Below are 47,872 nucleotides of genomic sequence, written 5' to 3' on the forward strand. Positions count from 1 at the left end.
CGCTGCCTGCCTATATCGCCAAAGGTATCGAATTCGAATTGCTGAACCCGATCCTGGCCACTTTCGACCTGGAAAAACTCGGCAAGGCGATCAATCACGAGCGCGACCAGCAGTTCACCTACCTGGGCCTGCAAACTTTGTACGACCGTTACTTCATCCACAAGGACGGGATCCGCTTCGAACTGCCGCAAGTGTTCTTCATGCGCGTGGCCATGGGCCTGGCGATCGAAGAGAAGCACAAGGAAGACCGTGCGATCGAGTTCTACAACCTGCTGTCGTCCTTCGACTACATGTCGTCCACTCCGACCCTGTTCAACGCCGGTACCCTGCGTCCACAGCTGTCGAGCTGCTACCTGACCACCGTGCCGGATGACCTGTCGGGCATCTACCACGCGATCCACGACAACGCCATGTTGTCCAAATTCGCCGGTGGCCTGGGCAACGACTGGACACCAGTGCGCGCACTGGGTTCGTACATCAAGGGCACCAACGGCAAGTCCCAGGGCGTCGTACCGTTCCTGAAAGTCGTGAACGACACCGCCGTAGCGGTCAACCAGGGCGGCAAACGCAAAGGCGCCGTGTGTGCCTACCTGGAAACCTGGCACATGGACATTGAAGAGTTCATCGAGCTGCGCAAGAACACCGGTGATGACCGTCGTCGTACCCACGACATGAACACCGCCAACTGGATCCCTGACCTGTTCATGAAGCGCGTCTTCGATGACGGCAAGTGGACCCTGTTCTCGCCATCCGAAGTGCCGGACCTGCACGACCTGACCGGCAAGGCCTTCGAAGAGCGCTACGAGTACTACGAAGCCCTCACCGAATACCCAGGCAAGGTCAAGCTGTTCAAGACCATCCAGGCCAAGGACCTGTGGCGCAAGATGCTGTCCATGCTGTTCGAAACCGGCCACCCATGGCTGACCTTCAAGGACCCTTGCAACCTGCGCAGCCCGCAGCAGCACGTGGGCGTGGTCCACAGCTCGAACCTGTGCACCGAGATCACCTTGAACACCAACAAGGACGAGATCGCCGTTTGCAACCTGGGCTCGATCAACCTGCCGAACCACATCGTCAACGGCAAGCTGGACACCGCCAAACTGGAACGCACCGTCAACACCGCCGTACGTATGCTCGATAACGTGATCGACATCAACTACTACTCGGTGCCACAGGCGCAGAACTCCAACTTCAAGCACCGTCCGGTCGGCCTCGGCATCATGGGCTTCCAGGACGCACTGTACCTGCAGCACATTCCCTACGGTTCGGACGCTGCGGTCGAGTTCGCCGACAAGTCCATGGAAGCGGTCAGCTACTATGCGATCCAGGCTTCCTGCGACCTGGCCGACGAGCGCGGCGCCTACGAGACATTCCAGGGTTCGCTGTGGTCCAAGGGCATCCTGCCGCTGGATTCGCAACAGATCCTGATCGAGCAGCGCGGCCAGAAATACATCGACGTTGACCTGAACGAATCCCTGGACTGGGCACCGGTACGTGCCCGTGTGCAGAAAGGCATCCGTAACTCCAACATCATGGCCATCGCACCGACCGCGACCATCGCCAACATCACGGGCGTATCGCAGTCGATCGAACCGACCTACCAGAACCTGTATGTGAAATCGAACCTGTCGGGCGAATTCACCGTGATCAACCCGTACCTGGTCCGCGACCTGAAAGCCCGCGGCCTGTGGGACTCGGTCATGATCAACGACCTGAAGTACTACGACGGTTCCGTGCAGCAGATCGAACGCATCCCGCTGGAACTCAAAGAGCTCTACGCGACCGCCTTCGAAGTGGACACCAAGTGGATCGTCGATGCCGCCAGCCGTCGCCAGAAGTGGATCGACCAGGCTCAGTCCCTGAACCTGTACATCGCCGGCGCATCGGGCAAGAAGCTCGACGTGACCTACCGCATGGCCTGGTACCGTGGCCTGAAAACCACTTACTACCTCCGTGCCCTGGCCGCGACCAGCACCGAGAAGTCGACCATCAACACCGGTAAGCTGAACGCTGTGTCCAGCGGTAACCACGGTGATGATTCGGTGCTCGCCGCGCCTGCCGGCCCGGCGCCAGTGCCAAAGGCCTGCGCGATCGACGAGCCGGATTGCGAAGCTTGTCAATAAGCTGAGTGACTGTTGAAAGCCCGTTAACTGAAAAGTTAACGGGCTTTGTTCTGTGAGCACAGCCCTCCTGCCGATCATCCTATAAAAATGCGTATGCCTGCCGTTGCTCCTCCATCCGCGGCCGGCCACCTCGCCCTCCCCACAACTCGATCTGCCCTCCAATCACCGCCATCGCATGGCCGCCGTAGGCCACGACGCCCAATACACCACCCGCCAGCTCACCGCTTGAAGATTGCCGGTACAAGCCTTTCAACCCCAAACGATCCAACCCCTCATTCAGCATTTCACCGTCGTTCAAGCTTGCCAACGCATCCCGATAGCTTCTCTGAGCATTGTGGTCGTTACCATTAAGCGGCCCCTTATGGCCCTCTATTTGGGCCCGCTTGGCACAGGCTGCGTATAAAAAGTTGGCGTCGGTCATCATGGCCGGATCATCGCCCATGAAACGGGCCTGCTGTGCCGCCTGCTGCAATTCGCCCTTGCTCAAATGAAGCCGAAATCCATCTCGCATTTGAACATCCCAACCATCGCCAGCTGCTTTCACGTCTTTGAAAATATCAGTGGGCTTCTGACCAAACTTCATCATTGCAGCTTTAATTGCTGCAACCGTGGTGCAATTTCCATCTGGCCCCTGCTTGAAACCCGACCAGATGTTGCCAGCCTCTCTGCCCATGCCCGGTGCTTTCCCAGGATTGCTTTTGTCTATCTTGTAGTCGTTGAAACGAGCCCCTTCGGTAAAGGGCTTGTTAGTCATGGACTCCAGGGTGCCAAAGTCTTTCGAATTAACGCTCCTGCCACCACCACCACCACCACCACCTGGCGATGGAGAGGGAGAGGGCGGTGCCACACCGCCACCCTCTTCAGGGAACCACTCCTTCAGCAGCCGCCTGAGAAACTCAAGAAAACCGCCCTCAGCTTCGTCAATCAGTTTGCTAAGTGCCTCCTTGAATTTTTCGCTACCCCGTTCCTCGCGAAGATCCTTCAGCTTGTCGCGCAAATCCTGAGCCAATTGTTTTTTTGAGCCTTGCCCTGCATCAAACAGCCCGTTGAGCAACTGTTTGACCCTCGACACTTCAGCCCCAGACTCGACGGGAGTCGACTTCCCTGAAGCAATACCGGGCACGAACATTACGCGCCCACCGCCTGATGCGGACACTCTTGAACTCCACATCTTCACCCCTCCATTGATTGATGAGCCTGCAGGCTCTGGACCAATCAGTGGCAAGGCAGGAATGGAGTGTTCCTCTCCATGCATTTCAACGCGTAACCCGCAGCGTCTAGAGGCCTTTTCCCACACTCAAAAAAAAACCCCTCTTACGAGGGGCTTCTTGTGGAGCGCTACCGCATCAGGTCATCTGAATGATGGTCTGCATGATGGTGCTCTGGGTGGAGATGGTCTTGGCGTTCGCCTGGTAGTTGCTCTGGGCCTTGATCAGGTCCACCAACTCGTTGGTCAGGTTGACGTTGGAGTTCTCCAGGGAGTTGGCCACGATCGAACCCAGGGTACCGGATTGCGGGGCATCGTAACCCGGCTGGCCCGAGGCGAAGGTCTCTCTCCAGGTGGTGCCGCCCGAGGGCTGCAAGCCTTGCTCGTTGTTGAAGCTGGCCAGGGAGATCTGGCCGATGGCCTTGCTCTGCTGGTTGCTGAACGTGGCGAACATTACGCCATTGCCGTCGATTTTCAGGCCGGTGATCTGGCCAGTGGCGTAACCATCGGTGGTCGGCGGGTTGCGGTAACTGGCGGAGTTGTACTGGGTGATATTAGCCATGTTGACGGCAATGTTTGGCGCTGTAGCCTTGTTAGCCGTCCATACGCCGTTGGTCACCGAGCCCGGGATCCAACCGGTGAGCGTCAGGGTCGTGCCCGCCACACCACCGGTGCTGATACCCGTCAGTTTACCTGCACCGTCAAAGCTCAATATCGACGGCACGGGAGCAGTAGTACCGGTGGTGGTAGGCTTGGAGCCATCCAGGTTACGACCGTCAATCAGCGTGTAGGAACTCCACTGGTTGGCGTCGGTTTTCACCATGTACTGCACCATCTCGTGGGAGTTGCCCTGGGAGTCATAGAGGGTGGTGCTGTACTGGGTGGTGAAAGTGGTGGTGTCGGTCGGGTCGAACGGCTTGGTGGTCTGGTTGATCACCGGCTCCGACGAGTTCAGGTTACTGGTGGAGTCCACTTTGGTGGACGCCTTCGGTGGCAGGTACGACAGGTTCAATTGCAGGTCGGTCAAGCCGCCTTTGATGATCTTGCCGTCGTCATCTGCCGCGTAGCCCTGCAGGCGCGAGGTACCGGTGTTGTTGGTGATATAGCCGTCTTTGTCGGCACGGAAGGCACCGCTACGGGTGTATTCCAGCGAGCCATCGCTGCCCTTCTGCACGAAGAAGCCACCGCCCTGGATCGCCATGTCCAGCACGCCGCCGCTGTTGTTGACGTCACCCTGGGTGAACTGTTGGGACACCGCTGCCAGGTTCACACCGTTGCCGATGCTGTTCTGGCCGGTGCCCAGTTTGGACGCGGCGTAGATATCCGCGAATTCCGCACGGGACGACTTGAAGCCAGTGGTCGCAACGTTGGCAATGTTGTTGCCGGTTACGTCCAGTTGTTTGTTGGCCGCATAGAGGCCGCTAAGGCCGATATTAAAAGACATGTTTCTCTCCCTCTGCCGTATTTAGCCGGCTCTATGTACCGATAGTCTGAATTTGCGACAGCTTGACGCTGCCCATGCCACCTGCAAGGTTCAGCAGCATTTCGCCGCCGGTCTTGCTCAACGTCACGCTGGTCACCGTTGCCGGCAACGAAGTCGCCATGGCCACCGACTCACCCTTGTCGTTCTTGGTCGTCGCCGCGAAGGTGTAGGTGCCGGCCGGGGCGACCTCACCGTTCTCGTTCTTGCCATCCCAGATAAAGTCTGACGAACCCGCGCTTTGGGCACCCATATCGATAGTGCGCACCACGTTGCCGTCTTTATCGGAGATCTTGATCGAGACGTTGCCCGTCGCCGCAGTCACCGCCACCGAACCGGTCATGCTCTTGCTCGTGTCCACCAAGGCCTTGTTGGTCTGGGTAATGATCGAGCGCCCCACCAGCGACGAAGCCTGCAGCGCCTGCGACGAGCTGAAGTTACTGGAGATCGCATTGACCGAGTCGTTCAGGGTGTTGATGCCTTCCAGGCTGCTGAATTGCGCCAGCTGGGCCACGAACGCACCGTTGTCCTGAGGCGACAGCGGGTTCTGGTTTTTCAGTTGGGTCACCAGCAGTTGCAGGAACGCATCCTTGCCCAGGGACTGGCTGCCCGTCGCCGTCTTGGTAGCGTCGGCGACGGTGGTGTTGTCGGTGGCGGTCTTGACCTTGGAGTTGAAAAGGTCCTGGACTGCCGTGTTGGTCGTGGTATCAACGATGGCCATTATTTGGCGCCCCTTATCACTGACCCAAGGTCAGGACCTTCTGCATCATGGTTTTGGCGGTGTTCATCATTTCCGCGTTGGTCTGGAACGAGCGGCTGGCGGAGATCATGTCTGCCATTTCCTCGACCACGTTGACGTTGGGGTAATAGACATAACCCTTTTCGTTCGCGGCAGGATGGTTCGGCTCGTAACGGGCCTCGAGGTTGCTCTGGTCTTCGACCACACCGAGGACCTGCACGCCCTGGCCGGCGGCGTCCTGGTTCTGGAACAGCGAATCGCTGCCACCGCTCTGGCCGCCCTGGAACATGGTGGCGAACACCGGGTGACGGGCGCGGTAGGTCTGGTCGATGCTCGAAGACACGGTCTCGGCGTTGGCGATGTTACTGGCGACGGTGTTCAAGCGCGTGGTCTGCGCGCTCATGCCACTGCCGGCAATATTGAAAACACTGGACAGGGACATGGCTTACTCTCCACGCAGGGCTGACATCAGCCCTTTGAATTTACTGTTGAGCAGGGTAAAGCTGGCCTGAAAGTTCACCGAGTTCTCGGCATAGGCCGATTGCTCCAGCTGGGCGTCGACGGTGTTCTGGTCGATCGACGGCTGCATCGGCGTGCGATACAGCAGCGACTCGTCACCACTGCTCAGGCCTTGCGCTTCGATATGACGGCTGTTGGTCATGTTCAAGGCGAAGGTGCCGTTCTTGGTCTTGTCCTGCTGTGCGGCGAGCACGGCGGAAAAATCCAGGTCCCGAGCCTTGTAGTTCGGGGTGTCGGCGTTGGCAATGTTGTTGGCCAGGACTTCGGCACGCTGGGCGCGGAAGCCCAGGGCTTGTTCGTGGATACCGAGCGCTTTATCGAAGCTGATGCTCATGGCGGAAACCTTTAGGCTGACCTGCTGTTAACAGGGTTATAGCAAGGCGCATGCCAATATCTGATACCCCCGTAAATCAAGGGGTTGCGAGGAGCTTGCCGGCGGCAATGCCAGAAAAGCGGCAACGGGTTTCCGCGTGGCGCCAGTAAAGCGGCAATGGGGAGTTGCCGCTTTCTTTAACTTTGCCGCAGAAACAAATATGGGAGGGGGCAAGCCCCCTCCCATATTATTATGTGGCCTGATTATTTAGCCTGGTAGATGATCCCAGGGCTGCATTGCACCATCTGGAAGTGATCCGGCAAACCATTGAGCGCCTCGGATGCACCGAGAAACAGGTAGCCGCCACGCTTGAGGGTGCCGTGGATGCGCAACAGGATGTCTTTCTTCACCTCGGCCGAGAAGTAGATCAGCACGTTGCGGCAGAACACCATGTCGAACTTGCCCAGGCTGGCGTAGCTGTCGAGCAGGTTGAACGAGCGAAACTCAACACGGTTCTTGATCGGCGCCTTGACCGCCCAACGCCCTGCCCCTTTCGGGTCGAAGTAACGTTGCAGGCGTTCCTGGGACAAGCCACGGCCCAGGGCCAGACTGTCGTACTCGCCGGTCTTGCAATTGGTGAGCATGGTGCCGGACAGGTCGGTGGCGACGATCTGCGCCCCGGCTTTAAGCTGGCCCATGTTGGTCCGCTCGAACTCATCGATGGACATCGAAATCGAGTACGGTTCCTGACCCGAAGAGCAGGCGGCCGACCAGATACGCAGGCGCTGGCCCGGGCTGGCCTTGATGGCCTCCGGCAGCACTTTGCTCTTGAGCACTTCAAAGGGGTAGGTATCGCGAAACCATAGGGTTTCGTTGGTGGTCATGGCATCGACCACCATCTCTTTGAGGCCACTGCGCGGCTGGCCCTGGATCCGTTGAACCAACTCGCCCAGGGACTTGATGCCCTGCTGCTCCATCAGTTTGTTAAGACGGCTGGATACCAGGTATTGCTTGTTTTCACCGAGCAATATGCCACAGGCTTTTTCCAGGAAGACCCGGAACTGTTCAAAATCCAAATTACCCGTAGACACTGATACCGCCTCTAAAATCGTATGACCGCCAGGGGAAAACCCTAGCCGTGATCTGCTGCCTTGATCCGGTCGACTACCCGGGATGCCAGGTCATCAGGGCGGAATTTGGCCAGGAAGTCATCGGCACCGACTTTCTTGACCATCGCCTGATTGAATACGCCCGACAACGAAGTATGCAGGATGATATGCAGTTTTTGCATGCGTGGATCGCTGCGTATCTCAGCAGTGAGGGTATAGCCGTCCATTTCCGGCATCTCGATGTCAGAGATCATCATCAAGAATTCTTCTTCCGGCTTCTTGCCTTCATCCACCAGCTTACGCAGGTAATCCAACGCCTGGCGCCCGTCATTGAGGGCGACAACGTCCACGCCGACGGTTTGCAGGCAGCGAGTCACCTGTTTGCGCGCCACCGAGGAGTCATCCACCGTCAGCACACGCAGCGAGACCGCCTTGTGGGCCGTTTCGGCGTCGACCACACCCACGGAAATCGACTCCGAGGTGGGCGCCACTTCGGCGAGGATCTTCTCCACGTCGATGATCTCCACCAACTGGTTATCGACCCGCGTCACCGCCGTGAGGTAGTGATCGCGACCAGTGCCCTTGGGCGGCGGATGGATCTCTTCCCAGTTCATGTTGACGATGCGTTCCACCGAGCGCACCAGGAAACCCTGGGTCTTGGTGTTGTACTCGGTAATGATCACGAACGGGTTCTCGCGATCCTGCAGGCCAGCCGAACCGGTGGCCAGGGCCAGGTCAAGAATCGGGATAGTCGCACCACGAATATTCGCCACACCGCACACCACCGGACTGGACTTGGGCATGATCGTCAGCTTGGGACATTGCAGCACTTCCCGCACCTTGAATACGTTGATGCCATACAGCTGCTTGCCATCCAGGCGAAACAGCAGCAACTCCAGGCGATTCTGCCCTACCAGCTGTGTGCGCTGGTTTACTGAATCCATTACTCCTGCCATGCCATGACTCCTACGCTAAAACCTTTGGCTATACCTACAAGGGCGGCGCGCCCCCAACACTAAAACGGCACGAGCTTTGCTATTTGTTGAATTATGGACATTAAAACGACAGTTTCCCGACGCCTTCACCTGACACGGTTTTGCAGATTGCTCTGCGTACCGCTGGCGCTGCTTGCCTTCAGCCTGGGCACCACGGCCCGTGCAGAGAACGTCACCTTGCCTGATCTACTTATCGGCGTCACTCAAGGCTTTCTTGAGTTCACTGTAGAAGATTATCTGGCAACCACACAGACGCCGGGGCGTTATGAAATCCAGGTCAACCAGTTGGACCCGCGTCTGCGCATGCCGATGTGCGACAAGGAATTGACAGCAACCCTGGAAAGTCCCGCCCAACCCATCGGGCGCGTAACGGTAAAGGTCCGCTGCGAAGGCGCCTCGCCCTGGACCGTGTTCGTACCGGCCCAGGTCAAATTGTTCCGTGACGTGGTGGTGGTTGCCCGCCCGCTGAAGCGCACGGGCATCATCGATTTCGAGGACGTCGTACTGCGTGAGCGCGACATCAGCCAGATCAGCCAGGGCTACCTGACATCCCTGGACCAGGCCATCGGGCAAAGATTGACCCGACCAGTGGTCACCGATCAAGTGATTACCCTGGTGCACCTGGAACAGGCCGAGGTCATCCGCAAGGGCGACCAGGTGGTGATTTCCGCGAGCAGCGGCGGCTTGAATGTGAAAATGCCGGGCGAAGCGCTGTCCAACGGCGGCATGAGCGAACAGATTCGCGTCAAGAACCTCAACTCCAACCGCGTGATCAAGGCGCGGGTGACAGCCCCAGGGCAAGTCGAGGTCGCTTTATAGATTACTGGTACAGGACGCTGGGTTTTCCTACACTGTGCACGAGAGGCCCCGTGCGGAGATTTATTGTCATTCGCGCCTAAAGTTTGTCCGGGTATGGCCGAAAACATGGCAAGCGTCCAAATACCCAGAGGTTTTTTTATCATGGTCATCGATTTCAGCCGTTTGAATAACACCCCGACGACGTCAGGCACTACGCGCACCACCAGTCCCAAGGACAGCGTAGAAGCCAAAGCCCCTGCACTGCCCGCCAAGGCAGAACAGGCCAGTGCCAGCCAGAGCGGGGAATCCGTACACCTGAGCAATGAGGCTCAACAGTTGCAGAAGGTCACTGACTCGCTGCGCGATCAACCGGTCGTCAATAAAGCCCGCGTGGCCGAATTGAAACAGGCGATCGCCGATGGCAGCTATAAAGTCGACAGCAACCGTGTAGCCAGCAAGCTGCTTAACTTCGAAGCCGAGCGCTAGGCAAAGGCCTGCGCAGGGCTTTTGGACGCTTAAAACCCAAGGCCAGCCATGCATCACGACGAACATTTGCTTCAACTGATCATTGATGATCTAGCGCCGACGCAACAATTGCTCGAGCTGCTCAAAGAAGAATCACTGGCCCTCTATGGCCGGGACATGCCGCTGCTGGAAGAAATTCTGGCACGCAAGCAGTCGTTGATCGTCCTGCTGGAACAGCACGGCAAAAAACGCAGCCAGATCCTCATCAGCCTCGGCCTGCCGGCAGACCACGACGGCCTGGCGCAGTTGGCCAGCCACTCCTCGGTCGGCGATCAACTGCTGGCCCAGAGCAAAGAACTCAACCAATTGCTCGCCCAGTGCCAGGAAGCCAACCTGCTTAACGGTCAGTCGATCCAGCTTCAGCAAGCCACGACCGCCAACCAGTTGCGTATACTCCACGGCGGAGAGCCTCCGGCACTCTATAACGCCCAGGGCTCCACCTCGCGCCTGGTCAAGCCAAGCACCCGCAGCCAAGCCTGACACCGGTTTACAGCGCGCCCTATCCAAGGCGCGCCACATGCTGGCAAAATGCCGGTTCTTGCGTGTAGTCGTATTTTGTCTGGAGATGGAAGAACCGTGTTCAACGCCCTTAATGCGGAAGATGCCCCGCAGCCACCCAAGGTCCTCACCACGCCTCTGGAAATCGCCGGCACCTTGCGGATGCTGCAAGACAGCCATGATCCGCTGATCATCACTTTCCACGAACGCAGCCAGCGCTTCCAGAGCTACCTGGTGGACGTCAACCGCGACAGCAACATGCTGGCGCTGGACGAAATGATCCCCCGCGACGGCGAGCGCCACCTCGAAAACGGCGAACCCTTTCGCATCGAAGGTTTCCATGATGGCGTACGCGTCGCCTGGGAAAGCAAAGGCACCCTGACCATCAGCGAAAAAGGCGGCCACCGTATCTACACCGGCAGCCTGCCGGACGAGGTGGTCTACCATCAGCGCCGCAATGCCTTCCGCGCCGCGTTGAAGCTGGCGCAACTGGTGAATATCGAGCTGGGCGGCGAGAAACTTCAGCTGCCGGTCAACGGCAAACTGCTGGATATTTCCGCCACCGGCTGCAAATTGCGTTTTGAAGGGGATATTTCCGAGCGCCTGCAACTGGGCCAGGTCTACGACCGTTTTATCGCAGCCCTGCCGTTTGGCAGCATGACCACCGCCGTCGAACTGCGATACCTGCACTTCGAAGAAAGAATCAACACGACCTTTGCCGGCGTGCGCTTCCACAACATGAGTGGTTTGGTGCAACGCCAGGTCGAGCGCTTTGTGTACCAGCTGCAGCGTGAAGCACGACGGTTCGACAAAGACGACGATTTTTGATCCTTAACGATCGCAGAAAAAAACGGGCAGACCCTTTGGGATCTGCCCGTTTTTATTTTCAGGGGCGCGCCCTGCTCAATTCGTGAGGATGCTCGTCCGGCCCCAGGGGCTCAGGTGGCCCTTCGAAGACGGGCTCATCCACCGGCGGCTCCGGATCGACCTGCGGCTCGGGATCAGGGACAGTCTGCATCTGCTCCTGCACCACCTGCTCGTCGACCCGCGGGTCCAGCGCCGCCACCAGCGGTGAACTCGACATACTGTCGGGCATTGCCACGTGATGCAGGGGGGCATCTTCCACCTGGTGCAGATTGGTCACCGCCTTAGGCCGGATTCGCCACACCAGGATCAGCGCGCACAGACTGAAAAACGCATACAGCATCTGGCTGCCGAACAGCTTCATCACCACACCCGCCAGCAACGGCCCGACGCTGGCGCCGATACCGTAGGTCACCAGCAGCATGGCCGTCAGCGATACCCGGCGATCCCCTTCCACATGGTCGTTGGAAAACGCCACCGCCAAGGGATACAGGCAAAACTGCACGAGAGAACACAGGAAGCCCGCCACGAACAGCACCTCCAGCGGCACCTGGGTCATGATTGCCAACGGCAGTGCCGCCACCGCCAGGCACAAGGCAAAGCAGCGGATCAGCAGCGCGCGATCATAACGATCCGACAACCAGCCCAGGGGCCATTGCACCAGCAACCCGGCAAAAATGCAGCTACCCATGAACAGACCCACCTGTTCGGTGCTCAGCCCTTGCTGGGAGGCATACAGCGGCGCCAGGCCGTAGAACGACCCGACGATCAACCCCGCCCCCAACACCGTACTCAACGACTGCGGCACGCGCTTGATAAAGAAGCGCGGCTCCATCGGCGCAGGATGCAAGGCCGCCGGGTGAATGCGCCGGGTCATGGCCACCGGCACCAGGCACAGGGCGAAGCACAGCGCCACCAGCATCAGCAGCTCAAGGCCAAGCTGGGGATGCATCACCAGTATCAACTGGCCCAATACCAGACCCAGGTAGGAGGCGATCATATAACCGCTGAACACTACGCCACGCTGCTTGGCATCTGCCTGCTCATTGAGCCAGCTCTCGATGACCATGTACTGGCACATCATCCCCAGGCCCACGATTATCCGCAGCACAATCCAGGCCGGCAGCCAATCGACCAGGCCATGGCCCAGCACCGCCGCACCGACAATCCCGGCACAGGTGGCATAGGCGCGGATATGCCCGACCCGGGCAATCAGGCGATGCCCGATCTTGCCGCCCAGTACCAGGCCAAAGTAGTTGGCCGCCATCAGCGCACCCACCCAAAGGCTGTCGACATGGTCGGCCGCCAGGCGCAAGGCCAGGTAGGTACTGAGCAGGCCGGAGCCAATCAGCATCATCAAGGAGGCGAAATAAAGGGCTCGAAAAGATTTCCAGATCTGGCGCATCGGCGTTCCGAGCGGCTCCTTGCGGTGAGAGACAGGGCTATCGGCATGATAGTCCGGGGTGACCGGGTCCGGACAGGCAACATGCGCTGTTTCCGGGGATTATTTTGCTTAACAGCTCAGACGCTGTCGGATGGCGCGCAAGGTACATGGTTGCGACAAATACATCACGGCACCTGCTGTGAACCTTGATCGGCGGCAAGGTTCGACCTGCGTGCAAAAAGATCGAGCACGCACAAAAAAGCCCCGCCAGGAGGTTCTGTACGGGGCTTTCTCTATGGGCTACGAATCTGGTGTCCCAGGGCCGGTTCGAACGGCCAACCTTCCCCTTAGGAGGGGGATGCTCTATCCAATTGAGCTACTGGGACAAATGACAGCCATCAGGCCAAGGGCACTGCGACGGACGGCGTGCATGTTAACGGCCGAGGTGGGTTTTGTCATGTCGTCCGTGGGCTTTTTAAGTGTAGGCCGAGCCTTGCCCGGGCAATTGCGGTTTCGCCCCGCGAATACGGGCACCTGGCCTCATCGTGCAAAATGCAACCACCCAAAATGCCAGCATTGCAAATTGCAATCCTTCAGCCCGCCAAATCAAACTCAAGCCATTGATTTTATTGAATTAATACATTGGCACGACACCTGCAACAGTTCTCCTGCAAACCCCATTCAGCCAGTGCGTTAAACGGAGAACATGACCATGAACAGTGCCATTCTGTTAGCTCTCAACACCGTCGCCCTGGCTGCACTGGTGATGTTCCACTTTCAATCGACTGGCAGCAACGACCCCGCCCAGATCAGCCAGCAGGCAGTCCCCCACCACTTGCAACAACGTCCGCAACTGGCCGTGATGACACCGAATGCACAAGCGCCAGTACGCCTGACTCAAGGCACCCAGGCAGCGCCGGCATCTGAACACTGGGTTTTTTAAGGACGCTGATCATGAGCAAATTTGCCTGGCTGTTCCTGAGCCTGACCATCGCCACTGGCCTTATGGGCCTGAGTGCAAGCTCCCAGGATGGGCAAACCAGCGCATTCGTCGCCGCCGGCGTTTTCGCAGGCCTGCTTCTGTTGACGCTCGTCGTGGGTCGCCGAATCAAATTTGACCCGGTTTTACGCTGACCCCTCCCTTCTCTGCACTGCCCTCCCCCTACCTTATGTCGCCTCGTCCTAGTAAATCGGCAAATTGCCACTAGTCTTAAAACTAAGGGCAAAAGGCCACTTTGCTATAGGATGTGCGACCTCAAACCCTGTGGTGGCCTGGACTTACGGGAAGTTCCATCGTGGAATCACTCATGGAAAAGTTTTCCAACCAGTCCGCAAAAATGCAAATGAGTGCTGGCATAAAGCCTCTAGGCAGTTCAATATTTGTCACAGAATTGACGCCAAGGAACTGGCAAATCTGAGGCATGATGCGGCCTCTTTGCAATTCGGGTTGAACTTTGGTCGTGAGTCTTGTCTTAACACTCATCTTGCGGCCAATTCCAATAACCGCTCCCCTGAACTAACCGGTTAAATATATGCGCCCATTGAAACAGGCAATTTATTCCAGCCGTACGGCTGACAAGTTCGTCGTACGTCTGCCAGACGGAATGCGGGAACGCATTGCCGAGGTGGCTCGCAATCATCACCGCAGCATGAACTCCGAAATCATCGCGCGCCTGGAGCAGAGCCTTATTCAGGAAGGTGCGCTGGGTGACGAACTGAGCATGCGCCTGGACAGCCCCGAGCTGTCGCTGCACGAACGCGAACTGCTGCAGCGTTTTCGTCAGCTCTCCCACCGCCAGCAAAATGCCCTCGTCTCGCTTATCGCGCACGACGTAGAGGCGGCCGCAGAAGCCAATTGATCCGCCACTGAAAGCCGAAGCCAGCCCTGTGCTGGCTTTTTTTTTGCCCGGGATTCACAGGGCTCGACATTCTTATCACGTAGCAGAGGGCGCCCGGCCGAGACAGATCAGAGCAGGAAGATCGTCGCCAAACCGAGGAAGATGAAGAAGCCACCACTGTCGGTCATGGCCGTGATCATCACGCTGGCGCCCATGGCCGGGTCGCGCCCAAGGCGTGCCAGGGTCATGGGGATCAGCACCCCCATCAGGGCCGCCAGCAGCAGGTTGAGGGTCATGGCAGCGGTCATCACCACCCCCAGGGACCAACTGCCGTACAGCAAGTAGGCCACCACGCCAATCACCCCACCCCACACCAGGCCATTGATCAGGCCCACTGCCAACTCCTTGCGCAGCAGGCGCGAAGAGTTGGCGGTACTGACCTGGTCCAGCGCCATGGCGCGTACGATCATGGTGATGGTCTGGTTGCCCGAGTTACCACCAATGCCTGCCACAATCGGCATCAATGCCGCCAGGGCCACCAGCTTCTCGATGGAACCTTCGAACAGCCCGATCACACGGGAGGCGATAAACGCGGTAATCAGGTTAACGGCCAGCCAGGCCCAGCGGTTATGCAGGGAACGCCAGACTGACGCAAAAATATCTTCCTCTTCACGCAAACCCGCCATGTTGAGGACTTCGGTTTCACTCTCTTCACGAATCAAGTCGACGATTTCGTCGATGGTCAGACGGCCGATCAGCTTGCCGTTCTTGTCGACCACCGGGGCAGAGATCAAGTCGTAACGCTCAAAGGCCTGCGCTGCGTCGTAGGCATCCTCATCAGGGTGAAAGCTCACGGTATCGCTGGCCATCAGGTCAGCAACCTTTTTCTCCGGATCGTTGACCAACAGGCGCTTGATCGGCAGCACGCCCTTGAGAATGCCTTCATAGTCGACCACGAACAGTTTGTCGGTATGACTCGGCAGCTCTTTCAGCCGGCGCAGGTAACGCAAGACCACTTCCAGGCTGACGTCTTCGCGGATGGTGACCATCTCGAAGTCCATCAGTGCGCCGACCTGATCCTCGTCATAGGACAACGCGGAGCGCACGCGCTCACGCTGCTGGCCGTCAAGAGCCTCCATCAACTCATGGACAACATCACGCGGCAACTCTGGAGCCAGGTCGGCCAGTTCGTCAGCGTCCATCTCCCTGGCGGCCGCCAGGAGCTCGTGATCGTCCATGTCGGCGATCAGGGTTTCACGGACCGAGTCGGATACTTCGAGCAGGATGTCGCCGTCGCGGTCGGCCTTGACCAACTGCCAGAGGGTCAGTCGATCATCCAGGGGCAAGGCTTCGAGAATGTAGGCAACGTCGGCGGAGTGCAGGTCATCGAGCTTGCGTTGCAACTCGACGAGGTTCTGGCGGTGGACCAGGTTTTCGACAAGGTCGTTATTCGGACCATCCTGGCGGTGCGTGAAATCTTCGACCACGCGCTGGCGCTGCAGCAGCTCGATGACTTGAGCCAGGCGATCCTGCAGGCTTTCTTGTGTTTTCTTTACTTCTACTTCGGTCATAGGCGAACTCCACTCCCAGCAGCGGGGCACGCCGGAAGGATCAATCAGTCAATTCATGATTGGTAAAACGGGGTACTGAGTAACTACTGGGTAAGTCCATGGAGGTATTCCATAAGCCCCGGCGGGGCTGACGGGCGCAATGATACACCGTGCGTCCGGTTTTAACGTCAAAAAACTGGAAAGAACAAGCGCTTGCGAGCCAAAGTTGAGTATTGGCCACACCTATTCAACTGCGACGCCATCACCGGAATGGAAAACACATAAGGAAGGAGAAAAAGATAAGGATCCACACAAACCCCAGACGGCAAAAAGCCCGCACTAGGCGGGCTTTTTGTTTGTATGGTGCACTCGACAGGATTCGAACCTGTGACCGCTCGGTTCGTAGCCGAGTACTCTATCCAGCTGAGCTACGAGTGCATATTGTGTTTTTAGACCAGATCACAACTGGTTGAAGCCGAGCTACCTGCATTACTGCAACTAACTCTTAAATGGTGCACTCGACAGGATTCGAACCTGTGACCGCTCGGTTCGTAGCCGAGTACTCTATCCAGCTGAGCTACGAGTGCATTTGTTGCCGCGAATTATAGGCCGTTCAATCTCTATGTAAAGCTATTTTTTCGTTTAATTTCAACAACTTAACGAAAAAACCAGATTGCAACGTACTAAGCAAATAATGGCGGAGAACGGGGGATTCGAACCCCCGACACCCTTTTGAGGTGTACTCCCTTAGCAGGGGAGCGCCTTCGGCCACTCGGCCAGCTCTCCGCAACACGGGGCGTATATTAACCACGTTCATCCCCGTTTGCAAACATAAAAAACGATAAAAATTAAAGGCTTGGTTCTTCGTCCTTCTCTTTCTTGATCCGCAAGAAGATTTCCTCGCGATGAACCGCCACCTCTTTCGGAGCGTTAACCCCGATACGCACTTGATTGCCTTTGACGCCGAGCACGGTCACGGTGATTTCGCCATCACCGATAATCAGGCTTTCTGCGCACCGACGAGTCAGAATCAGCATACCTTTCTCCTCACGCATTTCATTTCAGGAACAACAGTCTGCAAAAAAAAGGCGTTCGACCTACGACTCGATAGCCATAGCCCTAACGGCCTAAGTATTGTCGAGCGCACGCAAAAGACCATGCGCCCTACAAAAAAATGAAAGGCGCGGTAAACCGCGCCTTCCTGGCATTGCATCACTCGCCCTGTCGGGCCGGAGCATCCAGCTCAAAAGCGGTATGCAGCGCGCGTACAGCCAGCTCCAGGTACTTCTCTTCAATCACCACCGAGACTTTGATTTCCGAGGTAGAGATCATCTGGATATTGATGCTTTCCTTGGCCAAAGCCCCGAACATGCGGCTGGCAACGCCGGCATGGGAACGCATGCCCACACCTACGATCGAGACCTTGGCAATCTTGGTATCGCCGACCACTTCACGGGCGCCAATTTCGCTCGCGGTGTTCTCCAGGATTTTCAACGCCGCATCGTACTCGTTGCGGTGCACGGTGAAAGTGAAATCGGTGGTGTTATCGTGCGAGACGTTCTGCACGATCATGTCGACTTCAACATTCGCATCGCTGATAGGGCCCAGAATCTTGAAGGCCACGCCCGGGGTGTCTGGCACGCCACGGATCGTCAGCTTGGCTTCATCGCGGTTGAAAGCGATGCCGGAAATGATCGGCTGTTCCATGGATTCCTCTTCATCAATAGTAATGAGGGTGCCCGGACCCTCCTTGAAGCTGTGCAATACGCGCAGCGGAACGTTGTACTTGCCGGCGAACTCCACCGCGCGGATCTGCAACACCTTGGAACCGAGGCTGGCCATTTCCAGCATCTCTTCAAAGGTGATCTTGTCCAGGCGCTGGGCCACGGACACCACACGCGGGTCGGTGGTGTAGACGCCATCCACATCGGTGTAGATCTGGCACTCGTCAGCCTTGAGGGCCGCAGCCAGGGCCACACCGGTGGTGTCAGAACCGCCACGCCCGAGGGTGGTGATGTTGCCGTGCTCGTCCACACCCTGGAAGCCCGCTACAACTACCACGCGACCGGCTTTCAGATCAGTGCGAATTTTCTGGTCGTCAATCTGCAGGATCCGCGCCTTGGTGTGCGCGCTGTCGGTGAGGATGCGCACCTGGCTGCCAGTGTAGGACACGGCAGGCACGCCACGCTTGTTCAGGGCCATGGCCAGCAAGGCGATGGTCACCTGCTCGCCGGTGGACACGATCACATCCAGCTCACGCGGCAGCGGCTGTTGCTCGCCACTGATGGCCTTGGCCAGTTCGATCAGGCGATTGGTCTCGCCGCTCATGGCCGACAGCACCACGACCAGGTCGTCACCGGCATCGCGGAATTTCTTAACCTTGTCGGCCACCTGCTCGATTCTTTCGACAGAGCCGACCGAGGTGCCTCCAAATTTCTGTACGATCAAAGCCATTTCCAAGCCGCCTCAGCCCGTAAAGGGGCGCCTAATATCCAATCAACCAGCACAGAACAGCCCGTGACTAGACCACGGGCAGGTTAACAGTGCCTTAAATACCTGCCTCGACAAATGGCACGGTCAGGGCCAGGGCCGCGTCCAGGGCACTGGCGTCTACACCACCGCCTTGCGCCATGTCCGGACGACCGCCGCCCTTCCCGCCCACTGCCGCAGCGGCTTGCTTCATCAAATCACCGGCCTTGAGTTGGCCAGTCAGGTCCTTGGTTACACCGGCAACCAGCACGACCTTCTCCTCATGGACACTGCCGAGCAGGATCACTGCGCGGCCGAGCTTGTTCTTCAACTGATCGACCAGGGCCAACAGCGCCTTGCCGTCCTGACCGTCCAGGCGTGCAGCCAGGACTTTCACGTCCTTGACGTCAACGGCCGAAGCCGACAGATCGTCGCCCGCAGCGCTGGCCGCCTTGGCTTGCAACTGCTCCAGCTGTTTCTCCAGCGCACGGTTGCGCTCCAGAACGGCGGACAACTTGTCGATCAGGTTGTCGCGGCTGCCCTTGACCAGGCTGGCCGCTTCCTTGAGTTGTTCTTCAGCGGCATTCAGGTAGGCCAGGGCCGCAGCGCCGGTCACCGCCTCAATACGACGCACACCCGACGCCACGCCGCCTTCGCTGATGATTTTCAGCAGGGCGATATCGCCGGTACGGTTGGCGTGGATACCGCCACACAGCTCCACCGAGAAGTCGCCGCCCATGCTCAGCACGCGCACGTTGTCGCCGTATTTCTCGCCGAACAGCGCCATGGCGCCCTTGGCCTTGGCCGTCTCGATGTCGGTTTCTTCGGTTTCTACCGGGGAGTTCTTGCGAATCTCAGCGTTGACGATGTCTTCCAGGGCCTTGATCTGCTCAGGCTTGATCGCTTCGAAGTGACTGAAGTCGAAACGCAGGCGCTGGCTGTCGACCAACGACCCCTTCTGCTGGACGTGCTCGCCCAGCACCTGGCGCAGCGCGGCGTGCAGCAAGTGCGTGGCCGAGTGGTTCAGCGCGGTGGCATGGCGTACGTCGGCATCGACCTGGGTGTCCACCGGCGCACCGACGGTCAGGTTGCCCAGCACCAGCACGCCGTGATGCAGGAACGCACCGCCGGTCTTGGTGGTGTCGCGCACCTCGAAACGACCGGAGGTCGAACTCAGGAAACCACAGTCACCGACCTGGCCACCGGACTCGGCGTAGAACGGCGTCTGGTCCAGGACCACAACCGCTTCTTCGCCTTCGCTCAACACGTCGACCGACTTGCCGTCTTTATAAATGGCAACGATCCTGGCCGCGCCGACGGTCGCCTTGTAACCGGTGAACTCGGTGGGCACGTCAACCTTGACCAGGGTGTTGTAGTCCAGGCCAAAGGAACTGGCAGAACGGGCGCGCACGCGCTGGGCTTCCATCTCACGCTCAAACCCGGCTTCGTCGACGGTCAGCTCGCGCTCACGGGCGATGTCGGCGGTCAGGTCCATCGGGAAGCCATAGGTGTCGTACAGCTTGAACACCACGTCGCCTGGCACCACGGTGCCTTTGAGCTCGGCCAAGTCCTGTTCCAGAATCTTCAGGCCGTGCTCCAGGGTCTTGGAGAACTGTTCCTCTTCAGCCTTGAGCACACGCTCGATGTTGTCCTGCTGCTGCTTGAGTTCCGGGAAGGCATCGCCCATCTCGGCAACCAGTGCGGCGACGATCTTGTAGAAGAAGCTGCCGGTGGCGCCCAGCTTGTTACCGTGACGGCAGGCGCGACGGATGATGCGACGCAGCACGTAGCCACGGCCTTCATTGGACGGCAGTACACCGTCGGCGATCAGGAAACCGCAGGAACGGATGTGGTCCGACACCACCTTGAGGGACGACTGGCTTTCATTGGCACAACCAATGGCCGCGGCCGACGCGCTCAGCAGGTTGGTGAACAGGTCGATCTCGTAGTTGGAGTGAACGTGCTGCATCACCGCACTGATCCGCTCCAGGCCCATGCCGGTGTCCACCGACGGCGCCGGCAGCGGATGCAGCACGCCATCGGCGGTGCGGTTGAACTGCATGAACACGTTGTTCCAGATCTCGATGTAACGGTCGCCGTCTTCTTCCGGCGAGCCCGGTGGGCCACCCCAGATGTCGGCGCCGTGATCGTAGAAAATCTCGGTGCAGGGGCCGCATGGGCCGGTATCGCCCATGGTCCAGAAGTTGTCGGAAGCGTAAGGCGCGCCCTTGTTGTCGCCGATGCGAATCATGCGCTCGACGGGCACCCCGATTTCCTTGGTCCAGATGTCATACGCTTCGTCGTCCGTCGCGTAGACAGTCACCCAGAGTTTTTCCTTGGGCAGCTTCAACACGCCGGTCAGGAAGGTCCAGGCGAAGGTAATCGCGTCTTTCTTGAAATAGTCACCAAAGCTGAAGTTACCCAGCATTTCGAAGAACGTGTGGTGGCGGGCGGTGTAGCCGACGTTTTCCAGGTCACTGTTCTTGCCGCCGGCACGCACGCACTTCTGGCTGCTGGTGGCGCGGGTGTAGGCGCGTTTTTCCTGGCCCAGGAAGCAGTCCTTGAACTGGTTCATCCCCGCGTTAGTGAACAGCAGGGTTGGGTCATTGCCTGGGATCAAGGAGCTGGAGGAGACACGGGTGTGACCTTGCTCTTCGAAGAAGCGAAGGAAGGCTTCACGGATTTCTGCGCTTTTCATAGGTTCTTCCACGGAGGCTGCGGCCAAAGGCCAGTGCGCAACATCATCAGACGGAGCGACGGCAAAAGGCCGCATTATATCGGCCCTTTGCCGGTGGTACAGCGTGTTTATGCGATAGAGAGGTTCAATTAGACGGTCTGCACACTCATTTGCGCGAAAAATCGACGAATGCCTTGAGCACTTGCTCGATCTGCGCCCGGCTCACATCCAGATGCGTCACCATGCGCAGGCGCGGCGCAGCACTCAACTTGATCCCACGCTCGGCGGCAAACGCCTTCAAGGCCTGGGCCTGGTCGCCGATCTGCACGTAGACCATGTTGGTCTGCACCGGCTCCACCGCGTAACCGGCGTTGCGCAGCTCATCGCCCAGCCATTGCGCATTGGCGTGGTCGTCGGCCAGGCGCTGCACCTGGTGATCCAGGGCATACAGCCCTGCTGCCGCCAGGGAACCGGCCTGGCGCATGCCACCGCCGACCATCTTGCGCAAACGGCGTGCCTTGGCGATCAACGCCGTGGAGCCGCACAGCACCGAGCCGATCGGCGCACCGAGGCCCTTGGACAGGCACACCGACACCGAGTCGAAATGCTGGGCGATCTCCCGTGCATCGACCCCAAGCTTGACCGCCGCGTTGTAGAGTCGCGCGCCATCCAGGTGCAGGGCCAGGCCATGTTCGCGGGTAAACGCCCGCGCCTTCGCCAGGTAGTCCAGCGGCAGCACCTTGCCCTGCATGGTGTTTTCCAGGGCCAGCAGGCGGGTGCGGGCGAAGTGGAAGTCGTCGGGCTTGATGGCCTCGAGCACCTGATTCAGGTCGAGGGAGCCATCCGCCTGCACGTCCAGCGGCTGCGGCTGGATCGAACCCAGCACGGCCGCGCCGCCGCCCTCGTATTTATAGGTGTGGGCCTGCTGGCCGACGATGTACTCCTCGCCACGCTCACAGTGGGCCATCAGCGCCAGCAGGTTGCTCATGGTGCCGGTGGGCACGAACAGCGCGGCCGCAAAGCCCAGGCGCTTGGCCAGCTCGGCCTCCAGGCGGTTGACGCTGGGGTCTTCGCCGTAGACGTCATCGCCGCTGGCGGCATTGGCCATGGCGTCGAGCATGCCGGCGGTGGGTTGGGTCACGGTGTCGCTGCGCAGGTCGATCACAGACATGAAACAAGCCTCGAAGGGGTTCATTAAGATTCTTATGAGGATGATTACTGCGGGCAAAGCCGCGGAATATCAAGCCCCACGCGTTCTCAATCGAATACCAACCAAACAAACCGATATAGCTTATCGATACGACGCTCGTGCAGTTTATGAAAAACCATGTTAAAAACTCTCCGCCACCAGGGTTCTGGTGGCAACGTTCTCAGGGCGGGGTGCAATTCCCCACCGGCGGTAATTGCACGCAAGGTGCATAGCCCGCGAGCGCTTGGCGCCTCGAACTGCTCACGCAGGACGGCGACAAGGTCAGCAGACCCGGTGTGATCCCGGGGCCGACGGTCATAGTCCGGATGAAGAGAGAACGGGATTGGCACCTAAGGGCCGCACGCCGAGCGCATGCCTGCATGACTCGGCGGTTCGTACCCTTAAATCCCATTCGATTCATAACGCCCTGTTTTTTTCTTAAACAGGAGTCAGAACATGCAACCCACCGCAATCGACAGCAAAAGCAAAAACCATCACGGCGAGCGCGTCGCGTTTATCCAGGCCTGCTGGCACAAGGATATTGTCGACCAATCCCGCAAAGGCTTCCTCGCCGAAATGATCGCCCAGGGCTACCAGGAATCGGACATCGATTTCTTCGAAGTCGGCGGCGCCTTTGAAATGCCCCTGCACGCCAAGCTGCTGGCCAAGACCGGTCGTTACGCCGGTATCGTGGCCGCCGCGCTGGTGGTGGACGGCGGGATCTACCGTCACGAGTTCGTGGCCCAGTCGGTGGTCAGCGGCCTGATGCAGGTGCAGCTGGAAACCGAAGTGCCGGTGTTCTCGGTGTCCCTGACGCCGCATCACTTCCATGCCGGCAGCGAACACACCGCGTTCTTCCATGAGCACTTCGTGCACAAGGGCCAGGAAGCTGCACGTACATGCGCCGACACCCTGCACAAGGTGCGGGCGATCCGTCGCAGCGAGCCACGGGCGGTAGCGGTCTAAGCAACACTGCAAAACAAGATGAGGGAGGGGGCTACACCCCTCCCACATTTGGACCAGGTTAAGGCTCAGATCTACGCCAGCCCGGCCTCTGTGGTTGGCACAATCAATATCCCCGCCCGCAAGCCATTCTTCACCTTCGGGTTGGGGAAGATGATGCGCGCCCCCTCCTCCTCGATCACCCAACGGGTCTTGGCCACGTCTTCGGCCAGCAGATAACCCTTTTCCAATTCCGAAAAGTTTTCCACGTCCGCCGGCAAGTGCAGCAGGAATGCATCGCTGTGCTTGATGACTTCCCGCGACACGGCGAACAATTTCAACCCGTCCAGGCTGTCAGTCTCAGGCTCGGTGCCTTCGATGATCTGCTTGAGGCGCAGCTCCAGGCGGGAGACATTCACGCCCTGGTTGTGCCCGAACGGCCGTGCCTTGCCCAGTTCCAGGGTGAAAGCCTCGGCCTCCAGCTGCTCATAGGTAAACGCGGTAAAGGTGATCGAGCTCTTGTTCTGCAGCAGCACCGCTTCCATGCCAGCGGCGTTCAGGCGCGCCAGTTCGTGACGTGAATGCTGGCGCCCCTCCTTCCAGGGGTACAGCGCAAACTGCTCGATCTTCGAGCCGCGGATGGCGGTGTGCAGGTCGTAATGCAGGCGCGAACGGCCAGGCAAGCTGAAGAAGCTGCGGGCCAGTTGTTCAAGCTCGGCGGCGCGCATGGCTTCAGGGCCGATGTTTTTTTCATGCCGGCCGTTGAACAGCCGGTTGACGTCCAGTTCAAGGTAACGCTCGCCGCGGCGCATGGCCTCAGGGTTGCCGAACAGGAACAGAATACGGGTGCGGGGCTTGATCTCCCCACGGGCGATGCCATGCAACAGGCGGTCGAGCAATTCGATCGGCGCGGTTTCGTTGCCATGGATGCCGGACGACAGCAGCAGGTCGCTGCCATTGTCCGTTGCCTGCGGCGGGCGCACTTCGAGTGCGCCCTCGCTGAGCCAGCGCATCTGCACGCCGTCGACAGTCAGTTGAATTTTTTGCGCCGGTTCGCGACCGGCGAGGGTCAGTTCAAGCAGTTTGCCGAGGGCGAGCATACGCAGCTTCCTTAGTGGTTGCAGCCTGGGCCATGGACGTGATCGTCGTCATCACCTTCAACGTCGGCCGGTTCCATTTCCAGTTGCAGGCTCATCAGGTTGGTGGCCAGGGGGCGCATCAACAGGTTGGCGTATTCGGCGTCGCCTTCTTCCACGTCCACGCCGATCAGCAGTTGGCCACGGCCGTCGTGCTGGATCCAGATTTCCTTGCCCTGCCAGACCACGGCGACGCGGGTGCAGGAGGTTTCCAGCTGGGTACCGTCGGTGTCTTCAAGGATCAGTTGCAGGGTGTCGGTGCTCATAAATAATTCTCAGCCATAGGGTGTAAAAAGAGGTGGCGTTAATTGATCTGGAAAGGATAAACCGAGCCCAGTTTAAGGATTTGCGTCAGTTCATCCAGTGCCGTCCGGCACTCAAGCAGCAATTGCGGGTCAGCCAGGTCGGTTTCGCGCAGGCTGTCGCGGTAGTGCTTGTCGACCCATTGGGTCAGTGTGTCGTACAACGGCGCGGTCATGATAACCCCTGGGTTCACCGCTGCCAGCTCGGTTTCGTTCAGGGCCACGCGCAGGCGCAGGCACGCCGGGCCTCCGCCGTTCTGCATGCTTTGCTTGAGGTCGAAGACTTTGACTTCGCGGATCAGCCCAGCGGACGCCGTCAGGCCTTGCAGGTACTGCCAGACGCGCTCGTTGGCGCGGCACTCCTCCGGCACGATCAGCAACATCGAACCGTCGGCGCGGGTCAGCAACTGGCTGTTGAACAGGTAGGAACGCACCGCGTCCTCGACGCTGACCTGGGCACGCGGCACACACACCGCCTGGAAGTTGCCGCCCAGCTTGCCCAACTTGCCCTGCAACTCGGCCAGCATCTGTTCGGTATTGAGGAATGCGTCCTCGTGATAGAACAGCACCTCGCCGTTGCCCACCGCGATCACGTCGTTGTGGAACACGCCGGCATCGATCACCGCCGGGTTCTGCTGGGCGTAGACCACGCCTTCATCCTTCAGGCCATGCAGGCGGGCGACGGCCTGGGAGGCTTCGAGGGTCTGGCGCGCCGGGTACTTCTGCGGGGCCGGGTAACGGGGGTCGAACGCGCTGCGCCCGAACACGAAAAACTCCACGCCCGCGTCGCCGTACTCACGGCAGAAACGCGTGTGGTTGGCCGCACCTTCGTCGCCGAACTGCGCCACCGCCGGCAACGCGGCGTGGTGGGCAAAGTGCTTCTGGTCGGCAAACATCGCCCCCAGCACGCGGCTGGTGGTGGGGTGTTCGATGCTGCGGTGGTATTTGCAATTGAGGTTGGCGGCGGTGAAATGCACGCGGCCATCTGCCGTGTCGGCGCTCGGGCTGACGGTGGCGGCGTTGGCCACCCACATGCTCGATGCCGAGCAACTGGCGACCAACAACGGCATGGCCTGCTTGGCCGCCTGCTGGATGACCTGGGCGTCGGTGCCGCTGAAACCGAGGTTGCGCAACGCCGCTACGTCCGGACGCTCCTGGGGCGCGAGCACGCCTTGCACAAAGCCCATGTCCATCAGGGCTTTCATTTTCTGCAGGCCCTGCAACGCCGCTTCCCTGGGGTTGGAATGCTGCTGGCTGTTGCTCTGGGACGCGACGTTGCCGAAGGACAAACCGCCGTAGTTATGGGTCGGCCCCACTAGACCGTCAAAATTGACTTCATAGGATTTCATCGGCGAGGCTCCACGAACATCTGTTTTTATAGGCTTCAAAAATCTTCAACACACCACAAATCCAGTGTGGGAGGGGGCTTGCTCCCGATAGCAGTCTGTCAGTTGATCAATCAGGTGACTGACACACCGCCATCGGGAGCAAGCCCCCTCCCACATTTAGATCAGCGTAATGCCGGGGGTTAGCGTGGCCGGTACCACCAGGCTTGGCGTTTCAAGCGACGCCACCGGGTACGCACAATAATCCGCCGCGTAATACGCACTGGCGCGATGGTTGCCCGAGGCCCCTACCCCACCAAATGGCGCGGTGCTGGCGGCGCCGGTCAGCTGTTTGTTCCAGTTGACGATGCCAGCACGGCTTTCCAGCCAGAATTGCTGGTAACGCGCCTCGGAATCGGACAACAGGCCCGCGGCCAGGCCGTACTGGGTGTTGTTGGCTTCGGCAATCGCCGCCGCGAAATCGGCGTAGCGGATCACCTGCAACAACGGGCCGAACAGCTCTTCGTCTTCGCGCTCGGTCACGCCGGTTACGTCGATGATGCCTGGGGTCAGCAAGGCGGCCTGGTCCTGGGGCTGGGTCATCTCCAACAGTGCCACGGCGCCATTGGCCAACATCAGTTCCTGGGCCTCCATCAGGGCTTTTGCCGCTGCCAGGGAAATCACCGAGCCCATGAACGGCGGCGGTTGCTGGTCGAACGCGCCGACTTCAATCGTCGCACTCACCGCCACCAGCCGCGCCAGCAGCGCATCGCCCCAGGCGCCTTCCGGCACCAGCAGGCGACGGGCACAGGTGCAACGCTGGCCGGCGGAGATAAACGCCGATTGGATGATGGTGTAGACCGCCGCATCCACGTCGGCCACCTCGTCCACCACCAGTGGGTTGTTGCCGCCCATTTCCAGGGCCAGGATCTTGTCCGGGCGCCCGGAGAACTGCTGGTGCAGATGATTGCCGGTACGGCTGGAACCGGTGAAGAACAACCCATCGATACCGGGGTTGGCGGCCAACGCAATGCCGGTCTCGCGCGCACCTTGCAGCAGGTTCAACACGCCCGCCGGCAAACCGGCGTCGATCCAGCACTGCACGGTCAGCTCGGCGACTTTCGGGGTCAGCTCGCTGGGCTTGAACAGTACGGTGTTACCCGCCAGCAACGCCGGGACGATATGCCCGTTGGGCAGGTGACCGGGGAAGTTGTAAGGACCAAACACCGCCACCACGCCGTGGGGCTTGTGGCGCAATACGGCGGTGGCGTCGCCCAGGGGGCCGCTCTTCTCGCCGGTACGCTCGCGGTAGCTTTGCACCGAGATCGCGATCTTGTTGGCCATGCTGGTGACTTCGGTGGCCGACTCCCACAGCGGCTTGCCGGTCTCCTCGCCGATGCAGCGGGCGATTTCATCGGCGCGGCTTTTCAGGCTCGCGGCGAAGGCTTCCAGCACGCTGATGCGCTCTTCCAGCGGGCGCCGGGCCCAGGCCGGGAACGCCTGGCGCGCGGCCTGCACGGCCGACTCGACCTGCTCGACCGTGGCGCCATTACCGACCCACAGCACCTGCTGGGTCACCGGGTTACGCGATTCAAACAGTTCACCCTGGCCAGCCAGCCAGCTACCTGCGATATACAACGAATTCATTATTTCGACTCCCGGGCAGCAGACAACGGTACGGCACGCACTTGATCACCCACCACCAGTTGCAGGCGCTTGGCGGTTTGCGGATCGACCACCAGCGTGCCTGCCGCCAGGCGCGCCGGTGCGGCGGTGATGCGGCAATCTTCGCGTTTGCGGTTATGGATCAGGAACGGCGTGGCGTCGTCCCCCGGTGTGCCGATGGCCAACACCAATGATTGGCTGTCGCGCACCGCACGGATCTTGGCGGTCTCGCACTCCACCGCCGGGCCGGCGTCGAAAATATCGACGTAGCCCTGGTAGCTGAAGCCTTCGCTCTTGAGCATGCTCAACGCCGGCTCGGTGTCCGGGTGGACCTTGCCGATCACGTTGCGCGCGTCCTCGGAAAGGAAGCAGCTGTACAACGGAAACTTGGGCATCAGCTCAGCGATAAACGCCTTGTTGCCCACGCCGGTCAGGTAGTCGGCCTGGCTGAATTCCATCTTGAAGAAGTGCCGGCCCAGGCTTTCCCAGAACGGCGAACGCCCGGCGTCGTTGGACACGCCACGCATCTCGGCGATGATCTTGTTGCCAAACAGCTGTGGGAACTCGGCGATAAACAGCAGGCGCGCCTTGGCCAGCATGCGGCCGTTGAGGCCGTTGCGGTAATCGGCATGCAGGAACAACGAGCACAGCTCGGAATTGCCGGTGAGGTCGTTGGCCAGGAACAGCGTCGGAATTTCACGGTAGATATTCAGTTCCTGGGAGGCGCTGACCGTCAGGCCGACCCGGAAGTTGTACCACGGCTCGCGCAGGCCGACGGCACCGGCGATGGCGGAAATCCCCACCACGCGGCCTTCGTCGTTTTCCAGCACGAACAGGTAGTCGGCATCACCGCGCCCGGCGTCGCCACGAAAGGTTTTTTCCGCCCAGCCAACCCGGTGGGTCAGGCGCTCTTCGTTGGCCGGCAAGGTGGTGAGGCCGGTGCCGGTGCTGCGCGCCAGATCAATCAGGGCCGGTAAATCGCTGCTGCGTACGGGACGAACGATCATGCTATCTCCTCAGACGGGCCGCTGCTGCCAGCCACCCGCGACACTCTGTTTATACCGCTACCAGGCGCACACTCGCACCTTCACCAACACCCAGGGCTTCGGCGGCTGCCAGGTCCAGGGTCACCGGTTTGCCCGGCGCGTAGTCCAGCTCCAGCATGACCGCGCGGTAATCCTGCAACTGCGCGTTGCTCACCAGGTACTGGCGGCCGACACCCTTGACCATCTCGCCGATCTTCACCGGCACCACACGGCTCTGGGCGATCGAGCGAATGCCCGAGACCCGTGCGTGCAGCGTTGGGCCGCCGTCGAAGATGTCGATGTAGTGGTCAGTCTCGAAGCCTTCGCGCATCAGGATGTCGAAGGTGATCTGCGCACGCGGGTGCACCTGGCCCATGGCTTCCTGGGCTTCGTCCGGCAACAGCGGCACGTAGATCGGGTAATGCGGCATCAGCTCGGCGAGGAACGTACGGCTTTTCAGCCCGCACAGGCGCTCGGCGGCAGCGTAGTTGAGGTCGAAGAAGTTGCGGCCGATGGCATCCCAGAACGGCGAATCACCGTTCTCGTCGCTGTAGCCGACAATCTCGGTCACCACCGAGTCGGCAAAGCGCTCGGGGTGGCTGGCGACGAACAACAGGCGGCCACGGGAATTGAGTTCCGACCACGGCGAACCGACCAGCTCCGGCACCACGTAGAAGCTGGTGAGCAGGCTGTTTCCGGTGAGGTCATGGCACTGGGAAAGCACGTGGATCTTGTTGTGGATCTTCAGCTCGCGGGAGGCGTGCACGAAGGTCTCGTTACGAAAACTGTAGAACGGCTCCGAGTAACCGGCCGAGGCGACAATGGCCGAGCAGCCGGCGAGCTTGCCGGTCTCGGTGTCTTCCAGCACGAAGAAATAGCTTTCTTCACCGTTGAAACTCACCTCGGCCGCGAAGGACGCTTCGCTGGCGGCGATCTTGTCGCTCAGGCGTTCCACATCATCCGGCAAGGAGGTGACACCAATCGGGCTGTCCGCAGCCAGACGCTGTACCTCGCCCAGATCAGCCATTTGCGCGGGGCGCATCACCAGCATGGTGTCACTCCTTAACTCTAGAACTCACAGGAAAAAAATACCGAACAGGTCAGGAACACCCCATATCTTCATGTGGGGCATATTCCAGTGTGGGAGGGGCGGTGCGACGATTCGGCTTGCCCCCGATAGCGGTGTATCAGTCACCAGATGCATCAACTGACAGATTGCTATCGGGGGGCAAGTCGAATCGTCGCATCGCCCCTCCCACATTTTTGACCCAGTCCAGCCGGCAGAAGGTGTCGCTATCAGGCTTGGGTCAGCGTTTTTACCGCACGCTCGAAACGATCCAGGCCTTCGTTGATGTCCGCGTCTTCCACCACCAGGCTCGGCGCAAAACGCACCACGTCGGGGCCGGCTTGCAGGATCATCAGGTTTTCTTTCTCGGCCGCGTTGAACACGTCCTTGGCCTTGCCTTTGAACGCATCGCTCAGTACGCAACCGATCAGCAGGCCCATGCCGCGCACTTCGGTGAAGATGCCGTACTGCTTGCCGATCTGCTCCAGGCGCGCCTTGAACAGGTCGTGCTTGGCGTTGACGCCGGCCAGCACCTCAGGGGTGTTGATCACGTCGATGACCGCTTCGGCCACTGCGCACGCCAGCGGGTTGCCGCCGTAGGTGGTGCCGTGGGTACCGACCACCAGGTGCTTGGCCAGGTCTTCACGGGTGAGCATCGCCGCGATCGGGAAACCGCCGCCCAGGCTCTTGGCGCTGGTGAGGATGTCGGGCACCACGCCGTAGTGCTGGTAGGCAAACAGATGGCCGCTGCGGCCCATGCCGGTCTGCACTTCGTCGAAAACCAGCAGCGCATTGTTGGCGTCGCACAGTTCGCGGGCACCTTGCAGGTAAGCCAGTTCGGCCGGCAGTACGCCGCCTTCGCCCTGGATCGGTTCCAGCACCACGGCGCAGGTCTTGTCCGATACGGCGGCTTTCAGCGCTTCCAGGTCGTTATAAGGGACGTGGGTGATGCCGGTGATTTTAGGCCCGAAACCATCGGAGTACTTCGACTGGCCACCGACGTTGACGGTGAACAGGGTACGGCCGTGGAAGCTGTTCAGCGCGGCAATGATCTCGTACTTCTCGCTGCCGAAACGGTCGAACGCCACGCGACGGGCCAGCTTGAATGCGGCCTCGTTGGCCTCAGCGCCCGAGTTGCAGAAGAACACGCGCTCGGCAAACGTGGCGTCGATCAACTTATGGGCCAGGCGCAGGGCCGGCTCATTGGTGAAGACGTTGGAGACGTGCCACAGCTTGTTGGCCTGCTCGGTCAATGCACCGACCAGCGCCGGATGGGCGTGGCCCAATACGTTGACCGCGATGCCGCCGGCAAAGTCGATCAGCTCGCGACCCGCCTGGTCCCATACGCGCGAACCTGCGCCGCGCACGGGGATGAACGCAGCAGGGGCGTAGTTGGGAACCATGACCTGGTCGAAATCGGCACGTTGCACCGGGGCTTGCTCAACGGACATCGGAGTCTCCTGAAGAGGAACGCCTGCCTGGAACTGGCGGGCGATGCAGGGATTGTAAGGACAGTTTTCAGAGCGGCCTTGCCGCCAAGCGACAACTTCTTATAGCGCCAACCCGCGATTTAGGCGGGTTTACGCCAATGCGACAAATAGCGTCGCAATGGCGCAGTTTAAACCGTGTGCCGGCTCCATGGGCAGGTGATGTTCGCGAATCCGCAGAAGCACACCGCACCAACTATCTACCGCCGTCGATCGCGTGCCGACTGGTCTGCTGAAAAGACACTCACACTGTCAAGGATCGATCCCATGCCTCCCCTCCCCGCGCCAGCCAGCGGCGAAGTTCGCCACACCATTGTCATGCAGGCCATTCCCCACTGGCTGGGTGACGCCACGCCAGCCAGGCGCTCCACCCTGGGCGAAGTGTCCGGGAGTTTTCCCGACTGGTACAAAAACGCCTCCGCCACCCAGCACGCCGAACTCAAGCGTCTCAACGGCGAAGCCTGGACCCGGCAGAATCAGGTAGACAAGGCTCTGGCCGGCCTCAAAAGCCCGCAAACCTTCGGCGCCGAACTGCTGCAACCGGCGCTGAAGCGCCAATACAGCGTCGATCTGGATGTGCGCAGCACCTGGCTGCAACTCTATGTGCCATTGACGCTTGCGGGGTTTCGGGTTCAGGCCGGGGCCTCGCGTACGTGGAGCGTTTCACTGCTCAACGCCGCGCTGCACAACTTCGAGCCCGCCGAAGCACAGCCCGATGCCTACGAGCGCAACTCCGGTTTCAGCAGCCAACCCAACGCCGCCGGGCATTTCCAAAGCCTGCCGGCGGTTGACGCACGCATCACCATTGCCCAATTTGCCACCCTCTGCCGTGAATTGGATATCGGCGGGCGCTATCAGCGCTATCTCGAAGATTACCTGGGGCTGGACAACCCTGTGGCCATGGCCGCCCTGCAATACAAGGTCGAGCAGAGCCTGAGCAGCGCGCTCAAACGCTCGCTGTACATGGCACTGCTCAAGGGCGACATCCCGCAAACCGGCTACGACGCGGTCCACAGCCTGATTGATCACGGACAGCACTGCCCGATGTGGGTCGCTCATGAGCTGGTGATCATGTCCAGCCGCCTGACCGGGATCGTACTGTTTTCCCAGGACCTGGATGCAAGCCGCGAGCCGGTGCCGGTGATCGTCTATATCCCTGACGACCCGCAGCACCCCATCAAGCAATACGCCAGCACGCAGGCGTTTATCCAGGCGCTCACCGCACGGTTGCGCGCCTCGGACTTTCAGCACTTCTTCAGCCGCTTTGTCGACCATGCCGACCTGGGGCGTTTTTTCGCCGACCTCACGGGCCGCCTGAGCCAAGTGACCTGGCACTCGCATACACCGGGCGATCCGCTGCCCAGTTGGCGCGGCAGCGAGGTGGAGCGAGCAAACCTGCAGTTTCGTGGCATTCCCATCAAGCAGCCGCTGTTCCATTACCTGCATCAGATGAAGTTGAGCAAACTGCTGAACGACGCGCGCAGCCAGGCCGTGAGCACCGCCAGCGCCAACCAGAAAGCGCGCTGGGAGCGCTGGGACCTGGTGCAAAAAATCGCCTCGGCACTGCTGCAAGTCGTCGCCCTGATTGCCACCCCCTTTGTGCCGCCACTGGGCATGCTCATGCTCGGCTACACCGCCTACCAATTGCTGGACGAAGCCTTCGAAGGGGTTATCGACTGGGCTGAAGGCCAGGTGCAGGAAGCCTTCGGACATGCTATGGGGTTTATCGAGCAACTGGTGCAATTGGGCCTGTTTGCCACAGGCATCCCCATCGCCCAGGGCATTCTGCGCAAAGTGCTGCCGAGTGAGTGCCTGGGGTTTCTGGATGGCCTCACACCCGTGACCAGACCCGATGGCGGCGAACGCCTGTGGAAGCCCGATCTTGAGCCTTATCGTCTCAAACAGAGCCCGCCCAGCGGCGTACGTCCTGATGAGAAAGGCGTGTACCGCTTCAACGGCAAAAACCTGCTGCAGGTGGGCGACGACTATTACACCGTCCGGCAAGACCCCATCAGCCAGCGCTATTTTGTGCAGCACCCCAGCCGTGCGTCGGCCTACCAGCCGCAGGTGATCAGCAACGGCCAGGGCGCCTGGATTACCGAGTTGGACCGCCCGCTGAGCTGGGACAGCGCCACACTGATGCGGCGTCTCGGCTACCCGGCCGAAGGCCTGGATGACGCGCGCTTGCAGCAGGCGCGCAGCGTCAGCGGTACCCACGACAACGCGCTGCGCCAGATGCACCACACCGGGCAAACGCCGCCGCTGCTGGCCGATACCCTCAAGCGCTTCAAGATCGATCTAGCGCTGCAAGACTTCATCACGCAACTCAACAGCGATGACCCGCTCATCTATGGCCAGGCGGACGTTCAGACACAGTTGCAGATACTCACCAGCTACGGCCTGTGGCCCGCCTCCAAGACCTTGCGGTTCCTGGATACCCAAGGGAAAACCCAATGGGAGTTTCTTGGCCGGCCCGACGCTAGCGTGGTACAGATCCATGAAAGCCAATTGGAAAATGGTGATCTGCTACGCGTGCTGGTGGAGAGTTTGGATGAAGCCGAGCGCAAAGCACTGCTTGAAGAACCCGCCGACCAGCCCGCCTCCCATGCGTCTATTCGCGCCGCGGCCCTGCGCAAAAAGATCGCCCGCCTTGCCCACGAAAAACGCTTCTCGCTGTTCGATTCCCGCTACCGCAGCGAAGAACATAGCCCGGGGGCAGCGCTGCAAAAAATCATCGACGCCGCCCCCGAGCCCGGCCTGCCCGTCAGCGTCGCCCATGAACTGCTGGCCAATGCCACCGGCGACGAGTTGCAAGCCATCGACCAAGGCAAGGTGCCGACGCATATAGCCGAGCAAGCCGCAGCCGCCCAACTGGATGTGCGCACCACCCGTGCTTACGAAGGGCTCTACCTGGACGCCGTCGACAACCCCGACACTCACCTGCTCGCGCTGCTGTCCCTGGAGCGCCTGCCCGGATGGTCGACGCGCATGCGCCTGGAAGTCCGGCAGTACCGTAGCGACGGCCCGTTGCTGGAGGCTATCGGCGCCGAAGACGCGCCGCTCAAGCGAATCGTCATCCATACCGAATCGGGCCGCTATACGCCTGTCGATGAAAAGGGCCCGGTGTTTGGCGACACCGATTTCTTCACCGCCATCCTCCAGGCGATCCCCGATAGCCAGCGCGACGCCCTGAACATCCACATCGGCCAGGGCGAGCGCCTGCGCCAGGCGATTGGCGAGCACGTGCTCGATCGCGAGCGGCTGCGCACCTTGCTCAGCGCAGACACTTACCGCAAACCGACGTTCGACCCCACAGTCATGCGCCTGCGTGGCGGCATGGACGGTTATCAGGCAGCAGGGCCGTCACAGCCACCAGCCGCCGAGCCGCAGCCCACGCTTGAGCAGCGCGCCCAGCACTTGCTGCCCAGCCTCCCTGCGGAACAGATCGCCGACCTGGTACAGACCCTGGAAAGCCGTCCCGGCGGCGCCTTGGCGACCCTGATAACCCTGCAGGTCGAATACAACAAACTGGACACCGACCTCGCCGTCTGGGAACACATGACGCCCACCTTCCACCCCATCACTGAAGCACCACTGACGCCCCGGGAATACCAGTACGTGCGACGCAACCGTGCCCTGTGGGCCCAGGAGGTCAGGCGCGGCTGGCGCCAGGAAACCGCGATTGATCACTACCATGACCAACTGCTCCTCAATGGCCACAAGCTGCAACTGACGATCCCGATCTACGGCGAACTGCCCAGGCTCACGGCACGCTTCGAGCACATCAGCCTGCTGGAGCTCAAGGGTCAGCACACCGCACTGGAGATCAATGACTTCGTGCAGTTGTTCCCACGCCTGCGTCACCTGAACGTCAGCCAGTTTTACCTGGGTGGCCTTGCGCCAAGCATCGCGCAACTGCCCAGCCTCGACGCGCTGATATTGAGCGACTGCAACATTACCCTGACCGAAGAAACTCGGGTGGCCCTTGGCAGCATGACTCGCCTGAAGACCCTGGACCTGTATAACAACCCTCTGGGCCTGACGCCCAGCGTTACCCACATGGCCCACCTGCAACACTTGGACCTGAGCTACACCGGCATCCGTGATTTGCCGCCAGGCCTGCTGAACCGTCCACAGTTGGAACTGGCGGTTTTGTCCAATAACCAGATCCGCGAACTGCCTCCGGCGCTGTTCGAGTTGCCGGTAGAAACCAGCCGCAAGTTCGACCTCTCCAGCAACCCGCTGTCGGGACCCACGCTGGAGCGGGTCAAGGGGTACTACCAAAGAACCGGTGGCCGCTGGGACATTGACGCGCCCGGCACCGAAATCCAAAGCGCCAGACGCCTTTACCCAACGCTGTCGGACAATGACATCAATCAGCTCATCTTCGATTTCCCGGGCAACCTGGACGCAGGCCGCGCAGCGCTGGCGCAGCTTGAAATCGAATACCCGCGGATTCGCCAAACGCTGGCACCTTGGGCCGACGACGAGCAAGTGTCCGCCCAGGAGCGCACCTATCGCTCACTGTTCGTGGACACGCTCGAAGCCGGCTGGCGTCGGGAAACCGAGCAGGACACACACGCCCCAGGGCATCTCCCGCGCTTCACACTCAACCTGCCCTACCCCATCAGCGGCGATATTCCCGCCCTGAGCACGCCCTTCCCCCATGTCTCATCACTGAGCCTGTCCGGCAATGCATCCACCCTGCAGCCCAACGCGTTTCTGCGCAGCTTTCCACAGTTGGAGCGCCTGTCCATCGAGCGCTATACCCTGATGCATTTGCCCAGGACCCTGCCGCAACTGGAGCGGCTGACCCATCTGCGCCTGGATCGCTGCGCCATTGAACTGAACCCCGCCAGCGCCCAGGTGCTTTCCAGCATGACCCACCTCCAACACCTGGACCTGGCCAATAACCGCCTGGTCTGGCTACCGGACTTCAATCGCCTGACAGCCCTGACCAGCCTGTCACTGAGCAACACCGGCCTGCGGGAAATTCCACCGGCGCTGCTGGCGGGCAACATCGCCCGGACACGGGTAGACCTGAGTCACAACGCCATCGAGCAGATTCCCGATCAAGGCTTCCAACTGCCCGCCACCCTCAGCGCAGCCTTTGACCTGTCGGATAATCCGTTGTCACGGCACACCCTCGCCCGCATCAAAACCTACTGCCAGGCCACTGGCGAGCACTGGAACGCGCCGGCCCCCCAACCCCAACTGCAACAGCTACAAGCACTGTACCCAAGCCTCAACAACCGCGAGGTCAGCCGTGTGTACTTCCAGTTACCGGGCGACCTGGACACCGTAGACCTGCACATCACGCGCCTGGATGGCGAGTATCAGGACCTGCAGGCACACCTCCAAGCCTGGGCTATGGAGGTCCCCTCCAGAGACCCACTGCTCGACACCGTGCTGGACGAGGGCGCGCGGGCCGAAGAACAAATCCGTCGCCTGGGCTTCAAGGATTTGCTCGAACGCTGCTGGCGCCGGGAGGGCGAGTTGGACGACTCCAACGGTTTCACCCGCCACAGCCATAAACTGGTGTTCCACGGCCAGTTATTGGGGGACATGCCGATGCTGAGTGCGCAGTTCGATCACGTGAGCCTGCTGGAGATCATCGGAGACGGTACCAACCAGCAAGTGGACGGTCTGCTGCGCTGCTTCCCCAACCTTGTCAGCCTGACCCTCGAACGCCACACACTGCTGGATATCCCCGCCTCGGTGTTCGGCCTCCGACGCCTGCGCTATCTGAAGCTGGCGGAAAACCATATCCGTCTGACCCGCGAGAGCAAAGAGCAGCTCTCACGCCTTATCCACCTGGAATACCTGGACCTGAGTGACAACCCGCTGATATTTATTCCCGACATCCGCAACCTTGGACGGCTAGTGTCGATCTACCTGCACAACTGCGGACTGACACACGTGCCGGAAGGCGTCTTTGCCCTGGGCCGCCTGCGGGTGCTGGACTTGAGTGACAACGAAATCGTCGACGTGCCCAGCGACCTGTTGGAAATGCCGTTGCCACTCAACGATGACTCCGACCTCAGCGGCAACCCACTGTCCGATCAGAGCATCGAGCTGCTGCGCGACTATTACCGCCAGACAGGCTACGAACTGGGCGTGGAAGAGGCGATGTTCGACGAGTTCGGCGTGGCGCTGATGGCCCCGGGAACCCCGAGACCCATGGAGGAATAAGCGAGGATGCTCAGCCGCGCTCGGACGGCACTGACGACAACTCGAACGGGCTGCTGCTGCGCCGCTGGTTGCGATCTTCACGTGGGGTGGCGCCAAAGAAGTTGCGGTAGGCGCTGGAGAAATGCGGCCCCGACGAGAAGCCGCAGGACAGGCCGATCTGGATGATCGATTTGCTGGTTTGCATCAACATCTGGCGCGCCTTGTTCAGGCGCAGTTCCAGGTAGTACTGGCTGGGAACGCGATTGAGGTATTGCTTGAAGATCCGTTCCAGTTGTCGTCGCGACACGCACACGTGCTGGGCGATCTCGTCGGTAGTAAGCGGTTCTTCGATGTTGGCTTCCATCAGCAACACCGCCTGGGTCAGCTTCGGATGGCTGGAGCCCAGGCGATTTTGCAAGGGAATGCGCTGGCGCTCGCCGCCTTCGCGGATGCGCTCCACCACCAGTTCTTCCGACACCGCGCCCGCCAGCTCGGCGCCGTGGTCGCGGGCCAGCACCGCCAGCAACAGGTCGATTACCGACATGCCACCGCAGGCGCTCAAACGGTCACGGTCCCAGTCGAACAGGTGGCTGGTGGCAATGACCTTAGGGAAGCGCTCGGCAAAATCGTCCTGCCAGCGCCAGTGCACAGCGGCGCGGTAGCCATCCAGCAGACCCAACTGAGCCAGCGGGTACACACCCGCTGACAAGCCGCCGATCACACAACCAGCACGCACCAACTGCTTGAGCGCAGTGCTGAGCTGGGAGGCAATAGCCGTGGGCGGTTCGTCAGCCAACAGGAACAGCTTCTGGAAACCTTCCAGCTTGCCGGCCCACGGCTCACCCGGCAATTGCCAGGCCCCTTCGGTCGCCGGTTCTGCGAGCAGAAACGACAACTCGTAGACCACATCCGGATGCACCCGCTGAGCAACGCGCAAGGCCTCCTCAGCCAGCGCAAGCGTGAGTGCTTTTGTGCTGGGCCAAATCAGGAAACCAATTTTATGGGCGGTCATGGAGTGCTATCCGGAGCGAGTAACAGTAATGAAGACAGAGGCCAATGCTAGCCCGTAAACCAACACAAAGCTCAAAAACGATAAAGACCTGCTTTCCTGTAGGAGCGAGCTTGCTCGCGAAAAACCTGAGAACACCACGGGGCATCAGGCTTCCCGCGTTATCGTTGACGATCTTCGCGAGCAAGCTCGCTCCTACAGGGGGAAAGCAGCGGCCTTGATTATTTCAAGCTGCCGGACAGGAACTGCTGCAACCGCTCGGACTGCGGGTTGACCAGCACTTCCCGCGGGTTGCCACGCTCTTCAACAATGCCTTTGTGCAGGAACACCAACTGGTTGGACACTTCACGGGCAAAGCCCATTTCATGCGTCACCACCACCATGGTGCGGCCTTCCTGGGCCAGGTCCTGCATCACCTTGAGCACTTCGCCGACCAACTCTGGGTCCAGCGCCGAGGTGGGTTCGTCGAACAGCATCACCTCAGGCTCCATCGCCAGGGCACGGGCGATCGCCACGCGCTGCTGCTCGCCCCCGGACATGTGGCCGGGGAACGCATCCTTGCGATGGCCCACGCCGACCTTGGCCAAATAGTGCTCGGCCTTTTCACGGGCCTCTTTCTTCGACACGCCCAGCACATGCACCGGGGCTTCCATCACGTTTTCAATCGCGGTCATGTGCGACCACAGGTTGAAATGCTGGAACACCATCGACAGGCGCGAGCGCATGCGTTGCAGTTGCTTAGGGTCGGCGGCCTTCATGGCGCCGTCCTTGTTGGCCACCAGTTTCAGCTCTTCGTTATTGAGCAGGATCTTGCCGGCGTGGGGTTGCTCCAGCAGGTTGATGCAGCGCAAAAAGGTACTTTTGCCCGAACCACTGGAACCGATGATGCTGATCACATCACCGGCCGCGGCGGCCAGGGACACGCCTTTGAGCACTTCATGACTGCCATAGCGTTTATGCAGGTCTTGGACTTCAAGTTTGTACATGCGGTCGGTTCTCACAAAAACAGGTGGTCAGTCGTTGAGCAAGCGCCCGTGACGCAGCGCTTCGCGCCCCGCCACCTTGGCCAGCCAGAAACCCGCTTGGGCATAACGTAGCCGTTCAACGGCAAACAACACCCCCGAGGTGCCTGCGCAGATAATGCTCACGCGGTCTTCCAGGGGGTCAATCACTTCAAAAATCGGCTCGCCCTTCTCGATCCAGTCGCCGGCTTTACGCAGGTAACTGATCACCCCGGCGTGGGGCGCGAACAGCAATTCGGTGCCTTCGAAGGGCACGCCTTCGCACGGTTCGTGTTGCGGCGCCGGCCATTCGCCCTTGATCAGGCCTTGCTCGGCGAGAAACGCGAGGATGCCTTCGGCGTGGAAGATCGCTTCGTCACGACCGGTGTCCGCTTGACCGCCCAACTCCAAGGTAGTCGCCAGGCAGGCCAGCGGGATCTGCGCGTCAGGAAAGGCGCGGGACAGACGCAGCCACGGCAACGAGCAGGCCTCATCAAACGAGCTGCCGCCGGAATCTTCCGCGAGCAGACCGACTTTCACATTCAAGTGCGCCGACAGCGAACGCCACTGCGGCCAGTGCTGGGGCAGCGCGTACATGTGCAGTGCGGCTTCGGCGTCGCAGTGCAGGTCGAGGACGATATCGGCGCTGCACGCATGGCTCAGCAGGATGCGCTGCATGCCTTGCAACTGGCTGCTCGGCTCGGGCAATGCGTTAAGCGCATCGGCCATCGCTTGGCGAATCATGCGCACGTTGGCGTGAGCATCATCCCCCAGCTTGCCTGTGAGCAACTCGGCCACCGGCTCGCTCAACTCAACGAAATCGCGGTTGAAATTCTTGCCGCTGCCCACTTCGAAACGGCCCTGGTGGCTGCCTTGCAGCAACTGGCCCAGGCCCATCGGGTTGGCCACCGGCACCAGCTCGATCACGCCGTTGAGGGCACCTTGCGCTTCAAGTTCGGCGAGGCGTTTTTTCAGCTCCCACGCGGCGCGCATGCCGGGCAATTCATCGGCGTGCAGGCTGGCCTGGATATAGGCCTTGCGCTCGCCACTGCCGAAACGGAACACGCTCAGTTGGCGCTCGCAGCCCAGGTGGCCCCAGGGCAACAGGTGATCGATACGTTCCATATCAGTGCTTCCGTGGAGCCAGGTAGCTCAGCCAGCGGCGCTCGGCCAACTTGAACAGGCGCACCAGGATAAAGGTCAGGCACAGGTAGAACACGCCGGCGGTGATGTAGGCTTCGAACGGCAGGTAAAACTGCGCGTTGACCGTGCGCGCGGCACCGGTGATGTCGATCAGGGTGACGATGGACGCGAGACTGGTGGTCTGCAGCATCATGATCACTTCGTTGCTGTACTGCGGTAGCGCGCGGCGCAGGGCCGACGGCAGCAGGATGCGGCGGTACAGCTTGTAGCGCGACATGCCCATGGCCTTGGCCGCTTCGATCTCGCCATTGGGGGTGGCCTTGAGGCTACCGGCAATGATCTCGGCGGTGTAGGCGCTGGTGTTGATCGCAAAGGCCAGGCACGCGCAGAAGGTCGCACTGGACAGCAGCGGCCACAGGAAGCTCTCGCGCACCGCTTCGAACTGCGCCAGGCCGTAGTAGATCAGGAACAGCTGCACCAGCATCGGCGTGCCGCGGATCACGTAGGTGTAGAGCCAGGCCACGCCGTTGACGACCGGTTGCTTGGACACACGCATCAAGCCCAGGGGCAAGGCGGCGAGCAGGCCGAAGAACAGCGAGATGGCGAGCAGTTTCAGGGTGGTCAGCAGGCCGCCAAGGTACAGCGGCATGGCCTCCCAGATGACGTTGTAGTCGAAGATCATAGATCAGCCGCCCTTACGCCTACCGAGTAGCGCTTCTCAAGATGACGCAAGGCCAGCAACGACACACTGGTGATCACCAGGTACATCGCCGCCACTGCGAGGAAGAAGGTAAAAGGCTCGCGGGTGGCATCAGCCGCCTGCTTGGCCTTGAACATCATGTCTTGCAGGCCCACCACCGAGATCAGCGCGGTGGCCTTGGTGAGTACCAGCCAGTTGTTGGTAAACCCGGGGATCGCCAGCCGGATCATCTGCGGCACCATCACCCGGAAAAACACCTGGAAGCTGCTCATGCCATACGCAAGGCCGGCTTCGGCCTGGCCCTTGGGGATGGCCATGAAGGCGCCACGGAAGGTTTCCGAGAGGTAGGCGCCAAAGATGAAACCCAGGGTGCCGATACCGGCGGCCAAGGGGTTCAAGTCGATATAGTCGTCATAGCCGAGCATCGGCGCGACGCGGTTAAGCAGGTCCTGACCACCGTAGAAAATCAGCAGGATCAGCACCAGGTCGGGGATCCCGCGGATCACCGTGGAGTACAAGTCACCCAGCCAGGCCAACCAGCGCACCGGCGACAGGCGTAACGCGACCCCGATCAGACCCAGAACAATGGCCAAGGCCATGGACGACAAGGCGAGCTGAAGCGTCAACCATGCGCCATCGAGGATGACGGCCCCGTAGCCTTTCAACATGATTCAGGTCCTCGAAAAGGGGGATGAAAAAATGGCGCAAACCGCAGGAATTCTGTTGCTTGCGCCATTTCGGACAGATCGCTGCGACGATTTACTTGGCGTCAGCGCCGTAAATATCGAAGTCGAAGTACTTGTCCTGGATTTTCTTGTATTCGCCGTTGGCACGGATCGCGGCAATGGCTGCGTTGATGCGGTCGAGGTTTTCCTTGTCGCCTTTGCGTACGGCGATGCCGATGCCGTCACCGAAGTACTTGGCGTCGGTGAACTGTGGGCCCACGAACGCGTAGCCTTTACCGGCTGGCGTCTTCAGGAAGCCGTCTTGCAGCAGGGTGGCGTCGGCCACGGTGCCGTCGAGGCGACCGGCTTCCACGTCCAGGTAGATTTCGTTCTGCGAGCTGTAAGGCACAACAGTGGCGCCTTTAGGAGCCAAGACTTCCTTGGCGAAACGATCGTGGATCGAACCGCGTTGCACACCGATCTTCTTGCCCTTCAATTCATCCAGGCTGTCGCTGACGGTGGTGCCTTCCTTCATCACCAGTTGCGCTGGGCTGAGGTAGTAACGGTTGGTGAAGTCCACGGACTTCTTGCGGTCTTCCGTGATGGACATGGACGACAGGATCGCGTCGATCTTGCGCACTTTGAGCGCCGGGATCAGGCCGTCGAACTCTTGCTCGACCCAGGTGCACTTGACCTTCATCTCTTCGCACAGGGCGTTGCCGATGTCGTAGTCAAAACCGACGATGCTGCCATCCGGTGCCTTGGAGGCAAACGGAGGGTAGGCCGCTTCGATACCAATTTTCAGGGGCTTGCCTTCAGCGAAAGCCTGCATGGACAGCACGGACAGCGCCAGGGCGCCCAACAGCACGAGTTTCTTCATCTTGGGACTCCATCGGTATAGGGCAAAACAGCAGTATGAGCCATGGCCCACGATGCGACTGAGTGAAACCGAATAGCGGTGCTGCGTCCTACACCAGTTCAACAGTGGAGACGACGAGCGAGTGATCGGCATTCTAACGACAGGCCGGAAGCCGATATTTCCTCAATGCGACAACAATTTACAGAAGCACTGAGAAAGCGGTTCCAGCACATTGACAGCCTCTGAATTTTATGCAGAGACAAAAGATATTAAACCTGTTGATGCTGCAAATTGCGGGCCTATTATTCGCAAACCCTTCTAGCACGGCAAGTGTGGCGTTTAATCTTATGGCTCGGGGTGTCTAAGGCGCGGTTTTTCGGGGCATAAGCGTAGCCCTTTGCCTCAGGTTTGGGCGATGGGTTACACATTTGTGCCACTCGGTAACATTCAGAAACCTCCTACGCGAAAAACCGATATTTATTTGCCTGATGATCATGCGGACCTGTCAGACCCTCCCCCCTACCCACCTTGGATTGCAATCCAAATGTAGGAAAGGCGGTGATTTTGAGAAATCATAAAAAAGCCCCACTCGGCATACACCGAATGGGGCTCTTTCCCACCTACCCCGCCTTACGCGACATTCATGGTCTTGTGTGTCTCAATCAAATGCGCCACTACACCTGGGTCCGCCAGGGTGGAAATATCGCCCAGCCCGTCGTACTCGGCCGTGGCAATCTTGCGCAGGATACGCCGCATGATTTTCCCCGAGCGCGTCTTCGGCAAGCCCGGTGCCCACTGGATGACATCCGGCGAGGCAATCGGCCCGATTTCCTTGCGCACCCAGTTCTTCAGCTCCAGGCGCAGGGCTTCGGTGGGTTCTTCGCCATTCTTCAGGGTCACGTACACATAGATGCCCTGGCCCTTGATGTCGTGCGGCACACCCACCACCGCCGCTTCGGCGACTTTAGGGTGGGCAACCATGGCGCTTTCGATCTCGGCGGTGCCCATGCGGTGGCCGGATACGTTCAACACGTCATCCACACGGCCGGTGATCCACCAGTAGCCATCTTCATCGCGACGGGCGCCGTCACCGGTGAAGTACATGCCACGGAAGGTCTTGAAGTACGTGTCGACAAAACGGTCATGGTCGCCGTACAGGGTACGGGCCTGGCCTGGCCACGAGTCGAGAATCACCAGGTTGCCTTCGGCGGCGCCTTCGATGATGTTGCCCAGGTTGTCCACCAGCGCCGGCACCACGCCGAAGAACGGCCGTGCGGCAGAACCCGGCTTGAGTGCATGGGCACCCGGCAGCGGGCTCATCAGGGTGGCGCCGGTTTCGGTCTGCCACCAGGTGTCGACGATCGGGCAACGGGATTGGCCGACATTCTTGTAGTACCAGTCCCACGCTTCCGGGTTGATCGGCTCACCCACCGAGCCCAACAGGCGCAGGCTGCTGCCATCGACGCCTTCGCAAGCAGCGGTGCCGGACGCCATCATCGCGCGGATCGCGGTCGGGGCGGTGTAGAGGATATTGACCTTGTGCTTGTCGACGATCTTGCCCACCCGGGTAATGTCCGGGTAGTTCGGCACACCTTCGAACAGCAAGGTGGTCGCGCCATTGGCCAGCGGGCCGTAGACAATATACGTGTGGCCGGTGACCCAGCCGACGTCGGCGGTGCACCAGTAGATTTCGCCCGGGCGGTAGTCGAATACGCGCTCGTGGGTCAGGGCCGCGTACAACAGGTAGCCGCCGGTGGTGTGCTGCACGCCTTTCGGCTTGCCGGTGGAACCTGAGGTGTAGAGGATGAATAGCGCTTCTTCGGCGCCCATCTCTTTGGGCGCACACACGGTGCCCGCCACTTTCATCAGGTCTTCGTACCAGATGTCGCGATGCTGGTTCCACTTGATCGAACCATTGGTGCGCTTGCACACGATGACCTTCTGGATGCTGCTGGTTTCCGGGTTGGTCAACGCGTCGTCGACGTTGGCCTTCAGCGGAATCTTCTTACCGGCGCGAATGCCTTCATCGGCCGTGATCACCACCTTCGACTTACAGTCGATGATGCGACCGGCCAGGGCCTCCGGCGAGAAACCACCAAACACCACGGAATGGATCGCACCGATGCGGGTACACGCCAGCATGGCGACCACGGCTTCGGGAATCATCGGCATATAGATGGTTACCACGTCGCCGCGGTGTACATCCTGGCCACGCAGGGCGTTGGCGAACTTGCAGACTTCTTCGTGCAGCTCGCGGTAGGTGATGGTACGGCTCTCGGCCGGGTCATCGCCCTCCCAGATGATCGCCGCCTGGTCGCCGCGCTCGGCGAGGTGACGGTCCAGGCAGTTGTAGGAAACGTTCAGGGTGCCATCGGCGAACCACTTGATGTCGACATGGTGATCGTCGAAAGAGGTCTGCTTCACCGCGGTGAAAGGCTTGACCCAGTCAAGGCGCTTGGCTTGCTCGCGCCAGAAACCGTCGGGGTTGACCACCGACTGCTGGTACATGGCCTTGTAGGTTGCCTCGTCGGTCAGCGTGTTGGCTGCTACTTCGGGGCGAACGGGGTACAGGGAAGCCGCACTCATCTTTCTTACCTCGGTGACATAGTTGTTGTTGTATGACCCAGTTGTATCCGGGGTGGGCCTATAGAACCATTCGACGATGGTAGTAACAAGACCCTACAAAATGCCCTGCTATCCCCGTTTACCGCTCTGGCCCGCAGCCTGCGGGGCTTTGCGGGTGGGTGAAAAAACCTTTATCACGGGATTGTTACAAAAACCGCCAATAGTCTTTATCAAAAGCACGGGTATATGAATATAACCCGCAGGCCTAGAATCACTTCCGCCAACCAAGGCATTGTGATTAACACAACAGTGATTAACAACGTAACAGCCCCCACGAAGGCACGTTAATCCGAACTAACCAATCCTAAGTTACACACGTGGCCTCACAAGGGCCCCGTGACCCCTTTCGCCCTGAAGAAGGTAAGTAAAGAAATGAAAGCTCTCGTAGTTATGGCCCTCAGCAGCTTGTGCGCCACCGCCGCCCTGGCCGACGAGGCCCCGACCGAGCTGGCCGGCCAGAACGCCCCGATTGTCGAGGACTACACCTATAGCACCAAGCTGGACGTGGCCAAAGTATTGTCCATGAGCACAATCCCGGAAGTCTGCGAAGTTGTACCGGTGAAGATGGAATATGAAGACTCCCAGGGTCAGCGCCATATCCTTAATTACCATGTCATGGGTAATGGTTGCTCTAACGGATAACAACTTCGTTAGTTGGAACAGACCCGGATCTTATTCGCCGCAAGAAATCGTTCTTGCGGCAAAGAACCGGCGCCTGGCACGGCACGCGGTAAATGTGGGAATGGGCTTGCTCCCGATAGCGGTCGTCACTCAGCCCCGCCCCTCCCTTCCTCTCCTCAAAAAGCCCTACCCTACCCCCCACAATAAATAGCCCACCGCCCGTCAAAAATTTCCTACCCCATCAACCCCCCGCAAACCCTCACTCTGGCTCAAATAGCCGCCTTTTTGTCTCTGATCCGAGACCATCCGCCGCAACACAAAGCCGAATTTTTCCCTATAATGCGCGGGTAAATCGGGCCTGCAATATCCCTTTACACAGGGACGAAGAGCCAGATCTTGAGCCTGCGCTGGAGTATGCATCCACCGCTCCGCCCCTCAAGCCTCATGCAGTACCCGTTACCCAATTCCGTTTATTTGCCTGCGCGAGCTGTTGCAACAAACGATTCCTTAAGATCCACCGCGGCCCGAGGGCCGTGTGAACACCCAACCATCCGGTTTCACACGGGCACCTTTGAGCCCTCACGCAGGAGACGACACGTCATGCTGAGCTGGGACGAATTCGACAAAGAAGAAGACGGTGAAGTAGCCACCAAAGGCGCCAACGCCGGCCACGCCACCGAAGCCAACATGGACCGCCTCGACGGTGCCGGTGCCGCTGCCGCCATCGAAGCACGCGCCGTCACCGCCAGTGACTCCGCCGCCATCGTGCGCGCCAAGGCCGCCCTGGACAAACTCGACGTCGCCGAAGGCCTCGCCGAACTCGAAGGCGCCTCCGCCCGCGTCGCCGTTGACGAAAAGCGCATGATCAACTGCCGCGCCGACCTCAACCAACTCGTGCCTTTCAAGTACGACTGGGCCTGGCAGAAGTACCTCGACGGCTGCGCCAACCACTGGATGCCGCAAGAGGTCAACATGACCGCCGACATCGCCCTGTGGAAAAACCCCGAAGGCCTGACCGACGACGAACGCCGCATCGTCATGCGCAACCTCGGCTTCTTCTCCACCGCCGACTCCCTGGTCGCCAATAACCTGGTCCTGGCCGTGTACCGCCTGATCACCAACCCGGAGTGCCGCCAGTACATCCTGCGCCAGGCCTTCGAAGAAGCGATCCACACCCACGCCTACCAGTACTGCATCGAATCGTTGGCCATGGATGAAGGCGAGATCTTCAACATGTACCACGAGATTCCATCGGTGGCTAAGAAGGCAGCCTGGGGCCTGAAATACACCCGCTCGATCTCCGATCCGAAGTTCGAAACCGGCACCGTCGACACCGACAAGGAACTGCTGCGCAACCTGGTCGCCTACTACTGCGTGCTGGAAGGCATCTTCTTCTACTGCGGCTTCACCCAGATTTTGTCCATGGGCCGCCGCAACAAAATGACCGGCGTGGCCGAGCAGTTCCAGTACATCCTGCGCGATGAGTCGATGCACCTGAACTTCGGTATCGACGTGATCAACCAGATCAAGATCGAAAACCCACACCTGTGGGATGCCGAGATGAAGGAAGAAGCGACCCAGATGATCCTGCAGGGGACTCAGCTGGAGATTGAATATGCGCGGGATACCATGCCGCGCGGGGTGCTCGGTATGAACGCCGCGATGATGGAAGACTATTTGAAGTTCATCGCTAACCGTCGCCTGTCGCAAATTGGGTTGAAGGAAGAGTATCCGGGGACGACTAACCCGTTCCCGTGGATGAGTGAAATCATGGATTTGAAGAAAGAGAAAAACTTCTTCGAAACCCGTGTGATCGAGTATCAGACCGGCGGTGCGCTGAGCTGGGATTGATT

At 59.9% G+C, this 47,872-nt stretch carries 39 protein-coding genes, 4 tRNA genes and 1 riboswitch (1 of these 44 only partly in view); of the genes, 12 read left to right on the forward strand and 31 right to left on the reverse strand.

Going from position 1 to position 47,872, the window contains the following annotated elements:
- A protein-coding gene (locus BFQ01_RS17035) for a ribonucleoside-diphosphate reductase subunit alpha (RefSeq protein WP_065926180.1) crosses the window boundary here: on the forward strand, nucleotides 1-2,123 show its 3' portion. The gene continues 772 nt to the left of window position 1, outside the view; the window shows 2,123 of its 2,895 coding nt (coding positions 773-2,895); the start codon falls outside the window, past its left edge; the stop codon is at nucleotides 2,121-2,123.
- 79 nt (nucleotides 2,124-2,202) lie between these two features.
- Here the strand turns inward: BFQ01_RS17035 and BFQ01_RS17040 are convergent, their stop codons facing one another.
- From BFQ01_RS17040 to BFQ01_RS17070, 7 genes are all read right to left on the reverse strand, one after another.
- Nucleotides 2,203-3,252 carry a hypothetical protein gene (locus BFQ01_RS17040; RefSeq protein WP_065926181.1) on the reverse strand — a complete coding sequence of 350 codons (1,050 nt, stop codon included), beginning with the start codon at nucleotides 3,250-3,252 and terminating at the stop codon, nucleotides 2,203-2,205.
- 217 nt (nucleotides 3,253-3,469) lie between these two features.
- Complete coding sequence (flgE, locus tag BFQ01_RS17045) at nucleotides 3,470-4,774, reverse strand: flagellar hook protein FlgE (RefSeq protein ID WP_065926182.1); 1,305 nt, start codon at nucleotides 4,772-4,774, stop codon at nucleotides 3,470-3,472.
- Between the two features lie 31 nt (nucleotides 4,775-4,805).
- Nucleotides 4,806-5,531 (reverse strand): flagellar hook assembly protein FlgD, encoded by a 726-nt coding sequence (flgD, locus tag BFQ01_RS17050; RefSeq protein WP_027607786.1) that lies wholly within the window; start codon nucleotides 5,529-5,531, stop codon nucleotides 4,806-4,808.
- A 16-nt stretch (nucleotides 5,532-5,547) separates the two neighbouring features.
- Complete coding sequence (gene flgC / locus BFQ01_RS17055) at nucleotides 5,548-5,991, reverse strand: flagellar basal body rod protein FlgC (protein ID WP_024076985.1); 444 nt, start codon at nucleotides 5,989-5,991, stop codon at nucleotides 5,548-5,550.
- Nucleotides 5,992-5,994: 3 nt separating this feature from the next.
- Nucleotides 5,995-6,402: a flagellar basal body rod protein FlgB gene (gene flgB / locus BFQ01_RS17060; protein ID WP_003175633.1), complete on the reverse strand. Its 408-nt coding sequence runs from the start codon at nucleotides 6,400-6,402 to the stop codon at nucleotides 5,995-5,997.
- Nucleotides 6,403-6,644: 242 nt separating this feature from the next.
- On the reverse strand, nucleotides 6,645-7,472 hold the full coding sequence (gene cheR / locus BFQ01_RS17065; protein WP_027607785.1) for a protein-glutamate O-methyltransferase CheR: 828 nt from the start codon (nucleotides 7,470-7,472) through the stop codon (nucleotides 6,645-6,647).
- 41 nt (nucleotides 7,473-7,513) lie between these two features.
- Nucleotides 7,514-8,446: a chemotaxis protein CheV gene (locus BFQ01_RS17070; RefSeq protein WP_027607784.1), complete on the reverse strand. Its 933-nt coding sequence runs from the start codon at nucleotides 8,444-8,446 to the stop codon at nucleotides 7,514-7,516.
- A gap of 93 nt (nucleotides 8,447-8,539) precedes the next feature.
- Here BFQ01_RS17070 and flgA point away from each other — a divergent pair, with 93 nt between their 5' ends.
- The 4 genes from flgA to BFQ01_RS17090 all read left to right on the forward strand — a co-directional run bounded on the left by flgA (nucleotide 8,540) and on the right by BFQ01_RS17090 (nucleotide 11,134).
- Nucleotides 8,540-9,304, forward strand: a complete 765-nt coding sequence (gene flgA, locus BFQ01_RS17075) for a flagellar basal body P-ring formation chaperone FlgA (RefSeq protein ID WP_065926183.1) — start codon at nucleotides 8,540-8,542, stop codon at nucleotides 9,302-9,304.
- Between the two features lie 141 nt (nucleotides 9,305-9,445).
- Nucleotides 9,446-9,769, forward strand: coding sequence for a flagellar biosynthesis anti-sigma factor FlgM (flgM, locus tag BFQ01_RS17080; RefSeq protein ID WP_065926184.1), 324 nt, complete (start codon nucleotides 9,446-9,448; stop codon nucleotides 9,767-9,769).
- A 48-nt stretch (nucleotides 9,770-9,817) separates the two neighbouring features.
- Nucleotides 9,818-10,288: a flagella synthesis protein FlgN gene (locus BFQ01_RS17085; RefSeq protein WP_027607781.1), complete on the forward strand. Its 471-nt coding sequence runs from the start codon at nucleotides 9,818-9,820 to the stop codon at nucleotides 10,286-10,288.
- Nucleotides 10,289-10,384: 96 nt separating this feature from the next.
- Nucleotides 10,385-11,134 (forward strand): flagellar brake protein, encoded by a 750-nt coding sequence (locus tag BFQ01_RS17090; protein WP_065926185.1) that lies wholly within the window; start codon nucleotides 10,385-10,387, stop codon nucleotides 11,132-11,134.
- Nucleotides 11,135-11,192: 58 nt separating this feature from the next.
- Here BFQ01_RS17090 and BFQ01_RS17095 read toward each other — a convergent pair whose 3' ends face one another.
- Entirely contained in the window at nucleotides 11,193-12,575 is a 1,383-nt protein-coding gene (locus BFQ01_RS17095; protein WP_065926186.1) for an MFS transporter, read from the reverse strand.
- A 288-nt stretch (nucleotides 12,576-12,863) separates the two neighbouring features.
- A tRNA-Arg gene (locus BFQ01_RS17100) sits at nucleotides 12,864-12,940 on the reverse strand.
- Nucleotides 12,941-13,266: 326 nt separating this feature from the next.
- On the opposite strand from BFQ01_RS17100, the gene BFQ01_RS17105 reads away from it, so the two are divergent.
- The 3 genes from BFQ01_RS17105 (at nucleotide 13,267) to BFQ01_RS17115 (ending at nucleotide 14,413) form a co-directional block, all read left to right on the forward strand.
- Complete coding sequence (locus BFQ01_RS17105) at nucleotides 13,267-13,497, forward strand: hypothetical protein (RefSeq protein ID WP_065926187.1); 231 nt, start codon at nucleotides 13,267-13,269, stop codon at nucleotides 13,495-13,497.
- 11 nt (nucleotides 13,498-13,508) lie between these two features.
- Nucleotides 13,509-13,688: a PA3371 family protein gene (locus BFQ01_RS17110; RefSeq protein WP_027607777.1), complete on the forward strand. Its 180-nt coding sequence runs from the start codon at nucleotides 13,509-13,511 to the stop codon at nucleotides 13,686-13,688.
- 398 nt (nucleotides 13,689-14,086) lie between these two features.
- On the forward strand, nucleotides 14,087-14,413 hold the full coding sequence (locus tag BFQ01_RS17115) for an Arc family DNA-binding protein (protein WP_003175643.1): 327 nt from the start codon (nucleotides 14,087-14,089) through the stop codon (nucleotides 14,411-14,413).
- Nucleotides 14,414-14,520: 107 nt separating this feature from the next.
- Here the strand turns inward: BFQ01_RS17115 and mgtE are convergent, their stop codons facing one another.
- The 8 genes from mgtE to ltaE all read right to left on the reverse strand — a co-directional run bounded on the left by mgtE (nucleotide 14,521) and on the right by ltaE (nucleotide 22,259).
- Complete coding sequence (gene mgtE, locus BFQ01_RS17120) at nucleotides 14,521-15,963, reverse strand: magnesium transporter (protein WP_065926188.1); 1,443 nt, start codon at nucleotides 15,961-15,963, stop codon at nucleotides 14,521-14,523.
- A gap of 340 nt (nucleotides 15,964-16,303) precedes the next feature.
- Nucleotides 16,304-16,380, reverse strand: a tRNA-Arg gene (locus BFQ01_RS17125).
- 72 nt (nucleotides 16,381-16,452) lie between these two features.
- Nucleotides 16,453-16,529 (reverse strand) — tRNA-Arg (locus BFQ01_RS17130).
- Nucleotides 16,530-16,637: 108 nt separating this feature from the next.
- Nucleotides 16,638-16,728, reverse strand: a tRNA-Ser gene (locus BFQ01_RS17135).
- 62 nt (nucleotides 16,729-16,790) lie between these two features.
- Nucleotides 16,791-16,979 carry a carbon storage regulator CsrA gene (gene csrA / locus BFQ01_RS17140; RefSeq protein ID WP_003233512.1) on the reverse strand — a complete coding sequence of 63 codons (189 nt, stop codon included), beginning with the start codon at nucleotides 16,977-16,979 and terminating at the stop codon, nucleotides 16,791-16,793.
- A gap of 175 nt (nucleotides 16,980-17,154) precedes the next feature.
- On the reverse strand, nucleotides 17,155-18,396 hold the full coding sequence (locus tag BFQ01_RS17145; RefSeq protein ID WP_027607775.1) for an aspartate kinase: 1,242 nt from the start codon (nucleotides 18,394-18,396) through the stop codon (nucleotides 17,155-17,157).
- Nucleotides 18,397-18,490: 94 nt separating this feature from the next.
- The gene (gene alaS / locus BFQ01_RS17150; protein WP_065926189.1) at nucleotides 18,491-21,109 is read right to left on the reverse strand and encodes an alanine--tRNA ligase; all 2,619 of its coding nucleotides are present in this window, start codon (nucleotides 21,107-21,109) and stop codon (nucleotides 18,491-18,493) included.
- A 145-nt stretch (nucleotides 21,110-21,254) separates the two neighbouring features.
- Nucleotides 21,255-22,259 (reverse strand): low-specificity L-threonine aldolase, encoded by a 1,005-nt coding sequence (gene ltaE, locus BFQ01_RS17155; protein ID WP_065926202.1) that lies wholly within the window; start codon nucleotides 22,257-22,259, stop codon nucleotides 21,255-21,257.
- Nucleotides 22,260-22,450: 191 nt separating this feature from the next.
- Nucleotides 22,451-22,620: riboswitch (FMN riboswitch) on the forward strand.
- A gap of 113 nt (nucleotides 22,621-22,733) precedes the next feature.
- On the opposite strand from ltaE, the gene BFQ01_RS17160 reads away from it, so the two are divergent.
- The gene (locus BFQ01_RS17160) at nucleotides 22,734-23,243 is read left to right on the forward strand and encodes a 6,7-dimethyl-8-ribityllumazine synthase (protein WP_065926190.1); all 510 of its coding nucleotides are present in this window, start codon (nucleotides 22,734-22,736) and stop codon (nucleotides 23,241-23,243) included.
- A 71-nt stretch (nucleotides 23,244-23,314) separates the two neighbouring features.
- Here BFQ01_RS17160 and astE read toward each other — a convergent pair whose 3' ends face one another.
- The 7 genes from astE to BFQ01_RS17195 all read right to left on the reverse strand — a co-directional run bounded on the left by astE (nucleotide 23,315) and on the right by BFQ01_RS17195 (nucleotide 31,189).
- Complete coding sequence (astE, locus tag BFQ01_RS17165) at nucleotides 23,315-24,319, reverse strand: succinylglutamate desuccinylase (RefSeq protein WP_065926191.1); 1,005 nt, start codon at nucleotides 24,317-24,319, stop codon at nucleotides 23,315-23,317.
- A gap of 11 nt (nucleotides 24,320-24,330) precedes the next feature.
- Nucleotides 24,331-24,621: a hypothetical protein gene (locus BFQ01_RS17170; RefSeq protein WP_027607770.1), complete on the reverse strand. Its 291-nt coding sequence runs from the start codon at nucleotides 24,619-24,621 to the stop codon at nucleotides 24,331-24,333.
- Nucleotides 24,622-24,659: 38 nt separating this feature from the next.
- Entirely contained in the window at nucleotides 24,660-26,006 is a 1,347-nt protein-coding gene (astB, locus tag BFQ01_RS17175; RefSeq protein WP_065926192.1) for an N-succinylarginine dihydrolase, read from the reverse strand.
- A gap of 156 nt (nucleotides 26,007-26,162) precedes the next feature.
- Entirely contained in the window at nucleotides 26,163-27,632 is a 1,470-nt protein-coding gene (gene astD, locus BFQ01_RS17180) for a succinylglutamate-semialdehyde dehydrogenase (protein WP_161985743.1), read from the reverse strand.
- Nucleotides 27,629-28,654: an arginine N-succinyltransferase gene (gene astA, locus BFQ01_RS17185; RefSeq protein WP_027607767.1), complete on the reverse strand. Its 1,026-nt coding sequence runs from the start codon at nucleotides 28,652-28,654 to the stop codon at nucleotides 27,629-27,631. The genes astD and astA overlap by 4 nt, the downstream gene beginning before the upstream one ends.
- A 49-nt stretch (nucleotides 28,655-28,703) precedes the next feature.
- On the reverse strand, nucleotides 28,704-29,723 hold the full coding sequence (gene aruF, locus BFQ01_RS17190) for an arginine/ornithine succinyltransferase subunit alpha (RefSeq protein ID WP_003175655.1): 1,020 nt from the start codon (nucleotides 29,721-29,723) through the stop codon (nucleotides 28,704-28,706).
- A 245-nt stretch (nucleotides 29,724-29,968) separates the two neighbouring features.
- Complete coding sequence (locus tag BFQ01_RS17195; protein WP_027607765.1) at nucleotides 29,969-31,189, reverse strand: aspartate aminotransferase family protein; 1,221 nt, start codon at nucleotides 31,187-31,189, stop codon at nucleotides 29,969-29,971.
- A gap of 303 nt (nucleotides 31,190-31,492) precedes the next feature.
- On the opposite strand from BFQ01_RS17195, the gene BFQ01_RS17200 reads away from it, so the two are divergent.
- Nucleotides 31,493-37,417, forward strand: a complete 5,925-nt coding sequence (locus BFQ01_RS17200) for a leucine-rich repeat domain-containing protein (RefSeq protein ID WP_065926194.1) — start codon at nucleotides 31,493-31,495, stop codon at nucleotides 37,415-37,417.
- Nucleotides 37,418-37,427: 10 nt separating this feature from the next.
- Here BFQ01_RS17200 and BFQ01_RS17205 read toward each other — a convergent pair whose 3' ends face one another.
- The 7 genes from BFQ01_RS17205 to acs form a co-directional block, all read right to left on the reverse strand.
- The gene (locus BFQ01_RS17205; protein ID WP_065926195.1) at nucleotides 37,428-38,408 is read right to left on the reverse strand and encodes a GlxA family transcriptional regulator; all 981 of its coding nucleotides are present in this window, start codon (nucleotides 38,406-38,408) and stop codon (nucleotides 37,428-37,430) included.
- A gap of 218 nt (nucleotides 38,409-38,626) precedes the next feature.
- Nucleotides 38,627-39,391 (reverse strand): ABC transporter ATP-binding protein, encoded by a 765-nt coding sequence (locus tag BFQ01_RS17210; RefSeq protein WP_010208310.1) that lies wholly within the window; start codon nucleotides 39,389-39,391, stop codon nucleotides 38,627-38,629.
- Nucleotides 39,392-39,418: 27 nt separating this feature from the next.
- Nucleotides 39,419-40,531 carry a succinylglutamate desuccinylase/aspartoacylase family protein gene (locus BFQ01_RS17215; protein ID WP_065926196.1) on the reverse strand — a complete coding sequence of 371 codons (1,113 nt, stop codon included), beginning with the start codon at nucleotides 40,529-40,531 and terminating at the stop codon, nucleotides 39,419-39,421.
- Nucleotide 40,532: 1 nt separating this feature from the next.
- Nucleotides 40,533-41,231: an ABC transporter permease gene (locus tag BFQ01_RS17220; protein ID WP_053140043.1), complete on the reverse strand. Its 699-nt coding sequence runs from the start codon at nucleotides 41,229-41,231 to the stop codon at nucleotides 40,533-40,535.
- The gene (locus BFQ01_RS17225) at nucleotides 41,228-41,917 is read right to left on the reverse strand and encodes an ABC transporter permease (protein WP_010208305.1); all 690 of its coding nucleotides are present in this window, start codon (nucleotides 41,915-41,917) and stop codon (nucleotides 41,228-41,230) included. Before BFQ01_RS17225 ends, BFQ01_RS17220 begins: the two co-directional genes overlap by 4 nt.
- 91 nt (nucleotides 41,918-42,008) lie before the next feature.
- Nucleotides 42,009-42,794, reverse strand: a complete 786-nt coding sequence (locus tag BFQ01_RS17230) for an ABC transporter substrate-binding protein (RefSeq protein ID WP_065926197.1) — start codon at nucleotides 42,792-42,794, stop codon at nucleotides 42,009-42,011.
- Between the two features lie 609 nt (nucleotides 42,795-43,403).
- Entirely contained in the window at nucleotides 43,404-45,359 is a 1,956-nt protein-coding gene (gene acs, locus BFQ01_RS17235) for an acetate--CoA ligase (protein WP_053140037.1), read from the reverse strand.
- Nucleotides 45,360-45,770: 411 nt separating this feature from the next.
- Here acs and BFQ01_RS17240 point away from each other — a divergent pair, with 411 nt between their 5' ends.
- On the forward strand, nucleotides 45,771-46,040 hold the full coding sequence (locus BFQ01_RS17240) for a DUF2790 domain-containing protein (RefSeq protein ID WP_027607759.1): 270 nt from the start codon (nucleotides 45,771-45,773) through the stop codon (nucleotides 46,038-46,040).
- Between the two features lie 579 nt (nucleotides 46,041-46,619).
- Nucleotides 46,620-47,870 (forward strand): ribonucleotide-diphosphate reductase subunit beta, encoded by a 1,251-nt coding sequence (locus BFQ01_RS17245; RefSeq protein ID WP_024077017.1) that lies wholly within the window; start codon nucleotides 46,620-46,622, stop codon nucleotides 47,868-47,870.
- The last annotated feature ends 2 nt before the right edge of the window (nucleotides 47,871-47,872 follow it).

Origin of the sequence: Pseudomonas sp. 8 R 14, from assembly GCF_900005955.1 — a bacterium.
Lineage (GTDB): Bacteria > Pseudomonadota > Gammaproteobacteria > Pseudomonadales > Pseudomonadaceae > Aquipseudomonas > Aquipseudomonas marginalis.

What these genes read in the sequence shown, in the direction of transcription:
- astE (WP_065926191.1), bottom strand. Translation starts at nt 24,319, where the DNA reads ATGCTCGCCCTCGGCAAACTGCTTGAACTGACCCTCGCCGGTCGCGAA.
- BFQ01_RS17170 (WP_027607770.1), bottom strand. Translation starts at nt 24,621, where the DNA reads ATGAGCACCGACACCCTGCAACTGATCCTTGAAGACACCGACGGTACC.
- mgtE (WP_065926188.1), bottom strand. Translation starts at nt 15,963, where the DNA reads ATGACCGAAGTAGAAGTAAAGAAAACACAAGAAAGCCTGCAGGATCGC.
- flgM (WP_065926184.1), top strand. Translation starts at nt 9,446, where the DNA reads ATGGTCATCGATTTCAGCCGTTTGAATAACACCCCGACGACGTCAGGC.
- BFQ01_RS17230 (WP_065926197.1), bottom strand. Translation starts at nt 42,794, where the DNA reads ATGAAGAAACTCGTGCTGTTGGGCGCCCTGGCGCTGTCCGTGCTGTCC.
- alaS (WP_065926189.1), bottom strand. Translation starts at nt 21,109, where the DNA reads ATGAAAAGCGCAGAAATCCGTGAAGCCTTCCTTCGCTTCTTCGAAGAG.
- BFQ01_RS17245 (WP_024077017.1), top strand. Translation starts at nt 46,620, where the DNA reads ATGCTGAGCTGGGACGAATTCGACAAAGAAGAAGACGGTGAAGTAGCC.
- flgB (WP_003175633.1), bottom strand. Translation starts at nt 6,402, where the DNA reads ATGAGCATCAGCTTCGATAAAGCGCTCGGTATCCACGAACAAGCCCTG.
- flgD (WP_027607786.1), bottom strand. Translation starts at nt 5,531, where the DNA reads ATGGCCATCGTTGATACCACGACCAACACGGCAGTCCAGGACCTTTTC.
- BFQ01_RS17225 (WP_010208305.1), bottom strand. Translation starts at nt 41,917, where the DNA reads ATGTTGAAAGGCTACGGGGCCGTCATCCTCGATGGCGCATGGTTGACG.
- acs (WP_053140037.1), bottom strand. Translation starts at nt 45,359, where the DNA reads ATGAGTGCGGCTTCCCTGTACCCCGTTCGCCCCGAAGTAGCAGCCAAC.
- BFQ01_RS17145 (WP_027607775.1), bottom strand. Translation starts at nt 18,396, where the DNA reads ATGGCTTTGATCGTACAGAAATTTGGAGGCACCTCGGTCGGCTCTGTC.
- BFQ01_RS17195 (WP_027607765.1), bottom strand. Translation starts at nt 31,189, where the DNA reads ATGTCCGTTGAGCAAGCCCCGGTGCAACGTGCCGATTTCGACCAGGTC.
- BFQ01_RS17070 (WP_027607784.1), bottom strand. Translation starts at nt 8,446, where the DNA reads ATGGCAGGAGTAATGGATTCAGTAAACCAGCGCACACAGCTGGTAGGG.
- BFQ01_RS17105 (WP_065926187.1), top strand. Translation starts at nt 13,267, where the DNA reads ATGAACAGTGCCATTCTGTTAGCTCTCAACACCGTCGCCCTGGCTGCA.
- BFQ01_RS17110 (WP_027607777.1), top strand. Translation starts at nt 13,509, where the DNA reads ATGAGCAAATTTGCCTGGCTGTTCCTGAGCCTGACCATCGCCACTGGC.
- astA (WP_027607767.1), bottom strand. Translation starts at nt 28,654, where the DNA reads ATGATCGTTCGTCCCGTACGCAGCAGCGATTTACCGGCCCTGATTGAT.
- ltaE (WP_065926202.1), bottom strand. Translation starts at nt 22,259, where the DNA reads ATGTCTGTGATCGACCTGCGCAGCGACACCGTGACCCAACCCACCGCC.
- csrA (WP_003233512.1), bottom strand. Translation starts at nt 16,979, where the DNA reads ATGCTGATTCTGACTCGTCGGTGCGCAGAAAGCCTGATTATCGGTGAT.
- BFQ01_RS17160 (WP_065926190.1), top strand. Translation starts at nt 22,734, where the DNA reads ATGCAACCCACCGCAATCGACAGCAAAAGCAAAAACCATCACGGCGAG.
- BFQ01_RS17205 (WP_065926195.1), bottom strand. Translation starts at nt 38,408, where the DNA reads ATGACCGCCCATAAAATTGGTTTCCTGATTTGGCCCAGCACAAAAGCA.
- BFQ01_RS17215 (WP_065926196.1), bottom strand. Translation starts at nt 40,531, where the DNA reads ATGGAACGTATCGATCACCTGTTGCCCTGGGGCCACCTGGGCTGCGAG.
- BFQ01_RS17200 (WP_065926194.1), top strand. Translation starts at nt 31,493, where the DNA reads ATGCCTCCCCTCCCCGCGCCAGCCAGCGGCGAAGTTCGCCACACCATT.
- flgE (WP_065926182.1), bottom strand. Translation starts at nt 4,774, where the DNA reads ATGTCTTTTAATATCGGCCTTAGCGGCCTCTATGCGGCCAACAAACAA.
- flgA (WP_065926183.1), top strand. Translation starts at nt 8,540, where the DNA reads ATGGACATTAAAACGACAGTTTCCCGACGCCTTCACCTGACACGGTTT.
- BFQ01_RS17240 (WP_027607759.1), top strand. Translation starts at nt 45,771, where the DNA reads ATGAAAGCTCTCGTAGTTATGGCCCTCAGCAGCTTGTGCGCCACCGCC.
- aruF (WP_003175655.1), bottom strand. Translation starts at nt 29,723, where the DNA reads ATGCTGGTGATGCGCCCCGCGCAAATGGCTGATCTGGGCGAGGTACAG.
- BFQ01_RS17210 (WP_010208310.1), bottom strand. Translation starts at nt 39,391, where the DNA reads ATGTACAAACTTGAAGTCCAAGACCTGCATAAACGCTATGGCAGTCAT.
- astB (WP_065926192.1), bottom strand. Translation starts at nt 26,006, where the DNA reads ATGAAATCCTATGAAGTCAATTTTGACGGTCTAGTGGGGCCGACCCAT.
- BFQ01_RS17085 (WP_027607781.1), top strand. Translation starts at nt 9,818, where the DNA reads ATGCATCACGACGAACATTTGCTTCAACTGATCATTGATGATCTAGCG.
- BFQ01_RS17115 (WP_003175643.1), top strand. Translation starts at nt 14,087, where the DNA reads ATGCGCCCATTGAAACAGGCAATTTATTCCAGCCGTACGGCTGACAAG.
- BFQ01_RS17220 (WP_053140043.1), bottom strand. Translation starts at nt 41,231, where the DNA reads ATGATCTTCGACTACAACGTCATCTGGGAGGCCATGCCGCTGTACCTT.
- BFQ01_RS17040 (WP_065926181.1), bottom strand. Translation starts at nt 3,252, where the DNA reads ATGTTCGTGCCCGGTATTGCTTCAGGGAAGTCGACTCCCGTCGAGTCT.
- BFQ01_RS17095 (WP_065926186.1), bottom strand. Translation starts at nt 12,575, where the DNA reads ATGCGCCAGATCTGGAAATCTTTTCGAGCCCTTTATTTCGCCTCCTTG.
- flgC (WP_024076985.1), bottom strand. Translation starts at nt 5,991, where the DNA reads ATGTCCCTGTCCAGTGTTTTCAATATTGCCGGCAGTGGCATGAGCGCG.